The sequence below is a fragment of the Chitinophaga sp. W2I13 genome (assembly GCF_050434005.1).
Classification (GTDB): Bacteria; Bacteroidota; Bacteroidia; order Chitinophagales; family Chitinophagaceae; genus Chitinophaga.
Map to the genome: position 1 here is coordinate 6787448 of NZ_JBNPWD010000001.1, position 57671 is coordinate 6845118.

Here is a 57671-nt window from a genome sequence, read left to right on the forward strand (position 1 = left end):
TTAGGATAAGTGTTGCGCTGTTGGGCAACGGCAATGGTTTTCTCGCTGATATCTATCCCCAGCACTTCATAGCCAAACTGTCCGAGATGCCGGCTGATAACGCCATTACCACATCCTACATCCAATACACGTCCCCCATCCGGAATGTTGCTTTTCAGACTATCCGTTATAAAGTTGAGTCTTTTTATATCGGTGATCCGATCATATTCGTAGGTGATTACGGTGTTTGTCATATTGAAATTGATAAAATGTTATTATTTACAAAGCTGTTGATATACAGCCGCAATTTTTTCTGTCATGCCGGCCACATTGAAATTCGCCGCAATGGCCGCTTTAGCATTACTTTGCAATGTAGCCCTCAGGGTATTATCCTTTGCCACCCTCACAATGGCCTCAGCCAATGCCGCGGGATTAGCTGATGGCACCAGCAGTCCGTTCTCTCCGTCTTTCACCGCTTCTTTGGTACCGTCAACATCGCTGGCAATAACGGCTTTCCCCATTGCCATGGCCTCTAATACGCCGATAGGAAAGCCTTCCCATAAAGAGGGCAGGCAGTAAATATCCGCTGCATGCAGCACTGCGGGTACATCCTGGCGGAAGCCGGCGAAAGTTACCTGCTTTTCCACGCCTGCTTCCGCAGCGGCGCTTACCGCAGCATCCATCAGTTCTCCATCTCCTATCATCAGCAAATGCAGCTGCGGCACTTGTTGCAGCGCTCCCGCAAAACCCCTGATCATACATACCGGGTCTTTTTGATAGGTCATGCGCGCTATAAAACAAACCAGGAGTTTATCTTCCGGTATGCCATATTCCACGCGCAAGTCCGGGTAAGACTGATCGGGATTAAACTTCTGCAGGTTCACCCCATTTCGAACCACAATACCGGTAAAATCTTTAAATGCTTTGACACCGGTTTGCCGGTTGGATTCCGACACACAGATATTCACCTGAGTTTTACCGGTAATAAACCTCTCAGCTGCAATACGCAGACGTTTGGCCAGTGGATGCAGTCCGTCATGAAAAGACCAGCCATGAATGGTATATACCACCGGTAAACCCAGGCGGCGTGCGGCCCACAACACATTTGTGTTTGCGCGGGTACCATGCACATGCACAATATCTATCCGCTGGTCCTGCATGAATTTTTTTACTTTTTTCCAGACGCTGATATCAAATGCTTTCTCACTTTCGATTACAAAGACGGGAATATCCATTTTCTGTAAAGCCGTTATCATAGGGCCTTCTGTGAAAGAAAGCACGATGGGATCAAACGCGGATTTATCCAGCGAGGCTACCAGGTCCAGTACATGACTCTCTCCCCCGCCAATTTTACCCTGGCGGATGGTTTCAAGTACCCGTGTTTTACCATTTGTTTTGCCCATACTATAACTTTTCTATCCAGCGACTATACCACAACTGGAAAACCAGCATATTCCATAACTTCTGGTGACTCACCTTTCCTCCGGACAAATAAGTTTCCAACAGCTGCTCCACATGAGGCACATTGAAAAGCCCTGATTTTGCGAGGCGCTCACCTGACAGATAATACTGCATCTGTTCTTTCAGCTCGTCCTTAAACCATTCCTGCAAAGGAGCAATGAAAGGTCTTTTCGGACGTTCCATCAGGGTTTTGGGAATGTATTTATGTACAATGGTTTTCAATATATATTTATTGATACCATCCTTTACTTTAAGACCAGCAGGCACTTTTGCAAGGAACTCCACCAAACGGTGATCCAGCATAGGTTCCCGTCCCTCAATGCTCACCGACATCGTGGCCCTGTCCACCTTTACCAGGTTGTTATCTACCAGGAAAGTTTTATAGTCCACTGCCAGCAACCTGTTCAGGGGATCATTCATATTATCCAGCTCCCCGTTCATATCGAAGTTGGTTTTATAACCATCTGCTGGTACGGCGGTATAATAATTAACTTCATTTTCTGTCAGGTACTGGCTGATATATTTTAGGGCGTGCTGCGGTTTACCGCTGGCCCATATCAGTTTCATTTTTTCGTACCGGGACGCGAAGTTATATTGCTTGTTAAAGTAAGGGATAATTTCCGGCGATACCACAGACATGGCGGCGCTAAGCGTGCGCTGTAAGGGCTTTGGGAAACTCCCGGTATAGCGGAGCGACTGGTTAAACTTGTTATACCCCGCAAATACTTCGTCGCCTCCATCAGCAGAGAGGACCACTTTTACTTCTTTACTGGCAAACCTGCTGACCAACGTAGTGGGTACGGTGGAATTATCTGCAAATGGTTCATCATATATTTCCGGTAAGTGATGCAACACGTCTTTCGCATCGTTGGCTCCTACTATCCATTCGTAGTGCTCGGTGCCCAGGTGCATCGCTATTTTCTTCGCTTCTTTTGATTCGTCCCACTGCGGCTCCTTATACCCAATGGTGAAGGTTTTGATGCGGCTGGAAGTATTGGACTGCAGCAGTGCCGCAACGCTGGCACTATCGTATCCCCCGCTTAAGAAAACGCCCACCGGCACATCAGATACCATGCGGTAACTGTAAGCGCTATGCATCAGTTCCTCTGTATGCTTGATGACATCATGCTCAGATAATCCTGTAAGCGGCTGACGGTAGGCATCCAGTACATTCCAGTATTGGACTTCCCGGATAGCAGCGTCGCGGAGCGATAATTTAAGGAGATGCCCCGGTTTCAGCTTATGGGTATTCTTGTAAATAGTGTACGGCGCCGGAATGTAGCTGTATTGGAGGAACAGGGACAAGCTCTTCTCATCAATCTCTTTCCGGAAAGCCGGATGTTCACAAATCCCTTTTAACTCGGATGCAAAAAGCAAGGTGCGATCATGCCAGTAGTAGTATAAAGGCTTAACCCCGGCGCGATCGCGGAACAGCGTTACTTCCTCTGCGGTGCGGTCATAAATAACAAAGGCAAACATACCGATGCATTTATCCAGGATCTTTTCACCCCATTGCGCATAGCCTTTCAGCAAGACTTCAGTATCAGCACCGGAATGGAAGTGGTGACCCAGTTTTTCCAGCTCCGTGCGGATTTCTTTAAAGTTATATACCTCTCCATTGAAAATAATGGAATATTGTTCGTAGTGCATTGGCTGGTGGCCGGACTTCGAAAGATCCAGGATGGATAAACGCCGCTGACCGAGGCCAACAGATGCCTGTGGATGTTCGTACACTTCATATCCGGCGTCATTCGGGCCGCGGTGCGCCATCACATCTGTCATGCTACGCAGGATGTCTGCGTCTGATTTTTGGGTAAAATCAATAAACCCTGCTATGCCACACATATGTTATCTGGTTTAGGGTGTTTAAGATTCCAGAAAATTCCCTTCCAGAATGCATTCATATGAACTGATTCCCTTTTTAGTAAAAACTGAAGGGTATTTTTGGGAATGGTAAGAAAAGTAAAATACAGCATGAAAAACATTCTGGCTGGAAGCTTTACATTCCGGCGCATGAATAATATCCGGTTACGTGTAATATAATACGTTTTCAGCGGGCTGTTTTTTCCGGTGGTCATGGACTCCTTGTGATAGATCAGCGATTTGTACTGGTAGTATATTTTATATCCCTGGCGTTTGAATTGTTCGCACCAATCGAATTCTTCATAATACAGGAAATATACTTCCGGCATCAGGCCTACCTTTGCAAGGGCCCGGGCAGATACCATCATGGCGCCTCCGTGGGCGTAATGTGTTTCTGATACTGCATCGTACTGGCCTTTATCCTCTTCACGGCAACCAATCATACTGTTCCTTCCCGTGAGTGTATCCACTGCTTTGTACCCGGCATATTCTATGGTTCCTTTCTGAAAAAAGTAATGGAACTTGGGGCTTACCACACCGGCATCCGGATGTTTGCCAAATACTTCCAGTAAGCCTTCTATCAATCCTTCGGTAAATTCTGTATCATTATTTACCAGGAAAAGATATTCACCGGTAGCAGCTTTGATACCGAGATTATTTCCTCCTGCAAAACCCAGGTTACTTTTACTTTCAATTACGATGGCAGACGGGTACTCATTTTTTATCACCGCAACCGGGTTTTCTGCAGAGGCGTTATCCACTACAATAATCTCCAGGTTGGGGTAGCTGATCCTGTTAAGGGAGGCCATGAGTTCCGCGGTTACCTTGGCATTGTTATAATTAACAGTTATAATGGATACCAGCGGATAATATGTTTTACTTTCTGGCTGCATCTAATAAAGGATTGTCAATACCTGTTTGGGTATGAGTAGTATGTATAAAAGTTTTATCTGCACCTTTCAGGCGGAATAACAATAATATCATGATGCCGATAGCACGTGGTAACGTAACCACCGCAGTGAAAAGATATTTTGTAAAAAATTTCCCCGGGATAGGCAGCAGCAAACTCACTATATTCAATATAAACAATGCGATCCACCAGTAAACTGAAACCGGTACAAAGCGCTCCAGCAGCAATGAAAGCGCGGTACAAACCGTTAAGGCTGCCAGCAGCAGCATCCGCGGCAACAACGCATTCTGGCACACCGCAAGATTGAAATAATTGATGTCACCTTTGAATAAAGCCGACCATCCTTTACTCCAGAATGTGCGCAGGTATACCAGCTGACTGGACATCCAGCGTTTCCGCTGATTTTCAAATACGGCTGCATGCGTAATCTTTTCATCATACACATAGGCGTCTTCCAGGTATAAAATGCTGTGTCCTTTTGAGATCACCAGCAGTTGCAGCACCTTGTCAAACCCGCCGGTGGCCTGTATTTCACTAAGGATCTGTTTGATGAGCGGGTAGTGAAAGGCCATGCCTGAACCAATTACCGAAGAGGACAATCCAAGCGCATTGGCGCCTTTGCGGTAAAGGTGATTGGCGATGATTTCATTGGCTGCATCTAGGATAGCGAAAGGCGTGTTAAGGTTTTTGGCTACTCTTTGTCCCTGGATAGCGTGGTGCCCCTGCTGATAAGCGTGATTGATCTTCAAAAGAAAATCTGCTTCCAGCATATTATCTGCATCGCAGATAAGGGCCAGGTCAAAATTGTCTCCCAACCTTTCAAAAGCGGTATTCAGCGATTTAGCTTTGGTACTTTTATCAAACTTAACGGCCATTACATTTATGCCTGTTGCTGCCAGCTCTGCCATGGTCCGTGACTGCAAAGAGTCTGCGATGACTACCACTTCAAAATGCTTTGACGGGTAACGCAGGCGGTTATAACTGTTTACAGTAGATAAAATAATACTGTCTTCTTTATATGCCGGGATGAGAATGGCAATCCTCGCGTAATCAACAGTTTCCTCGTATGCAATCTTCTTTTTCCGGCTCAAACGGCCGGCTATGGCTAACAACAGATTGTACAATACACAACCGGCCAGGTAAACAAACAGTATTACTTCAATAATCGTTATCATTATACATTATCTTTTTGAACAAGCGCGAACGGCGTACTGGCCATCAGCCACATATCATACCTGAGTGAGCGTTTATGGGCATAATTGATATCCAGGTCAATCCGTTCTTTTACGGACATATCCTTCTTTCCGCGTTTACTAACCTGCCACAAACCCGTGATACCAGCCGGAGCGAGGAATCTTTCCACCCATTCGTCTGTAGTAAGTGTGGTAGCTTCATATAAAGGTAAAGGGCGGTTACCTACCAGCGACATATCTCCCTTCAGTACATTCAGCAGCTGAGGAATCTCATCTAAACTGGTATTGCGCAGGAAGCTGCCGAGTTTGGTTACCCGCGGATCATTGGATACTTTTATAAAAACCGGTCCGTCTGTCTGCCCGTCGTACTGGTTGAGGTGCTTAATTTTATCCAGTTGCTTGTCCGCATCAGGTACCATTGTACGGAATTTGTAGAATTTGAAGACGCGGTAATTTCTTCCAGCGCGCTTGGCGGCGTAGAACACCGGACCTTTGGATTCCATCCTGATCAATACGGCAATCGTCAGCAATACAGGACTCAGCAATATTAAGCCGCTGCCGGCCAGTGTTACGTCGAGCGTACGTTTCAGGAAATTGCTGTAAAATTTGCGGCTGTATAGCCGGGTACGGAGACTGCTACTTTTATATACCGGGAAGGTGCGCATGCGTTTAAACTTGCTCACGATGGCAATTTTGTTACCCAGCATATGCCATGCCTCCATTGTGATGATGTCATCAATAAATGAATGCCTGGTCACCAGCGATTTCATTTCATCAAATCCTTTTTCTGTGTATACGAAAAAAGGAATGGAGCAAAGAAACTGGTGTGTTTTAAAATAGCTGTCCCATTCAGAAAGGGCCGATTCATAGGCACTGTCGAAGCGGTAAATAATTGCCGCAGGCACTTTCTTAAAAACGTGCTGCAACTGACTGATCACTTTTTGCGCATCTTCTACGTTCTCGGTCACTATGCATCTGAACTGATCGTTTTCTGTCAGCATTCCCTTATGCGGGGCGCCAACAAAAAGCAAAATACTTTCAGCGTCCGGCATTTTGGTAAACAGGGAGCTTTTACCGGTATCTACTCCTCTGATGCTTTCTACCTGCAGTAAATTTTGAGTAAAGGTATCCATCGGTTAAAAATTAGTAGTGTATTCGTAGGTGACAATATCATTTATTATACAGCAGCAGCACTTAATTGTTTCTCAAGTATATAATCCACTTTATTTAACAATTGCATCGGGTCGAAAGGCTTTTGCAGCACTTCTCTCACACTATTATATTTTGTTGAAAGATCATTCATTTTATCGGCATAGAATCCCGAAAGTACCACTACCGGCGTATCCTGGTAGAGATAGCTGCCTGACAGATAATCCAGCAGTTCCCAGCCGTCGATATTCGGCATCTGCAGGTCGGTGATGATAAGATCCGCTTTGTTTCCTTTCAGCAGCCAGGTGATTGCCACCAGTCCATCCTGTGCGGAAACTACCGAATATTCTTTTCCTAAAACTGCCTCCAGCAAATAACGCATCGGCATACTATCGTCTATTACTAAAATTTTCTTTTTCATTTATACCTTCTTTACAAACAATTATTAAAACCGTTAATATGGGACGTGCAAATTATTTTGCAAACTCCCGAAGGCCTTTGATGGGATGTGGTCAATTATTAGTCAGGTAAATTACCTTCTGCGGTTTTAACATGGGGATATGAGAGAGGAAAGATGGTTTTTACATTTTTGCTGTTCGTTACCAGATCTGTTATCTGATGAACATGAAGCAAAAGTATTATTTTCAGGATATCATAGATACTTTTTTTGGTAAACGACTTAATTTGGAGGGTAAGTGTTGCAATTTTTACTGTAAACGGTCGGAATGATGTCAATAAAACGATATGAAACAACGATCTAATATAAAAATACAATTGCGTATGATCCAAATTATGATACTTTTGCACTGAAAACATACGTATCCCCATAAATGTATTGTCCTCTATGTCAATTTTGTCTGTGATTTTCTGGTTGAGCATTTTTATAGTATGCTATAGTTACATAGGATATGGTTTGTTGCTTTATCTTGTAATCCGCGTCAAACGGCTATTACAGGGCAAAAAAGCTGATGCGGCCGCACCTTTTGTACCCGATGTTACTTTCCTGGTAGCTGCTTATAACGAAGAAGATTTTATTGCAGAAAAGATAGCAAACAGCCTCGCAATGAATTACCCTGCGGGGAAAATACAGTTCATTTTTGTGACGGATGGATCTTCCGACAACACCAATGAGATCATTTCGCAGCATCCCCGGATCACCTTATTATATGATCCGCAGCGCAAAGGAAAAATGGCCGCGGTAAACCGGGCCATGGCAATGGTTACCACTCCCTTTGTAGTATTGTCTGATGCCAATACCCTGCTGAATCCTGCCGCCGTATCCCTGCTTATGCAGCACTTTGCAGATGACCAGGTGGGCGTGGTGGCCGGCGAAAAGAAAGTAATGGCTACTACCGGCGGTGCAGAAGCCCAGGGCGAGGGCATGTACTGGAAATATGAATCGTTACTGAAAAAATGGGATGCAGAGCTGTATAGTGTAATGGGTGCTGCCGGAGAACTGATAGCGATCCGTACTGCGCTTTATGAGCAGCCCCAGGAAGATACCATACTGGACGACTTCATGATTTCATTTAAAATAAACATGAAAGGTTACCGGGTAATGTATGAACCTGCCGCCTACGCCATGGAAACCTCTTCTGCTTCCCTCCAGGAAGAGTATAAGCGTAAAGTAAGGATCAGCGCAGGCGGATTTCAGTCGATGGGCCGGCTGCTCCCGCTGCTGAATCCTTTCAGGTATCCTAAAATTACTTGGCAGTATATCTCCCACCGGGTGCTGCGCTGGACGCTTGCGCCCTTGTCCCTGCTACTGGCCCTGGTTGCCAATATTCTTCTTATCGTGTTCAATGGTGGCCCTGTATATATAATTGCCGGTGTATTACAGCTGCTTTTCTATATGGCCGCATTTACCGGTTACGTACTTGCCCAAAAGCAGATCAAAGCGAAATACTTCTATATCCCTTTTTACTTTGTGTTTATGAACGTAGCCGTTTACATCGGTTGCATACGCTTCTTCAGGAAGCGGCAATCTGCTGTTTGGGAACGGGCACAACGGAGTATTGCCGTTCAATAATGGAGTGCCGGTTTATTTCACCCGATAAAAATTTGCGTTTACCAGCAAAAAAACGCCGTTTGCAAAAAAATTCCTTATATATAGATACAGTTATTTACTTTAGCGGTGAATATAAAAACCAATTGTAGAATCATTTTTTGTCACAAATGAGCTGAGAATACAAATGCACCATCAGTGAATTGATGATTTACCTACAGCCATTTTTCTAAGACCTCATCCTTCGATAAAGCCACGTCACCTTTGGATAAATATCCGGAGTGTATTTAATTTTTACCATCTCCTTTGAACTGCAAGTATATCCGGCTTTCCGGATCAGTGCTTGTTATACTTTTTTTTTCTGCAGTTAAAGCCGAATGACTGCCAGATAACATAACATATAACATACTTCCATGAATCGAACTTTACACCGCATGCTCCTTTTAATGCTCTTGGGTCTCTGCTATCTATCAGCAGTGAAGGCACAAACAGCATTAAACCCCAGTGATCCCGTTATCACTTACAATCCTGCCAATCCCCCAGCGGATCCACAGTATGATAAGATCACCAAATGGGTGAGAACAGTCAGGATGAGCTATAACACGGATTCTTATAAATGCTACATTTATAAGAACATGGCGTTTCGCCTGAAATTCCCCAAAACATACGCTCCTGGCGTGAATGATGGAAAAAAATATCCCATCTATCTGTTCTTTCATGGTGTAGGTGAAAAAGGCACCATCTACGATAACGAATTCCATTTATTATGGGGAGGCCAGACATGGGCCAACCGCGTTGATAATGGTCAGTTCGACGGCTACTTAATATATCCTCAAAGCCAGGGTGGCTATTGGGGCCCCAACGACTACGATAACCTGAAAGAAGTAATCGATTCCATTGTTACCAGTGCGAAAGGCGATCCCGATCGCCTGATCGTAAATGGATTGTCCGGTGGCGGATGGGGCACATGGGAATTCACCATGCGCTATCCCCAGTTAACGGCAGCTTCGTTGCCAATGAGTGCGATGGCCATAGACTACGGCAATCATATTGATACCTACAAATTTACGCCGATGTGGCTTTTCCAGGGTGGCCTGGATGGCAACCCGGCTCCTTATACTACCAACCAGGTGGTGGCATTGATTAATGCCGCCGGTGCTAATTTTAAACTTACTACTTATCCCAACGATGAACACAATACCTGGAACGATGCATGGAATGAAGCAGATTTTGTTCCCTTCATGCTGAGAGCCAACAGGCTGAATCCTTATCCATTATATGGTTCATCCACTTTTTGTCCTGGTCAGACTATTACCATAGGTATAGCGCCGGGATTTTCGCAGTATGAATGGCAGAAAGATGGCGTCACTATATCTACCGGCACATCCAACTCAATCGTGGTTACCACTCCCGGTACCTATCGCGTAAGAGGACAACTCCCTACCGGCTGGACCGGCTGGTCAGTTACCCCGCTGGTGATCAGCTATAAACCTGCTTCTCCTGCGCAAACCATTACTACCTCCCCTGCCCTTGCCAGCAATGTGCTCCCGGCTACGGATGGCACTACCAGTCTTACCATGCAGGTACCGGCCGGTATGCTCAACTATGAATGGATACGTGCAGGCAGCGCTACCGTTCTCAGCACCACTAACACTTTAACTACTTCTACTCCCGGAGCATATGTAGTGCGGGTTACAGCACCCAACTATTGCATCGGTACTTACTCCGATACTTTCCGGATTATAAACAGCACTGGTGTAAACGGGCCTGATCCTATCAGCAGCCTGGCTATAAACAGTTTCACCAAAACACAGATCGTGCTGTCGTGGGTGGAAAATGCCACACCGGCCTACAACGAAAAGTACTTTGAAATATACCGCGCAACCCAGGCGGGTGGCCCATATATACTTGTTGGTAAAAACAATGCCAACGTAGTTACTTTTACTGATAACAATCTCATTCCAAATACCAGTTATTTCTATAAAGTACGTCCTGTAAACGACAATGCAGCCGGGCCTCTTTCTGCGGAAGTGAAAGGCACCACTGCGTCAGACAGCTCTGCTCCTTCTGCCCCTCCGTCTTTAACCCTCGGTAGCTACACCAATAACCAGGTAATACTAAACTGGTTGGCTGCTACAGATGATGCAGGTATCGCCGGCTATGATATCTATGCAAACAATGTGTTGGTAACCTCCGTAGGCAAAGTACTTACTGCAACCGTAACCGGTCTCGCAGATGGCACCTTGTACAACTTCTACGTGAAAGCAAAAGATGTGTCGGGAAGATCATCTACTCCAAGTAACCAGGTAACGGTGAGAACCAAAAAGGCAAATCTTAATTATAAATATTATACCGGTTCTTACAGCACATTGCCCAACTTCACCAATCTTACGCCTGCGCAAACAGGCAAGGCTTATGTGCCTGACCAGAGTATCGTACCAGCCGGTGTTTCCACCAACTACGCCGTAATGTGGACAGGTTATATCCGTATCCCTGTTACCGGTACCTATAAATTTGAAACGTATTCAGATGATGGCAGTAAGCTGTATTTTAATAAAACATATTCCAATTCTGCTACCGCTACCGTAAACAACGATGGCGCACATGCGGCGGCTTATGCAGCAGGCACTGTAATTATCAGTGCAGGTGTGTATCCTATCACGGTTACCTACTTCCAGGGTAGCGGCGGTTCTGCAATGGGCGTATACTGGACCAGTAGCGCGGCAGGCATTAATACCCGCACGCTGATACCAGCAGAGGCCTTTGTTGATACATCAGTAGTGAATGGTACCGCTCCTACCGCCCCAACCACCCTCGCAGTAGCTGTAAACAATTACAGTAAACTGAACCTGACATGGGCAGACAAGAGCAATAATGAAACAGGCTTTGAAATTTACAGGAGCACCAGCAGCGGCGGCACTTATACCATTGTGGCTACTGCAGCTGCCAACGCGGTAAGCTATACAGATACCGCACTGAATGCTTCCACTCCTTATTATTATAAGATACGGGCTATCGGCCTTTTTGGTGAATCTGCTTACACGTCGGTAGCCAATGCTACCACAGCAGCTAAACCATTACCACCGGCAGTACCCACCAACCTCGTTACACAGGCGCTTTCCACCCAGGTAGTGAAATTAACCTGGACTGATAACAGCACCATTGAAACAGGCTACGAAGTTCAGCGTTCCCTGGCAGACAGCCTGCACTTCAGCGTGCTGAAAAGCCTTGGTCCTGTGGCTTCCGGACAGGGAACGTTCAATGACTCTTCCCTCGTCGCCAATACAATTGTATACTATAAGGTAAGAGCTTTTGGTGAAGGTGGTTACTCCGCATTTACCAAAGCGGTAATCGCAAAATCACTGAACAATCCACCGGTGATAGCCGACATCAGCAGTCAGACGATCCGCTATGGTACTACCCAGAGCATACCGCTGTCAGCTACCGACCCGGATAATGATGTGATTACTTTTAGTCTTTATAACGCACCTGCATTCTTCTCCCTGCAGCAGAACGCTGGTACCACTTCCCTGATCCTGGCGCCAACAGCAGCGCAGCAGGGCACCTATAATGGTGTTGGAGTGATCGCCACAGATGCTAACGGAGGAAAGGACACCGCGTTGTTTAATATCATCGTAAATGATAACTATCCTCCGGTAATAGATTCTGTTGCAGGATGGAGCGTGGATGAAGGAACACAGAAAAACGTAAAGGTATCCCTGCATGATCTGAATCCGGGTAATACCTTTACCTGGACAGCACTCCAGATCCCGTCTTTCGCCACCATCACCAGTAATAATGATACCTGTGTCATCAACCTGCAACCAGGATTTGGTGCATCCGGTACTTATACTGTTAAGTTACAGGCAACCGACAACAAGGGAGGCATTGATGTGCGCAGCTTCCTGTTAACGGTGGTAGATAAGCCAACACCTAATTATAAGCTGCTCCTCAACTTCACATTGAACAGCCTGGCGCCGGCACCGTGGAATAACATTACCGGGGCTACCGCCAATCTGAAAGACGACAACGGAACAACCACCAGCGTTGGCCTGTCGTTCGATGAAACCTGGTGGGCTGCCGGCACAGAAGGTGCTACCACCGGCAACAATAGTGGTGTATATCCTGATGCTGTGATGAGCCAGTACCTCTACTTTGGTTCGCTTCCCGGCTTCTTTACAGGTACGCCGGCTATGCACGGACATCTCACCGGCCTGGAAACAAACAGGACTTATTCCATTAAGTTCTTCTCCAGCAGCAAATGGTGGGCGCCGCAGCCGGATAATGGCAGCACGCAGTACACTATTAATGGTGTAACCAAAGCCCTGAACGTTCAGAATAATACTACGAATACAGCAGTTTTCGAAAACCTGACAGCAGATGCTAATGGTGAAATTAAATTTACCCTCAGCGTTCCTGCAGGCGGACAGGTAGGTTACCTCAATGCGATGGAAATAAACGCGGGCGGAGCCGGCGATACTACCATCGTGGTAAATAAAGCCCCTGTAATTGCGGCTATTCCGAATAAAACGCTGGCAGCCGGAGATACCCTGCATGTACAGCTCCAGGGATCCGATCCTGAAAACGATGCCATTACGTACACCGGTTATAATCTCCCTGCTTTTGTTTCAGTAGTACAGTCACAAGGTAGTAATCCTTACCTCCTGGTGGCTCCTGCTACCAGCAATGCGGGCCAGTTTAATAACATCGGCGTAATTGGTACTGATACACATGGCAACAGCGACACCGTGGTATTTAACCTCACCGTAAATGCACCGGCAGGTGGAGATACCAGCGGATATAAACTGCTCCTCAGTATAAAACAAAACAGCACTGCACCGGCACCGTGGAATAATGTTACCGGAAAGGTGACCACCAACCTGAAAAACGACAAGGGTCAAACAACTGCATCGAGCCTGGTGTTTGATGAAACCTGGTGGGCTACCAACGGCGAAGGCGCTATTACCGGTAATAACAGTGGCGTATACCCGGATGCAGTGATCAACGACTTCCTCTACTTTGGCTCATTGCCGGGCTTCTTCACAGGGGCACCAAGCATGACCGGCCACATTACTGGCCTGGAAGCCGGTAAGAAGTTTACCGTTAGGTTCTTCTCCAGCAGTAAATGGTGGGCGCCGCAGCCGGACAATGGCAGCACGAAGTTCACTGTCAACGGCGTTAGCCAGACACTGTATGTACAAAACAATTCTGCGAGCGTGGTGAGCTTCACAAACCTCAGCCCCGACGCAAATGGTGAAATAGTATTTACGCTGAGTATTCCTGCAGGCGGACAGGTAGGTTACCTGAATGCGATCGAAGTGGTTGCAGGTACTTCCTCAGCACCGGAAGTCAATCACGCACCGGTAATAACAGATATTACCAACCAGAGTCTGGAGGCAGGTTCCAGTCTGAATGTTCCAGTAACGGTAGCGGACGCGGACAACAACCCGATTACGTATAGCACCGTCAACCTGCCTTCTTTTGTTACCCTGGTACAATCAGGTGGTAGTGTATCCCTTTCTGTAGCGCCAACTATCAGCGATGCAGGTACTTACAATAATGTAAAAGTTATTGTGAAGGATACATACGGCGCTGCCGACACCACTACATTCAATATCACGGTAACCCAGGCGCCTAACACCAGTGGCAGCTACAAACTGTTACTGAACTTCAAGCTCAATAATACGGTACCGGCGCCGTGGAATAACATTACAGGCGCTACGTCCAACCTGAAGAATGATCAGGGACAAACCACTTCCGTAGGATTAAGATTTGACGAAACATGGTGGGCTGCCGGCGTTGAAGGAGCTACCACCGGTAATAACAGCGGTGTGTACCCGGATGCGGTACTGGCTGAATACCTGTACTTCGGTTCATTATCCGGCTTCTTTACAGGCGCACCGGTTATGCACGGTCACCTTACCGGGTTAAGCGCCAATACCACTTATACCATCAAGTTCCTGTCCAACAGTAAATGGTGGGCGCCGCAGCCTGATAACGGCAGCACCCAGTTCACCATCAATGGTGTAAGCAAAACATTGAATGCGCAAAACAATACCAGCACCACAGCAGATTTCGCGAACCTTACAGCAGACGCTAACGGTGAAATTGCGTTTACGCTCAGTATCCCTCCGGGCGGTCAGGTAGGCTATCTCAATGCAATGGAAATTGTTGCGACCACCAACATTCAGAACCTGGGCAATAATACGCAGCTGATGGGAACGGGTAATTCAATGATCACCACCACAAATACTGCAAAAAGCAGTATGCTGGTGAACGTTTATCCAAACCCTTATATAGATAACCTGGCCATTGATATGACACTGCAGAAAACAGCACCTGTAATGCTCATTGAAATCAATGACCTGAGTGGTAAGCGCCTTTACAGCGAAACCAGGAAAGAGGTACCACAGGGTAAAAACCTGATAAGGATCAATACACAGCGTACAGTGACACTGCCGGGTGTATATATCCTGAGGATCACTTCTTCTACCGGTGAAACAAAGAGCGTTAAACTTATCAGGCAGAACTGAGTTGTAACTGAATGATTACTATAAAAGTAAAACCGTTCCGGGCAATGTTCCGGAACGGTTTTTTTTATAAAATAATCGCTTTACCCGCCAAACTTCAGCGGTTACCAACTAATTTTTATGTTTCGCTTAAAAATAAAGTGTGTTTTAATATAATCTTTTACCTTTGAGCCATAACCGGATATACCAGGATAGCTTTGCTCCCCGGATATCTCCCCATTAACCTCATCCTCAGCCAAAAACCTGATATATTGTAGGGCTTCTTGCCTGACATTATCATCTTATTTTTTACCATCTCCTCTGACATACCAGTTACCACGCCGGGACAAGGCCGATGTACGTGTATTTACGTATACCTACCCCTGCGTATCAATTAAAGCTTAAAGGAAAAATTCTATATGGACATTGTGTATTTTATAAAGGCATTGCTTAAAAAGAAATGGTGGATCCTGTTCAGCACCATTGCCGCTGTTGCAGCTGCATTTGCCTTTACCATCGGCAAACCCAAACTTTATGCCTCTACCGCCCAGATGGCGACAGGTTTTACAACGAATGAACAAATCAAACTGCGGGACGAAAATCTGAACCTCTTTGAAGCAGATGTTAAATTCGATAACGTTATCGAAACCATGAATTCCCCGCTGGTGATCGGATTACTGGCCTGTGACCTCATGGTGCACGATCTCACCTCCACTAAACCTTTCAGACATCTTTCAGAAAAAGATCTGAAAGATCCTCATTATACCAGTGCCAACAAGGAAGAAATTGTGCGCATCTGCCGTCAGAAAATTGATTCGCTGCAGATACTTTCTTCTTCCCAGCCGGAAGAAAGAAAAATACTGGAGTTCATGAAGATTTACCGGTACGACTTTGAGTCTATCCGTAAAATGCTGTATGCCGCACGTCTTTCCCGTACAGATTATATCAACATCATCTGTTATTCAGATAATCCTGAATTATCGGCGTACACTGTTAATACCCTTTACAAAGAGTTTATACGTTTTTACCGCAGCTCCCGTTCTGAACGCTCTGTTGAAAACGTAGAAACATTTGAAGCACTGGTAAACCAAAAGAAACAGGAACTGGAGCAGAAAGTAGAAGCGCTCAGGGGTTACAAAACACAACAAGGCGTGTTAAACGTAGAAACCGCCAGTGGCAATGAATGGGACCTGATCAAACAGTTTGAGAAATCTGTATCGGATGAAAGGGCGAACTACAATAACCTGCAGGCTTCTCTTAATAACGTGAACGCACAGCTGGCCCAGACAAGCAGTGGCAAACCGGCCTACTCCAATTCAAATGGGGAAATAGTTACGCTGAGAAAACAGATCAACGATCTGAACGACCAATATGTAAATTCCGGCTCCACTGATAATGCACTGGCAGAAAAAATAAAAACGCAGCGCGCCAAATTGCAGAAGGTATTGCTGGATGCTTCTTCTACTACGGGCAAAGTAAGTACCCGTGAAGAGCTGATCCAAAGCAGGGATGCATTGGAAGCACAGGTAAGCGCCGCTAAATTAAATATCAGTACCCTGGAAGCAAAGATCCGTAATCTCCGTTCTTCCGTTGGTTCTTATGCCAATAAGGAAGCTACGGTAACTTCCCTGCAACAGGAAGTGGAACTGGCTCAGGATGAATATAATAAGCTGAAAGAAAAACTTGGCTCCGCCTTGGATAACCGGAATGTGCCACAGGATAATTTCCGCCAGACATTAAAGGGACAACCGGCTTTCACACCAGAATCATCCAAACGGCTCATCATTATGGGTATGTCCGGTATGGCTGTTTTTATGATTTCCTGCATCGGTATCCTTTTCAGGGAGTTTATGGACAACTCACTGAAATCCCCTTCTGTATTCAACCGCAGCTCCAACCTGAAGTTGATTGCTACCATCAATCATACTAATCTTCAGAGATATAAACTGCTGGAAATATTACAACGTAAAACGGATGAGGCACAATGGCTGAAAAGACAAAATGTTTTCCGCGAACTTTTACGTAAACTCAGGTATGAGCTGGAAAGCAGTGGCAAAAAAATATTCCTGTTTACCAGTACAGAACCCCAGCAGGGTAAAACCACACTGCTGCAGGCAGTGGCATACAGCCTCAGCCTGAGCAACAAAAAAGTATTGATCATCGATACCAACTTCTGTAACAATGATGTAAGCGTGCAAATGGAAGCGAAACCAACCCTGGAGTATTTCTCTGTACCACCTGAAGAGTTTTCCATTGAAAAAGTAAAAGAGATTGTTACTACTTACGAAACACCGGGTATTGAAATTATTGGATGTAAAGGTGGCGACTATACGCCATCAGAAATTTTACCGCCCAACCACCTGCTCAATTACCTGCCTGAACTGAAAAAACACTACGATTATATTTTGATGGAAGGCGCCCCACTGAACGATTTCACAGATAGCCGGGAACTGGCTGCCTATGCAGAAGGTGTGGTAGCAATTTTCTCCTCCCGCTTGAAAATGAAACAAATTGACAGAGAATCTTCCGAGTTCCTGGAGTCTCTCGGCGATAAGTTCCTGGGAGTGGTTTTGAATAATGTAAAAGAAGATTTTATTGAGCTTTGATCTTTTAAATATGTATCAACGGATCTTTAAAGACACATTTAGTTTGCGGCCCGAAAAAAATGATTCGCGTTATGCCTGGATCGACTATGCCAAGGGAATAGCCATTGTACTGGTGGTTTACCGTCATCTGGCATATGGTCTGGTGGCGCGCGGCGTATCTCTTCCTAAAGAAGTACTTGCCACAAATGACATGCTTTACAGTTTCAGGATGCCTTTATTTTTCCTGCTTTCCGGATTTTTTTTCAGCAGAAGTATTGCTAAAAGAGGTGCCAGGAACTTTGGGATATCGAAGATCAATACGCTATTATATCCTTATATACTTTGGGCAGTCATACAAATCAGTTTGCAGATCTTATTTCCGAAATACGCAAATGCGGAACGGTCCGCAACGGATTTCCTGAATATACTGCTTCAGCCCAGAACACTGGATCAGTTGTGGTACCTGTTTGCATTATTTAATGTTACCATGTTGTATCTGCTCACATCACGGGTGTTCAAAGAGAAAAAGTACTGGCAGGTGGTAACAGGACTGGTACTGCTTGGCGTGGCACCATATGTGCACAGCAGCAGCGCGCTTTATGACATCGCACTGCACTACATCTACTTTGCCATCGGGGATATTACCGCGGTTTACTTTTTCCGTATACAAATACAGCAACAGTTATCCAACCCGGTGAACCTGCTGATGTTGACGCCGGTGTTTTGTGTGCTGCAATGGTATTACCTGTATCATCAACAAATGAACCTGTACCTGTTAATGCTCATTGCACTCAATGGCTGCTTATTTGTAATCATGCTGGCATCCTGGCTTGCGAGGCTGCACAAGCTGCAGTTCCTGAGCATAACCGGCCACTATTCCCTGTACATCTACCTCCTGCACATTACTGTTTTTGCGGGGTTACGCGCGGTGCTGCTGGGCATAGGGATAACCAACGGGATCGTGTTGCTGCTGATCTGTATACCATCCTCGATATTGCTTTCAATTATTGCGTATCGTTTACTGGTAAAATTAGGATGCAGTTTCCTGTTTACGGGAAAGTTTGGTACCAGCCGTTCAAATGGAAAAATCATGACGTATAGTTTTATATGAAAACGCAACCAAAGAAAAAGCCAATAGACCAACATCTTCACCAGATGCTGATTCTCATCTTTATAGCGCTTACTATTATCGCTATGGGTATTAAAATAGTATTCTTATAAATTGACCTAAGTGGAAATTGCGAAGAAAAATATTTTCAACATATTTATTATTATCGGTTGGGTACTGCTGATCCCGGCAATAGCCTATATCGGCGCCCAGGAGGTAAAATACATTGCGTTGCTGATCGGGTTGGTGATAGGAATCACTGTTGCCGCGATTTCCATTCTGAATTACCGTGCAGGTTATTTTATCTCCTGTACAGTGGCGCTGACCGTGCGTTTGCTCGAAAGGATGTCCGGTACGGAAATACCTGTGGGCGTATTAATAGATGCCATTCTGCTGATCACATTGCTGGGTAGTTTATTAAAGGCCGGAGACGATAGTATCAAGAAGGTCAATTTTCTCCGGGATCCTGTATTGATATCCTTTTACATCTACGGAGGCTACGTGCTGCTGCAGTTTTTTAATCCTGCGTTTGTATACGACCGGCATGGCTGGACCACCTTTGCGAGGGTATTTGTCCGCAATATGATCTTTATGTACCTGGTCATGAAAATGATCCGCAACATGAATGACCTGAAAGTATTCCTGAAATTCTGGATTATCATACTTACGGTTGCCGCCTTTTATGCGTGTATTCAGCAATGGTTTGGATTAATGCCGTTTGAAAAAGCATATATCGCCAAATACCCGGAGAAATTCAAAACCGTGATTATTCTCACCGGCATCCGTATTTTCTCCTTTGTGTCGGATCCTGCGGTGTTTGGTGTTATCATGGCCTGCGGCTGTATCATAAATATCGTACTGCTCACCAGCTCCAATAAAATGATATCAGCATCCAAAAAAGTATTCCTGCTGATATCCCTGGCGCTTCAGTTTATGGCATTGGGCTTTTCCGGTACCCGTACGGCTTATATCATGGTGCCGATGGGGCTTATCATGATGCTGTTTGTAAACCTGCGGAACAGGAATACAGTGATTGGTGCGCTGGTCTTTGTATTTGCTTTCCTGGTATTGATGTTTGGGCCGTTTCACGGCAACTCAACGGTTGTCAGGATGAGAACGGCCTTTTCCGGTTCAGAGGATGCCTCCCTGAATGTGCGGGAAGTAAACAGGCATCGTATACAACCATACATCTACAGTCATCCCATCGGCGGTGGATTCCTGAGTTGCGAACCGGGTTCGGGCAGCGAGCTGGATGGCTTTCCTCCCGACAGCGGCTATTTACGTACCGCGCTGGAGCAGGGATGGATAGGCTTACTGCTGATCATGGTAAATATTTACCTGGTAATGCAATACATGGTTGCCAATTATTTTGCCAGCAGAACGGAGGTGGAAAAACAGTATACACTGGTTATCCTTTGTGTGATGTTCGCCCTGGTAGTAAGTATTTACGCCCAGGAATCGTCCGGCCTTATTGAATCGGCGTTGCTTTATTATGCCCTTAACGGCATCTCTATAAAATTAAAATATTTATTATCATCTCCAAATATTACAACATGAAACGAGTACTATTCTTTTTATTAGTAGCATTAACAGGTACAGTGGCAAAGGCGCAAAGAGCCGATACCAGTATTGTGCTGCGCCTGCCAGCAGATTTGCCGACAGTGACCAGACTAAAAACAAGACTGGTGGAACTTGCAATGGAAAATCCGCAAATCAAAGCTTTGGACATAAAAAAACAGATTACAAAATACGATGAAAACAGGGCCAAAGCCGGATGGCTGGACATGATCGTTGCTTCGGGTAACCTGAACGAATTTACAATTAAGGGAAGCGGCACTACCAACAACAATACCCTGTACCCCAGGTACAACTTTGGTGTCAGTGTGCCACTTGGTCATCTGATCAGCATTCCTAACGAAGTAAAAACTGCGAAGGCTAACGGAAAAGTATTCGAACAACAGAAAGAAGGTGAAAAGCTGGCTTTAAAATCTGCTGTATTGCGCGCCTACGAAGATTATGCAGCGAACAAGCAGCTGTATGAACTGCAAATGCCTTTGCTGGAGGACTCCTACAATCATTACAAACAAGTGGAACAACGTTTCTCCAAAGGTGATCAGAACACCGCAGTGGAAAGTTTGAACGAAGCTTACCGCATTTATAATGCAGAAATGGTGCGTAAGGTAAATCTTGAAAGAGAAGTAAAACAATCTAAACTGGTACTTGAAGCAATTATTGGTACCACACTGGAAGAAGTATTGCTGCAGTTATAATATAGCGGTTTGTGAACATCGTATCCGGCAATGCGGATTACTGAAAATAAAATCAAGGATGAGAGTATTTCTTATTATCACGCTTATGCTGCAGACAGCGTTATTGTCTGCACAGGACTTGAAACCATTTAAACAGATTGAGGTACAGATTACGCCCTGGCACCATATTCCGGCGCTGCTGAAGCTACCGGACAATCTGAAAACCGGGAAAAGATACCCGTTGCTTATTTGTCTTCATGGCAGAAGTATCGCCGGTACTGATATTACCAAGATCTTCAGACAGGGTGTAGCGAGGCAAATGCACGAAGGAAAGAATATTGATGCTGTCAATAAAGTGGACGGCAAGAAATATGAGTTTATTGTGCTGGCGCCCCTGGCCACCAGCTGGTCGCTTGGCCCGGAACACCTGGATGCTGCCATTACGGATGTATTGAAAAGATATCCAATTGACTCTTCCCGTATTTATATCACAGGATACAGTGCAGGCGGATGGTCAGTAGGAATGGCCGTTACCGATAAAAGAACGGCAAAGCGGGTGGCTGCTGCCGTGAACATGTCGCCGGCTACTATCGATGCAGAGAACCTGAAAAACTTTCAGATAACTGCCAAGAACAATATCCATGTGTGGTATTTCGGTGGTAGTGATGAACCGGTGTTTCTTGGCAACTGTAAACTTTATGCGGACAGTACCAACAAATACAAACCAGGACTCACCAAACTGAGCATCGGGGATCATAAACATTGCTGCTGGGAACAATATTACAACCCTTCCTACCGGGAAGATGGTATGAATATTTACGAGTGGCTGTTGCAATTCAAAAGATAACCAGGTATGTCCAGGCGCATGAAATGGCTATTAACACTGGCGGGCGGCATTATATTGCTGCTGACAGCGGCTTTCCTGATCATCAAACAAGGGCAGGAAACCGCGCCTCTTAATGAGCATACGCGTAAATCTGCACCGGGGCAATTTATACGCCTGGCACAGGGAAATGTACACTATAGTTTGTCCGGCCCTGACACCGCCCGGTTGCTGGTACTAATTCACGGAGGTGGCTGCAGTGGCATCGAAGTATGGAAATACAATATTCCTTATCTCCTGTCCAAAGGTTACCGGGTGCTTTCATACGATCTTTACGGCAGGGGCTATTCCGACAGACCGGAAACGGCCTATGATCTCTGCCTGTACCGGGAGCAACTGACCGCTTTATTGGATACACTACAGCTCCGTCAGCCGTTTGATATGATCGCTATGTCCATGGGAGCGCCAATCGGACTTGACTATGCGGCCAGCCACCCGGAACGTGTAAAACAGATTATATTGTTGGGACCAGCTGCCAGTGGCGATCTTCATCCCAGCAAGCTGCTGCGCATCCCGGTTGTGAGAGACGTTTTAATGAGTGGCTACTGGTATCCCCGTGCAGTGGAGAACCAGCGGAAAGAGTTCGTGAATCAGTCACTGTTCAACAGCTACGCGGAGCGGTTAAAACATTTTATGAATTTCAGGGGGTATAAGCGCATCACGCTGTCATCCTGGATGAATATGCTAAATCAGAGCCAGCTTTATTTGCTGAAAAAAATACCCGCCGGAAAAATGTTACTCATCTATGGTAAGCAAGACCCCTTTTTCCCAAAAGAGAAATTAAATTCTTATACTGCTTTATACCCAACTTTAGAAGTACATGAAGTAGACAGCGCCGGGCACATGCCCCATTATGAGCAACCACAGGAGGTGAATGAAATGATGTGGAAGTATCTCGAAGAAAAAAAGTAATGCCCGGTGAAAAAAGAAAACAGCCGCCCGGATAACCAGGGCGGCTGTTTCATTATCGCCTGTTGCGGAATGGTACGTATTAGTTTGTTCTATAGCCGGTGGTCAGCAATGCTGAACCGGATTTAGGCTGATAGAAATTGTTGGTGTCCACGCCGGCAGCCGCCACTGATACAAATTTGGAATTGGCTTCTGTGCCTGTTCCTTCTATAACAGAGGCGCCATTTTCAGTGTAAATGTAAGCGTTAGGCACAATTGTACCGCCACTTACACGTGGTTGAATGAACGCGTTATCTTTCACGATCTGCGCAGCAGTCATACCGAAATAACCGTTAATACGGAGAGACACGCCACCTGTTCTTGCAATGGTGTTATTGGTGATCTGAACCACTGCTTTATCAGTTCCTCTCAGGCTCACCCCGTCTCCCTGGTTATCTCTTAACAGGTTATTACGGATAATGTGCGTTGCGCCATTTTCACCGGATCCGTAAAACTGGATCAGCTCACCCCATCCATCGTGCACATAGTTATCGTGGACGTTGGTATTGGTGGTACGGCCACCAATCAGGATGCCGCCGTTATGACCTGAATTATGCTGGCCGCCCCAGCTGGTAACGGTGTTGCCATATATTTCCAGCTTGTCGATGGCTGCAGTCTGGATACCATCTGCTCCTCCATTTGAAACGGAATTATTATAGATCTTTACATTGCGCCATTTAATGGGCTGTACATACTGTTGTCCGCTGGTAAACCCTGACGGAGCACCATAGTAAGGTGCGTTGGCAGTGAGGTTCCAGTAAAGGGCGGTATGACCAATATAAAATGCTTCGTTGTTGGTACCGCTGATAGCCACGTCGTGGATGAGCAGGTTGTCCATGTAAGAGTTAGGATACTGGGTGCTTAAGTCGCCCTTTACCGGGTCGGTTTTTGCCCATATTCCAGTGCCGCCGTTATGTATAGTAACATTGGCGATTTCAAAATTATCGGTATGCTGGCTGAGCGTAAAGTCAAAATACGCTTCCCTGCCTGCCTGGGTACTTCCTTCTACTACAAATTCAGATTTTGATTTTTCACCGCCTGCTTTCACATAATGGCAGTTCACGAAACTGATGGCTGTAGCCCAGGAACCACCGCTCCAGGATGGATTACCTATTTTAACTACAGTGCCACTGGCATTTTTAACAATGATAGGGCTGCCTGAAGCGCCTTTCAGGTTATTAAAAACGATGGCGGAAAATGTTCCTTTCAGATTCAGAATTTCTCCGGCTTTGTAAATGCTTCCATCTACTACTAACCTGCCATCTTTGTCGGGAACAAGTGTGTATTGTTTCCCGCCAACAGCAGGCTTTACGGCTGTTTCAGCTGGATTGTTTTCTGGTAATACCTGGCTTAGCTGATCCTTATTGCAACTTTCAGTTGTGATCGATAAAGCCAGGGCAAAGGATACGAATGTAAACATAGACAATCGTGCGGTAATGTAGTGCCTCATGGTTTTTCAGATATTATATGGTTTCAATAAAAAGCTCACAATTACCCAATTGGTAAATTGCAAATTGATTCAAGTGATATGGATTCGGTCATTCAATAAATAATGCACTGCATACAATTGTCTCCGGAAACAATTTAACGGTCCATTTTAATTTATGGCTGCGAATATCCAGATTTTTGGATATAAAACAGCATCTTAACGGACGTCTTCCGCGAAATATTATACGCCAGAAACGGGGCTATATGAGTTATAACGGATTTCTGGAAAACCACTGATGCCCTTATGCATTTATTCCGAAATAGACCGAGCCCATAATGCGCTTACCAGTCCTGAAACACAGGCCAATCAATAATATTACTATTAAATATACTATAAATTTAACAGTAATATGTAACTTTTTTTGAACTTTTTTTAATAAAAATGAAAAACTTTTCCCACATCAGGGGGAGGTGAAAAAATGAAGCACGAATGAATAAAAAAGGTACAAGGTGGTAAACAAAAAAGCCGTCTCAAAAGTTGAAACGGCCTGTTTGTTATTATGTAAGCTTCGGAGTGATTACAAGCCGAAAGCTGCTTTTACTTTATCAACATAATCCAGCTTCTCCCAGGTAAACAGCTCAACTTCCACACTTTTCTCGTGTTTCTTGCCTTTGTTGAATACTTTGGTCACCACTTTAGGCTCGCGACCCATGTGGCCATAGGCGGCGGTTTCGCTGTAAATAGGATTGCGCAGTTTCAATCTTTGTTCGATCGCATAAGGGCGCAGGTCAAAGATCTCTTCAATCTTTTTAGCGATTTCGCCATCGTTCAGTTTCACTTTGGAGGTACCGTTGGTATTTACATAAATACCGCAGGGCTTAGCAACGCCGATGGCGTAGGATACCTGTACCAGTATTTCGTCGCATACACCTGCAGCCACCATATTCTTAGCGATATGACGGGTTGCATAAGCAGCGGAACGGTCTACCTTGGAAGGATCTTTACCGGAGAAAGCGCCACCACCATGAGCACCTTTACCACCGTAGGTATCTACAATGATTTTACGGCCGGTTAAGCCGGTATCACCGTGAGGGCCACCGATTACAAATTTACCGGTTGGGTTGATATGGTGATTGATATCGAAACCTTCAAACAGTTTTTGCAATTCCGGTTTCAGCTGTGCTTTTACGCGGGGGATCAGGATTTTGATCATATCTTCCTTGATCTTTGCCAGCATTTTCTCATCTTCATCAAAGTCGTCGTGCTGGGTAGAGATCACGATAGAATCAATTCTTACCGGTTTATTATCATCAGAATATTCGATAGTAACCTGGGATTTGGCATCCGGACGCAGGTACTTGATTTCTTTATTTTCACGACGGAGAACAGCGAGTTCCAGCAACAGTTTATGTGCCAGATCGAGGGCCAGCGGCATGTAGTTATCGGTTTCGCGGGTAGCATAACCGAACATCATACCCTGATCTCCTGCACCTTGTTCTTCGGGAGATTTACGATCTACGCCCTGGTTGATATCCGGAGATTGCTCATGTATAGCAGATAGAATTCCGCAGGAATTCGCTTCAAACATGTACTCACTCTTGGTATAACCAATTTTACGGATTACTTCTCTTGCAATGTCCTGCACATCGAGGTATGCCTCTGATTTCACTTCACCTGCCAAAACAACCTGGCCGGTAGTTACAAGCGTTTCACAAGCTACTTTAGATTTTGCGTCGTATGCCAGAAAGTTGTCGATCAAAGCGTCAGAGATCTGATCAGCTACTTTATCAGGATGTCCTTCTGAAACGGATTCAGATGTAAATAAATAAGGCATAAAAAACTGGGATTAGTAGTTTTATGGTTTAGTGTAAATAATTCTGAGCTTGATATTATACTGTGACAGGTTACTACCACCCACTTTCACACGATTCATATCCATGTATAACGGCGAATATCCTTCGAGCCTGAAACCCTTATTGAGGTCCAGTTTCCTGATAAACCGCTGCATGGTATTGGCGAGATTAAAGGTGTATTGAACAACCTGTACGCCTCCAAAGTTGGTAATTACCTGGCGGGTGCCGCCAAAATAGGCTGCGCCTCCTCCTGTATAATAATCTGCGGGGATCTTGGTGGTATCACCGTTTGTATACTGTCGTAAAGATAAGCTTCCTGGTTCAATAAATATATTATTCATATCACTTGGACCGGAAGTTATTTGTGTAATTACCAGTTCAGCTTTATTGATCAGTACATTCGGGAAGTTCTCCAGTCCGGGTATAGTCAAATTCGTAAACAGTCCCGGTGCGGCGTTCAGGAACAGGATACTATCCCCGTTCGGGTTGTTGGTATTGATAAACCTCGATGCCTGGGAACCATTGTAATTACGGGTAAAGTAATTGGCATGGGCGCTGGCATACTGGTCAAACGCCATAGTGGCCCGAAGCGAATCGTCTGTAGTGTTTTTATAGAACACTGTCAGCTTGGTATTGCTATTGCTCAGGTTCAGATAGATCATGTTCCTGTTAGTACCCAGATTGGTATCCGGTACAATAGCAAAACCTTTCAGGTAGGCGCGGAAAGAGGAATCTGTGGCAAAAGCGCCATCCGACTTCTGGCTCAGCAACTGATTACCGAAGGCGGTGCTCAGTTTAATACGCAGCTGGGCAGTTTCTTTGGTGCCGTAAATGCTTACGGAGTCGCGGAGCGACAGTGGCGTAACGGTAGCCGTACCCAGTAACTCTCCGGGGTTATAAGCCAATGCTTTGTTATAAGCGTAGTTGGAGTCGATCGTAAATCCCGGTTCGGCCATCCGGTACACCCGGAAGGTTTGAGGCGACGAAGAGTCACCGGTATAGCCGGTATAGGCCAGCGACAACACAACAGAATCCAGTGTTTGCCCGGTACCTTCAAAGGTAAAGGCACTTTTGGGCAATGATACCTGCGTGTATACGAAAGCGTGAGTTCTGCCAAAAACAGGATCAGTGGTAACAGATCCCAGGATTTTGTTATAAGCGTTTTGTCCGTTTAAAATGGAGGAGTCATACCGGAGTATGTTATTGGCAATAATACCTGTGAGCGTTGTGTCCTGTGCATTCACAAAATCACCGGGAGGGATTAAGCCACTTCCCAGGATAGTGGATTTGTTACAACCGGTTGCTCCGTACAGCAGAGTAATATAGATAGCTAAGAAGCTAAGGTTCCTGAAATTGATCTTCACGCGTTATGTTGTTAGTGAGTATTGGTTTTACTGCCCGAACATGCTTTTAATACGCTTTAAATACGCTTCAACCACGCTTTAAAGGTGGACTTGATGGCTATTTACCCAGCAATTGGTTATACAATTGAAGGTAATCGCCCAGATCATCGTTGTCTTTTTTGAACGGCAAAATGATCTTTCCTTTTTCCGCTTTCACTTCATCTACTACTTTCTTTTCCAGTTTATCACCGGCCAGTACAACCGCGTCCGCGTATTTTGCTGCTCCCCTGTTCAGTGCAGTGTTGGTACCTTCCTTAAACAGTTCCATATCTTTTTCTTTGATCTGGTTACTGATGGTGGCCTTCTTAACAAAGGTAGTGCCTAACTTTTCCTTGAACGTATTGGGGGTCAGCGAATATATGATCTTTGAATTGGCAAAGACCGGCTCTTTTTTATAAGCCGTTTTCAGATACATAGGTATCAGAGAGGTCATCCAGCCACTGCAATGAATGATGTCAGGAGGCCATCCGAACTTTTTGACCGTTTCCAGGGCTCCTTTGCAGAAGAAGACAGCTCTCGCCGCGTTGTCGTCGAAAAACTCTTCGTTTTCATCGGCAAACACCGTTTTGCGCTTAAAATAATCTTCATTATCCAGGAAGTAAACCTGCAACCGGGCGTTTGGAAGCGAAGCCACCTTGATAATCAACGGGTAATCATCCCCGTCAATCACAATGTTGATCCCCGACAATCTTACGACTTCGTGCAAACGATGTCTTCTCTCATTAATAATTCCAAATCTAGGCATGATCACTCTCACTTCCAGGCCAGCCTCATTGGACTTAATTGCCATTTTATTGACCATTGCCGCGTAATCACTCAATTCCAGGTACGGCGACATCTCTTGGGCAATAAAAAGAATTCTTTTCTTTGTGGACATTTAACGCTGATTATTAATGCAGTAATTTTTAATTTGGCTTGCAAAATTACGGATTTTTTACGGAATATTGGTCAATCTGTCAGTTTTAACATCCTTTTAAGCAATGATTTATGTATCTATTTAAGCGCAGCACGGACCTGAAGAAGCACCTGGACCTGGTAAGAAAAAGTAACAAAAGCATTGGTTTTGTGCCCACTATGGGAGCCCTGCATGCCGGTCACCTGTCACTTATTCAGGCAGCCAGGCAAGAAAATGATGTGGTCGTTTGCAGCATCTTTGTCAATCCAACTCAGTTTAATGATCCAAAAGATTTTGAAAAATATCCCATCACCATAGAGGAGGATATAAAAAAATTAAATAATGCATCGACAGATATACTTTTTTTACCATCCGTGGAAGAAATGTATCCGGAAGGCCTGGAAAGTGATCTGCATTATGACTTCGGCGACCTGGAAACTATCCTTGAAGGCAAATTCCGCCCGGGGCATTTTCAGGGCGTGGGTCGTATTGTTCACAAGTTACTGGATATTGTGCAACCTGACCAGCTTTTTATGGGACAAAAAGATCTGCAGCAATGCCTGATCGTCCGCCGGCTCCTGGTGATTACCCATTCCCCGGTAAAACTGGTGGTATGTCCAACGGAAAGGGAAAAGGACGGTTTGGCAATGAGCAGCCGCAATGCGCGCCTCTCTCCCGCCGCCCGGAAAAAGGCAGTGGGCATCTACCAGGCACTTCTTCACATAAAAAACAATTTCGGGAAAGGCCTCCATTTTATGGAAGGCGCCCATGAAGCTTTTGATGCACTCAAAACACAAGGCTTCGAACCCGAATATGTAGATATCCTCCAGCTGGATAATGACACCCTCGTTCACCTGGATCAACCACCCGGAAATGCCACGGTAGTTGTAGCCGTTGCTGCCTGGCTGGATGGCGTAAGGCTCATCGATAATATGGTGCTGCAGGGCAGCCTCTAGCCCCATTCCGCAAGGGATGCGGCAGGCACTGCGTTACTGCTGCATCCCCTGTTCGATCTTCCATATTTTTTTCCTAGCTTTGCAAACGCTCTATAGCGCTAAGCCAGTATAATTATGCAAATCGAAATTTTAAAGTGTAAGATTCACCGCGCGGTTGTTACGGAAGCCAATCTGCAATATGTTGGAAGTATTACGATTGACGAAGACCTGATGGACGCCGCTGGTTTAATCGAATATGAAAAAGTGCAGGTATTAAACGTAAATAACGGAGAACGCCTGGAAACCTATGTGATCAAAGGAAAACGTGGTTCCGGTGTGATCTGCATGAATGGCCCCGCTGCCCGTCTTGTTGCCCCCGGTGATATTGTAATTATTATCTCCTATGCCACTATGGATTTTGAAGAAGCTAAAAAATATACGCCTATCGCCATTTTCCCCAAGGAAGGAAATAAACTGTAAGCCCGTATCTGTACCTGTTTTTAATTAACGCCCTAAACAACTTTGGATGATGCCCAAAACGCTTAAGAACGTCATTAAGTTTATTTGCTTTTTCGGCATTGGGGTGCTGTTGATATGGCTTTTTACCAAAGATATCACCACGGCACAGTGGGAACAGATCAATACTGCCTTCCGTAAAGCCAATTACTGGCTGCTGATCCCCACCATGACTATCGGTATCGCCAGTCACTGGTTCAGGGCCATAAGATGGAAACTGCTGATGAAACCACTGGGGCATCAACCCACTACCCTGAACACCTTTTTTGCGGTGATGGTAGGCTACCTGGCCAACCTCGCTGTACCCCGCCTGGGAGAAGTGACCCGCTGCGGGATACTGGCGCAATATGAAAAAGTACCTGCCGATAAGCTCGTAGGCACTATGATCGCAGAACGCGCGGTAGACATGGTTTGCCTGCTTCTGCTGATGGCCCTCACTGTATTGACCCAACTGGACGTTCTCGGCTCCTATGTCAATGAATCGATCTTTGTTCCATTATCCAATAAAATAGCGCATGCCAATGGCATACAGCTGCTCATAGGCATTTTAATCCTCGCCGGTATAGTGCTGCTGTTACTCTGGCTGCTGAAAAAGTTTGCCCGATCCAAAGTGGCCATCACTATTAAAACCCTCGCCAGAGGTATCATGGAAGGCATTCTTTCTATCGGCAAAATGGAAAAGAAAGGCTGGTTCCTGTTACATACCGTATTGATCTGGTCGTGCTACCTGTCGCAGGTATACATCGGCTTCTTCTGCCTGAAAGAAACCAGCCACCTGGGTATCAGCGCCGCTCTCGCCGTACTGATGATCGGCAGTGTGGGCATGATCGTTACCCCCGGCGGTATCGGCGCCTACCAGCCCCTGGTACAGAAATCGCTGGAACTGTATGGCATTCCGTTAGCCATCGGCTTCGCCTTTGGCTGGATCATCTGGGTGGCGCAAACGGTGCTCGTGATCCTGCTTGGCTTCATTAGCCTGGTGGCGTTGCCTGTTTACAACAAAAAACGCGGATAGATCGCCTTCGGCGATTTAAAATTGTCTTGGCTCAGGATTACGCTGATTATACTGATTTCACTGATTTGATTATGTTGGATTTTTATTCTTTTAGATTTTATAAAGGATTAAGGGAGATAGAAGCGAATATCCACTTCTATCTCCCTTAATCCTTTATAAAATCTAAAAGAATAAAATCAAATTAATCAGTATAATCAGCGTAATCCCGAGCCAAGACAAAATCCGCATCGCCGAAGGCGATCATCTCCCCGATTTTCTTTAACTTTAATTTAATACTTCAATTAAAGCGAAAGCCGTATCATCGTGGTTTAGACGATGTGATTTTTTTGAATGTAAATAAGTTCGTATGCGTTTGCCGAATGGTGAGAACCTTGATATTATGACAATGCCCGATGTAACAGCACAAAAGAAAACAACCAAGAAGGCCCCTGCAGAGAAGAAAAAAATGATTGCCAGGGATATCAGCTGGCTCTCCTTTAATGCCAGGGTTTTACAGGAAGCAGCCGATAAAACCGTTCCACTCCATGAGCGTATCCGCTTCTTAGGCATCTTTTCCAATAACCTCGATGAATTTTTCAGGGTCCGGGTAGCCACCCTTAAACGCATGATGTTTTTCGGCAAAGCCGGTAAAATGCATCTCGAAGAAAATCCGGATAAAATACTGGACGAAATACAAACCCGTGTAATTGAGCAACAACGCGAGTTTGACCTGGTATGGAAAGATATCGCGGAAGAACTGGAAGCCCAGCACATCTTCCTGCGAACAGAAAAACAACTCAACCGCGAGCAACAGAAATTTGTACTCAACTACTTCAATGAACAGGTACGCACCAACATCATTCCCCTGATGATTGAAAGCATACAACAGTTCCCTATCCTGCGCGATAAATCTATTTACCTGGCCATCGTACTGGCCCGACAGGATAATTCCGTGCGACAGAAATTTGCACTCATAGAAATACCTACCACGGTACTTCCCCGCTTTATTATCCTGCCCTCCAAACCCGGAGAACACGATATCATCCTGCTGGAAGACCTGGTGCGCTTCTGCTTACCCAATATCTTTTCCTATTTCGGTTACGATAAATTCTCCGCACACATCATTAAAGTAACACGCGATGCGGAACTGGATATTGATAACGATATCTCCGACAGTCTTATTCACCAGATTGAAAAAGGCCTGAAAGACCGCCGCAAGGGCAAGCCGGTAAGATTTGTATATGACAAGGACATAGACCCGCTGCTGCTGGAATATCTCATGCGCAGACAAGGACTTTCCGGAAAGGATAACCTGATCCCGGGCGCACGTATCCATAATTTCAAAGACTTTATGGATTTCCCGGAATCTATCTTCCCCCCTCATTTACACCGTAAAACCTTTACCCATCCGCTGTTCCTCAATGCGCCCAGTGTAATGCATGTAATACAACAGCAGGATGTAATGCTCCACTTTCCTTATCACTCGTTTGATACCATCATCGACCTGTTAAGGGAAGCGGCAATAGATCCGAACGTATCTTCTATAAAAATAACTGCGTACAGGCTTGCCCGTAATTCCAAAATAGTGAATGCGCTGGTGAATGCCGTACGTAATGGTAAACAGGTAACCGTGGTGCTGGAGCTGCGCGCCCGCTTTGACGAAGCCGCCAACCTCGACTGGAAATCACGGTTGGAAGAGGAAGGCGTGAAAGTATTACTGGGTATACCGAATATGAAGATCCACGCCAAACTGTGTGTAATCAAAAAACGGATCGGCACGAAAACGCTGCAGTGCGGCTTTGTAAGCACCGGTAACCTCAATGAAAAAACGGCAAGGGTTTACGGTGATCACTGCCTGCTCACCACCAACCGCGCTATCATTGCCGATATGAACCGTATCTTTTCCTACCTGGAAAACACCCGTCATGATATCAAAATACTGGAGGGCTGCAAAACCCTGCCGGTTAGTCCTTTTAACATGCGCGATACCTTCCTTCGCCTGATGGACCGTGAAATCAAGAATGCAAAACACAAAAAGAAAGCGGCTATTACTGTTAAAATGAACTCGCTTTCTGATGCAGCGCTTATTGCCAAGCTGTATGAAGCCGCCAAAGCCGGTGTGGACGTGAAGATGGTGATAAGAGGTATCTGCTGCGCCTATACGGAAAATAAAAAATGGAAAAAGAATATCACCGCGGTAAGCATCGTGGATGAATACCTGGAACATGCCCGCGTATTTATTTTTCACCACGGCGGCCAGGAAAAGGTATACATTGCTTCCTGCGACTGGATGATACGTAATCTCGATCACCGCGTGGAAGCGGCTGCGCCTATAACGGACCCGGCTATACGCAAAGAACTGATCGATATTATGAATATTCAGCTGAGCGGCAATGTGAAGGCCCGTATACTGGATAACGAGCAGAAAAATGAATATAAGAAAGCCGGTGATAAAAAGATCCGTACACAAATGGAGATCTATAAATACCTGCACGAAAAACAATACCATTAACTCTAAAAAGTTATACTTTTGCCCTTTGATCTAACGACTGACAGATGAAATTAGCTGCGATTGATATAGGCTCCAATGCTGCCAGACTGCTCATCTCTGAGGCATCGCCCAATAGTGCCGGCGTAATGGACTTTACCAAACTAAACCTGGTAAGAGTACCGCTACGGCTGGGCTTTGATGTATTTAACCATCATGTTATTTCAGACAAAAAGGCCGCACACCTTATTGATACCATCCGGGCCTATAAGCTGCTGCTGGATGTGTATGAGGTGAAATACCTCAAAGCATGCGCTACCTCTGCCATGCGCGACGCCAGCAACGGCATCGACATCCTCCAGCAGGTAAAAGCACAAACCGGCATCGATATCCGGATCATTACCGGTCAGGAAGAAGCTTCTTTTATCTACGAAAACCATGTGGCGGAGAATATGGATAAAACAAAGTCGTACCTCTACATCGATGTAGGCGGCGGCAGCACGGAAATCACGCTTTTCAGCGCAGGCAAACAGATCTTCAAGGAGTCCTTTAATATTGGTACTATCCGCCTGCTGCAACAACAGGTTACCGAAGCGCACTGGCAGCAACTGAAAGATTTCCTGAAACATCAGCTCAAAGGCATCGGCGCCGTGATTGCGATTGGTTCCGGCGGCAACATCAATAAAATATTCTCTCTCTCCAAACGAAAAGAAGGCAAACCCCTTTCACTGGATACGCTGAAAGACTATTACAAGGAGTTCAGCGCCTTCACCGTGGAAGAACGTATTCACCTGTACGGACTGCGGGAAGACCGCGCCGACGTGATTGTTCCGGCCCTGCAGATCTATGTAAACATCATGCGCTGGGCAGATACCCCTGAGATATATGTACCCAAGATAGGGCTGGCAGATGGCCTTATTCATGCCCTCTATGAGGAAATCGCAGTGAGTTCCTGATCCCCGGCCGTACATAAAAAACATTTCCTTTTATCTTTTTATATTACCACCTTTGCGGTTATTGCTAACAGCTAAATGCTAAAAGCTCACTGCTTATGTCTGTGAATAAAGAAATAAAGCGTGTCACTACGCATATACTGCAGAAGATGAAAGTAGACGGGGAAAAGATCTCCATGCTTACTGCGTATGATTATTCCATGGCCCGCATTTTTGATGATGCCGGCATTGATATCCTGCTGGTGGGAGATTCCGCATCCAATGTTATGGCCGGTCATGAAACCACCCTCCCTATTACGCTGGACCAGATGATCTATCATGCCGCTTCGGTGGTCAGGGCAATTAAACGCTGCTTTGTGATCGTGGATCTGCCCTTCGGTACTTACCAGGGGAACTCCAAAGAAGCACTGGGATCTGCCATCCGTATTATGAAAGAAACAGGCGCCCATGGTATTAAAATTGAAGGGGGCGAAGAAATCATTGAATCTGTAAAACGTATTATCTCCGCCGGCGTGCCGGTAATGGGTCACCTCGGACTTACACCGCAGTCGATTTATAAGTTTGGCACCTACGCCGTACGCGCCACAGAAGAAGCAGAAGCCAATAAGCTGATCAAGGACGCGAAACTGTTGCAGGAAGCCGGCTGCTTTGCCATTGTACTGGAAAAAATTCCGGCATCACTTGCGAAGATCGTAGCCGAAAGCGTGGAAATTCCCATCATCGGCATCGGCGCAGGCAGGTATGTAGACGGACAGGTACTGGTAATGCACGATATGCTTGGCATTAATAAGGAGTTCAAACCACGTTTCCTCCGTCGTTACCTCGACCTTTACAACCAGATCTTTGGCGCCACCCAGGCATACATCAATGATGTAAAATCCAAAGATTTCCCGAATGAAAATGAACAGTACTGATTAAATGATTAGCATGACGGATTTGTAGAGAGATCATCATCTCCCTACAAGTTCGTCATTTGCATTTAATATAAATTCCCTATATTCGCTTCGCACTTTATAAGTTGAATGAACTACCTGTTAAACATACAGCTTTCTCTACTCTCCTATCTGCGGAGCACCTGCTCCCATGTGCCATAGGTAGCACTTCCCTTCTTTTTCTTTCCTGTAGGCCGTTTAGCGGCTTGTAATGCTATTGTATCTGCCATACTGACTTTCATCACCACAGATGATTTTGCATTGGTTTGTTTTGAACCAATCCGCAAATGTAGGATCGTGTATAACAGTAACGTATATACGTAGCTAGGGGAAGCGTCATTTATTATTATTTACCCGGAGGCAACATACGCTTCCTTCTTCACTATAATTCCAAACAGATTATGAAACGTGTAATGATTATTGGCGCCGGTAAGATCGGCGAAACCGCTGCCTTCCTACTGCAACAGTCCGGCGACTATGAAGTAACGTTGGCCGACAGCAACGACGCCCTGTTACAAAAATGCACCGACCCTGCCATCCGCAAAACAGTGCTGGACGTAAACAACGCCGCCTCGCTCCAGGATGCATTGCAGAACCAGGACATGGTGCTGAGCGCCTGCCCCTTTTTCCTGAACGTAAAAATTGCTACGGCAGCAGCTAAAGCCAACACCCACTATTTTGATTTAACAGAAGATGTGGCTACTACCAACGCGATCCGCGAAATAGCGGCGCAAGCCAATGTTAGCTTCATGCCACAATGCGGACTGGCGCCCGGTTTCATCAGCATTGCCGCACATGATATTGCCAAACAATTTGATTCGCTGGATGCTGTCCGGCTACGTGTAGGCGCCCTGCCACAGTTTCCTACTAACAGCCTCATGTATAACCTTACCTGGAGCACCGACGGGCTGATCAACGAATACTGCAATCCGTGCGATGCTATTTACGAAGGTGAACGCAAAGAAGTAATGCCGATGGAAGGCTACGAGCGCTTCGCCCTTGATGGTGTGGAATATGAGGCGTTTAATACCTCCGGCGGACTCGGAGCGCTCGCTGAAATCCTGGACCATAAAGTATATAACCTGGACTATAAAACAGTACGCTATCCCGGGCACTGCCACCTGATGAAGATCCTTTTAAATGAGCTGAAACTCAATAAAAAAAGAGAAATGCTGAAGGAGATTATGGAAGATAGCATACCTTTCACCCAGCAGGATGTAGTATTGGTTTTTGTATCTGTATCCGGAATGGTGAACGGCCGCTCGGTGCAACGCTCCTATTCCCGTAAGATCTACAACCAGGCCGTGGCCGGCAGGGACTTTACTGCCATACAACTCACCACTGCAGGCGCTGCCTGTGCAGTAATAGACCTGCACGCAAAAGGACTGCTGCCGGCGAATGGTTTTCTGCGCCAGGAAGATGTAGCATTTAATGACCTGATCAACAACCGCTTTGCGGTATATTATAACTAGCCCTAAAAGCTGTATGTCATGTTAAAAGATGTTTTAAATGGGCTGATGGAGCGCTATCAGCAAAGGGTTCCGGACGTTGGAGCCGTTATTGCCGCCATGATAAAGGAAGGCATTATTGCGCAGGCAGATGATATAGAAAATGACCACATCGCCTTCCGGACGATGGGCGTTCCACAGCTTGGCGTGCAGTCGCTCGAGAAAATTTTTCTCCATTACGGCTATACGAAAATGGATCACTACCACTTTCCTGCCAAGAAGCTGGATGCCTGGTGGTATGCTCCTCCGGAGCCGCGATATCCGCGTATCTTCATCAGTGAGTTACGGGTGGCCGAATTAAGCCCTGCCGCACAAGCCATCATTCATCATTATACAGATGAAGTGAAGTCGGACCCGGTGAATGCCTTGGACCTCGACGACAGCAAGGCCGTGGATGCTTTCCTTCACAGCACACTGTGGCAAACCCCTACCCTGGCCGATTACAAAGTGCTGGCCGCAGAAAGCGAGTACGCCGCCTGGGTGATCTATAACCGTTATTACCTCAATCATTTTACCGTGAGCGTACATAATCTGCCCCCGGGATATAATACGGTAGCTGATTTCAACCAGTTCCTGGAAAAACATGGTTTTCATCTCAATGATTCAGGAGGTAAAATTAAAACCAGTCCGGATGGCAGACTGCTGCAAAGCGCCACGGTAGCCGGAATGATCACCGCTACCTTTTCCGGTGGGGAGGAATTCCCCATTGCCGGCTCCTATGTGGAGTTTGCCGAAAGAAAGGTACTTCCTGTCTTTGCGCATTTACCTGCCAGTGAAATACGGCGGGAACACCGGCGTGAGGGTTTTGAAGCAGGCAATGCCGATAAGATCTTTGAAAGTACCTACGCCGCCCAAACAAAAAAAAGTTCCTAATTTAGTTTATTAATACACCAACAATGGAAGACATCTTAAAAGCATTTGGCATCACTGCGGCACAAAGTGGTATCAGCACGGGCACGCACTGGTTGCCGGCTCACGGGGAGGAAATTACCTCAGTTTCGCCGGTAAATAATAAGAAGATTATTACTGTCAGAAGCGCCAGCCGGGAAGATTATGACCAGGTGGTAGCTGTGGCCCAGGAAGCTTTCAAAGAATGGCGTACATGGCCTGCGCCCAAAAGAGGCGAAATCGTACGGCAAATCGGGGTAGCGCTCCGTGAACATAAAGAACATCTCGGCAAACTTGTTTCCTATGAGATGGGAAAGAGTTTGCAGGAAGGATATGGAGAGGTGCAGGAGATGATCGACATCTGCGACTTTGCAGTTGGCCTGTCGAGGCAGCTGCACGGCTTAACGATGCACTCCGAACGGCCGGGGCACCGGATGTATGAGCAATGGCATCCGCTGGGTATTACAGGTATTATTTCCGCCTTTAACTTCCCGGTAGCAGTATGGAGCTGGAACGCCATGCTGGCATGGGTTTGCGGCAACGTGTGTATCTGGAAGCCATCTGAAAAAACGCCGGTGACGGCGTTGGCCTGTCAACATATTGCGGCCAGTGTATTTGCCGCCAACAAAGTACCGGAAGGCGTTTGCTGCCTGGTAACCGGTCAGCGTGATGCAGGTGAATGGATGGCACACGACAAGCGGATTCCGCTCATTTCGGCCACCGGGTCCACCCGGATGGGTAAAGCCGTAGGTGCTGCCGTAGGCGAGCGTTTGGGGCGTTCCCTGCTCGAACTTGGCGGCAATAATGCCATCATTATTACGCAGGATGCCGACCTGGATATGTCGCTTATTGGCGCTGTGTTTGGCGCCGTGGGTACCGCCGGGCAGCGCTGTACTTCTACCCGCCGGCTCATCATCCACGAAAGCGTGTATGATGCGTTTACCGCAAGGCTGGTAAAAGCTTACTCGCAATTGCGTATCGGCAACCCGCTGGATCAGCACAACCACGTGGGCCCGTTGATCGACAAAGCCGCTGTGGATGCATATCTCAACTCAATAGAACAGGTAAAGCAGCAAGGCGGTTCCTTCCTGGTGGAAGGCGGCGTATTATCCGGTCCGGGTTATGAATCCGGATGCTATGTAAAACCCTGCATTGCAGCGGTGGAAAACACCTACGATATTGTACAGCACGAAACCTTTGCGCCCATTTTGTATGTAATGAAATACGCCACACTGGCCGAAGCCATTGCCATGCAGAATGATGTGCCCCAGGGACTTTCCTCCGCCATCATGACGCTGAACCTCCGCGAAGCAGAACAGTTCCTTTCCAATGCCGGATCTGACTGTGGTATTGCCAATGTAAATATCGGCACATCAGGCGCTGAAATAGGTGGCGCTTTCGGTGGTGAAAAAGAAACGGGCGGCGGCCGTGAAAGCGGTTCCGACGCGTGGAGAGCTTACATGCGCCGGCAAACCAATACCATCAACTACTCCAACAGTCTCCCACTGGCACAGGGCATCAAATTTGATCTCTGATAATAATAAATCAGCTATCTGTTTTGCAGGTACAAATACCTGAAAACGGATAGCTGACAACAATATATTTACTGTAAATTTTTCCGGATCATCCAGCTCCGAGGCGCTTGCCCCGGAGCTTTTAATTTTCGTGACAGGAGATGCTACCCGATCAGATTTTTAAAAGCGGTTGATAAAATAACTACGTGTCAAAAATGTTTTGCAACCTGCGTTGCTTTTCTCTACATACACCGACGGCGGCAAGGTTTTAAAAATAGTAGCGAGGTTAGAGAACCCCGCTTTTCGTTAAACGGAAACCATGCTTATGAGAAAAGTTAGAAATGGCGGGAAGCCATTAAAAACTCTTCCGGATATAAATATTAGACTTTTTTTTGAATATTCATATTCAACTTTTGTGCTACTGCCGCATTATTACCACTGTGTTTCACTACTAAAACCTGCCCGGATCCTTTATCATACAGTGTTTTCATGATTTTGCCCTTTACACCCGCATGCTGCAACATAGCAGTAATATTTTCAGGAACGCTGCAAATAACAATTGTTTTGCCCTTATTTTTCTTTATCATGTCTTTAAGGGTGGCGGTTGTTTGCTCCGGATCGCCGTTTAACCGGAAGTAGTCCAGCTGCTGCTGGTGGGCTTTAGAGAGCGGTGTCACCGTTTGCACAGCACGGTTCAGATAGGTAGTGTAGATAGCGGAAATTTCCATTCCTTCCAGGGAAGATGCCAGCTGGCTGGCCTGTTCCTGTCCGGTGGTGCTCAAGCCGGGATCTGCTGATGGTGATGATTCCATTTCCGCAGCATTCACAAAAATGAGTGTGGTTACTTCAGGTTCAGCGGCAGACACAGGTGTGCCGGTAGCCAGCAAAGTGGCCATGAGAACAGCTTTTAACATGATTGGTAAATTTAAGTAAATGAAATACGATACCTGTAAAAATCCCGAACGTAGATCTGGCGGATGAGGGGTATGAGGAATAAGAACAGGTTAAAGCTAAGACGGCTGACAACAATTACAAAAGGGATTGTGACAGGTGGTTACCGGCTATGGCTGGCAAGCAAATCAGGATAAGTAACCGGTAACAATGGCCTGCGGAAAAAGGCGGCCGGGAATGGGCAGAAACCCATTCAATCTCCCAATCAACCAATATATAGCGCGTTTATCATTAATATTTAATGTTATACCGCTTTTTCTATACCTTTAATCTTATCATCATGATATTTTTAGTTGTTTTTTATAGGGAAAATTATTGAACATGAAATTGTTAAGCCGAGAGGTTGCAGTCCTGGCAGGGTGTGTTGCATTGATGACTGCATTTACAACAAATACTACAGCGCAGAGTAAACCCCAGATACCTAAAAACTGGCAGTTACTGAGTTACGATACCGACAGTATACTGGGTACGTCAACGGAAAAAGCCTACAAGGAATTGTTAAAAGGGAAGAAAAGTACGCCTGTTATTGTGGCGGTGATCGACTCTGGTATTGACACTACCCATGAGGATCTGAAAAGTATCCTGTGGACCAATACCCGTGAAATCCCCGGTAATGGCAAGGATGACGATCACAACGGCTATGTGGACGATATTCATGGCTGGAACTTCCTGGGTGGCAAAGACGGCAGCAGCCTGAAAGAAGACTCTGAAGAAGCCGCCCGCGAATACTACCGCTATAAAAACCTTTATGGCAACCCGGATTCCGCACTCGCAAAGGATTCCAAAGAATATGCCATCTGGCAGCAGTTGCAATCGAAAGTGGAGAAGCCTAATTCCCAGTTCAAGATGCAATACAAAAGCATGTCGAAGCTCCAGGAAAACGTGAATAAATGTGAATCTATCCTGAAAACCTACCTGGGTAAGGATGATTTCAATGTAGCGCAGCTGGACAGCATTCAAACGACTAACCAGGATGTACTGCTGGCACGTAATTTCATGAGCCGTTTGCTGAAAAGCGCCGGTGGTGAACCAGCCACTTTCGGCGAGTTCAAAATGGAGTTTGATGAGTACATGAATGAACTGAAGCGTAAGGCAGAAAGCACAGAAGTAGCGCCAAATGCCAACAGGGAAAGGATTGTAGGCGACAACCTCGACGACATCAATGACAACAAATACGGCAACAACGATGTGATGGGCACCTTTGGTTTCCATGGCACGCACGTTTCCGGTATCATCGCAGCGGCCAGGAACAACGGTGTAGGCATGGATGGCATCGCCGATAATGTGCGCATCATGGCGGTAAAAGCCGTTCCTGATGGCGATGAAAGAGATAAAGATGTAGCCCTCGCCATCCGTTATGCGGTTGATAATGGCGCACAGATCATCAATATGAGCTTTGGTAAACCGTTTTCACCTCATAAAGACTGGGTGGATGCGGCTTTTAAATATGCAGAAGAAAAGGGCGTTTTATTGGTACATGCAGCAGGTAATGACGGCAGCAACAACGACTCTGTTGCCAACTACCCCAACCCGAATTACCTGGATGGCACGGTTGCTTCCAACGTCATCACTGTAGGCGCCAGCAATACCGGCCTGGGCAATGATAAGGTGGCACCTTTCTCCAACTATGGTAAGAAAAGCGTGGATCTTTTTGCTCCTGGTGTACAAATTTACTCCACCATTCCCGGTGGCAACAAATACGGCAGCGCCAGTGGTACCAGCATGGCCAGCCCTGTAGTAGCAGGTGTAGCAGCATTGGTACTCTCCTATTATCCTGAGCTCAGTGCAAAGCAACTGAAATATGTGCTGGAAAAAAGCGCAACACCATTACCTGGTATTACGGAAGTAAATAAACCAGGTGCTGCGGATGAAAAAGTAAATTTTTCGGATCTGTCCATCACCGGTGGAATGATCAATGCCTATGAAGCATTAAAGCTGGCGGCTACTGTTAAAGGCGAAAATGTGAAAGGTAAAAAACAGCACAAAGCAAAAGTAAAAGCCATCAAAAAGAACTGATTCAGTATATAAAAAAGGGAGGGAATTTTATCTTTATAAGATAAAATTCCCTCCCTTTTTTTATACAATTACTTTACGAGACGAACGCTCAGCGGATACTTGTAAGACTGGCCATTGCTGGCTTTTGTGGCAGCAATAATGCTAAAGATAACATTCAGCAGCCATAATACACCGAGCAGGTTTGTCCAGCCCCAGGCGTTATAAAAATCTCCTCTTGCATGGCGCCAGAAGCTGGTGAGCGACCAGAAACCGGTAACAATATTATTGACCAGGTTTACAATGACCGCAGCAATGCTCAATGTGATCTGGAAATTGATGGCTTCTTTGCCCTGGCTGTCTACAAAAGCAGATTCGTTCTTTTTGATAAGCCAAAAGATCAGTACTCCAAGGATGTTGCCGACGGTAGGTAATATCAGCATCCCGATAATTCCTCCCAGGTGAACAAGCGCTCCCCAGGTTCGTTCATCTTTCTGATTCATAAAATATAGATTAAATATAATGCGGGAAGTTAACAGCTTATTTTAGGATATCAAAAAAGAGAAGAAAAAAAACTACAAACCTGTAAGCCGGATTCTGTTTCTGCCCCGGCAAGCCGGGACAGACTGCTATCATTTATCTGCGACAACGTTCGCACGTTGTCTGTATCTGCCTACCCTCGGTCATCGGGCGAGCAGCCCTCAATCGACCGTATACATGGCATTTCAGCACGCAAGGTTTACCCGCACAAACAGTTACCTGCCTGCACCGTGGGCTCTTACCCCACATTTTCACCCTTATCTGCCGAAGCGGACGGTTATTTTCTGTGGCACTTGCTGTTCCCGGTTTGCACCGGGCCCCACCCGTTAGGTGGTGCGTTGCTCTGCGCTGTCCGGACTTTCCTTCCCGCCAACAAGTTAGCGGAACGATAGCACGGTTTGTAGTTGAAACGCGAAGGTAAATAAAAATATTACCTAAACGTTATTTCTGTAGCCCCATAGCCGTATTTGGCGTGATATTGATTCACAAAGCTGGCTACTTCCGGCGTTTGTTTCAGGATCTGGTGTATTTCGTCTTTAAGCTTTCCCTTTCCGATACCATGAATCACGATCAGGTTGTGCTGATGATGACTGATAGCCAGTTCCAGGTAACGCTGGAAAGCATTGAGCTGGATAGCAAGGATGGCAATATTGCTCAGCCCTTTCCAGTTTTTCTCAAGTGCTTCGATGTGCAGATCTACTTCGTGCTTAGGCTCCAGCGATGTTTCGGGCTGCAGCTGTATTTTACTTAACAGGCTGGCGAAGTTTCCGCCGCCAATAGTAGTAACAGGCGCCTTCTTTTTTGGTTGTTCTGCCGGCGCCGGCGGCTCGGGTTCTTTCTCCGGAAATTTATCAAACAGCGGGTAAGTGATGGTAGCTTCTGCTTTGGTACGCAGCTGCTCCAGCTGCACAAACATCTGTTTTGGCTTGATCTTCCAGGTTTTCTTTACGGAAGTGGCCAGCTTGGGCTGTGGCTCCTTCAGGAAAAAAGTAAACTCAAACCGCGGATTATCATTCAATGATTCAAAGATGAGATCAGCGAGATAAAAGTGATTATAAGGATGTATTTCATTCTTGATTTCCAGGTCCAGCTGGTTATTCAGCCATATCTGGAAATAAAAACGCATCGCATGCGGCGTATCATTAAACAGGTGAAACTTCATCAGCTTCACGGTTTCATCGTATCCATCCATCTGGTATACCGGCAAAACAGACAGGAACATTCCCTTATCTGTTTTAAACACTTCATACTTGCTTCTGTCTACCTTGATTTCGTCGCCGGGAATTAGTTTGGGCTTTTCCTTGACCAGTTTCTGCTGGGTAAAACGATGGAAATAGGGAAAGTCGATCTGATCCAGGTACACCGGAAAAGACGTTCCTTTCACCTCTATCATGACCATATTATCATTCACAATGTCAACAACCGTTCCTTCTTCTTTTGAACTCAACAACAAGATGTTGTCGCCTTTTTGGTATTTCATAATTGCATTCTTCAACTGCAAAAATAGAATATTGAAGGGATATGCGTGGAAGAGATTTGAAGATTTGCCGGATCCGGCGGAGACATGGCTCCTTATTGCCATTAAAAATGGTAGCACTCACCTGCACGGCTATATGAAGAAAAGTTATTCCGCGTACTTCCTGGACCTTGCTTTTTCAGGATGCCGCCGCATGTAGTCATCTACCGAAATGCGGCCACTGCCTTCAATCAGGAAAACGATCAGCAGGAACAGCACCAGTAAGGAGATGCCCATTACGGGGTATACTGTAAACAGCCCGGTGGGAGAATGAACAAAAAATACAGCACCCAGCAATACGGGAATATTCAGGAATGCGGCGATCCTGGTGAACAGTCCCATCGCAATGAATAGCCCACCTACTGTGTGCGCAAATACAACATAATGTCCCAGGAATATGGACAGTGTGGCCAAAGCCGGGTTTTGATTAATCATGGAAATCAGCGCGTCCCTGTCCTGTACAAACCGGATGCCTACATACATGATAAATATCCCCAGCAGAATGCGAACCACACTCAGCCAATTTGGGTGATGTGTGTCACCCCAGTGTTCAACCCGTTGTAGCATGTTCATAAAATATAAATTTTAAGATCAAAGAGCTACCCTGAAGTTACGAAGATTTACGCTCTTGTGGCCAGCTTGCTGTTGGTATAGCTGTAGAGGAAGTAAATGGTTAAGCCTACCGCCAGCCATACCGAGAATACGATCCAGTTTTTAAGTGCGATTTCTGTCATCAGGTAAAAACAGCTGAGCATCCCCAAAACCGGTATCAGGGAGAGCTTGCGGGTGAGCGAAAAGTAGGAAAGGGCGATGGTAACCACCACAAATATGTAGAAGGGGATATTATGTTTCCATACCTCCCAGCCGCCTGCGGGGGAGAGCTTTGCCATGATTTCTTTGCTGAACAGGAAAACGAGCAGCACTACGATGCCGGGCACAATGAACTGCCCGTTGATATATGGCAGCTGAAACCGTTTTACCACTGATTTTTCCTCTCTTGGCAGAATGAGTACGCCCCCGCATACCAGGATAAAGGCAAACAGGGTACCAATGCTGGTCAGGTCCGTAACGATGGTGAGGTTCAGGAAAAGCGCCGGGATACCTACCAGGAAACCGGTGATGATGGTAGCGAAAGAAGGTGTTTTAAACCGGGGATGTATTTTGCTGAAGCGTTTTGGCAGCAGGCCGTCTCGGCTCATGCTCATCCAGATGCGCGGCTGGCCGATCTGGAATACCAGCAGTACGCTGGTAGTAGCCACCACGGCGCTTACAGAAATAAGATAACTGATCCAGGGCAGGTTTACCTGTGTGAAGACATATGCCAGGGGATCATTTACCTTTAAATTATAATATGGCACCATACCGGTGAGCACCAGTGAAATCAGGATATATAATACCGTACAGATGATCAGGGAATAGATCATGCCTTTGGGCAGATCCCGCTGTGGATTAGCACACTCTTCGGCGGTGGTGCTCACAGCGTCAAAGCCGATATAAGCAAAAAACACGGCCGATACGCCCTTTAGCACACCAGAGAAGCCGTTAGGCATAAAAGGGTGCCAATTGGCCTTATTTACGTAAAAAAAGCCTACCACAATCACAAACAGGATCACCAGGATCTTCAGGGCTACCATAAAGTTGGCGCTTTTCTTACTTTCCTGGATACCTACATACGCCAGGTAAGTGACCAGCAGTACGATGAGGAAGGCAGGGAGGTTCACGATGAAGGGTATGCCGGCAATATGCGGTGCTGCCGCAATAGTTTCCGGCGTGGCACTGTCGTAATTGCTGGCCAGCCAATCGGGTAAACTGAGGCCGATACCACTTAACAGGTTGTTGAAGTAGCCGCTCCATGAAATGGCTACGGCGATATTGCCAATGGCGTATTCCAGGATCAGCGCCCAGCCGATCACCCAGGCAGCCAGTTCTCCGAAAGTAACGTAGGAGTATGTATAGGCGCTGCCGGACACCGGTACACGGGACGCAAATTCTGCATAGCACAGGGCTGAGAATCCGCAGGTAACTGCGGTAATAACGAAGAGCAGGGAAACGCCTGGCCCGCCATGGAAGGAAGCTTCCCCGATAGTGGAAAAGATCCCGGCTCCGATAACCGCCGCAATTCCCATAGCAGTAAGGTCTTTCACCTTCAACACCTTATTCATTCCCCCTGTTTCATGACCATCCGACAAACCGTCTTTGGCATCTTTAATAATGGCAGTAAGTGATTTTTTCCGAAACAGCGAGTTTGACGACATTGGCTAAGGAATTACGTTTAGACGAGCGCGAATATAATGCGAATTTAAATACGAACCTTATTGCTGACGGTTTAAGAGGTAGTTAGCCACTTCCATCAGCGCTGCCTTGCGGTTAGACAGCACCGCCACGTTATCCAGGCTCTGGAACGCCAGTTGCTGGAAGCGTTCTTTTTCCTTCTCTGCCCATTCATCCACTTTACAGCTGCGGAATAATGCCAGCACCCGTTCTACTTTATCGGCGGGTGATGTTTCCATGAGCATTTTCAATTCTGCACGTTGTTCCGGGTTGCACAGTTCCAGCGCTTTCAGGAGCAGGAATGTTTTTTTATTGACGAGGATATCCCCTCCCTGCTGCTTACCGAATTTTTCAGGATCACCAAATGCATCGAGGTAGTCGTCCTGGATCTGGAAAGCAATACCCACATTTTTACCAAAGGAATAAATGTGCTGCTGGTTGCCTTCGCCGGCGCCGCCAATGATGGCGCCCAGCTGCAGGCTGGCAGCAAGTAAAACGGAGGTCTTCAATCCGATCATATGCACATAATCATCGTACTGCACCTTTTCGGGGTCCATGCCTTCAAAGTCCATGTCGAGCTGCTGCCCTTCACATACTTCAATAGCGGCTTTATTAAATACGGAGATGATCTTTTGTTTATAATGCGGTTCTATTTTGTTCAGGCGTTCATATACATAAATGAGCATTACGTCGCCGGCAAGGATCGCCGCCGGCTCGCCATATACCGTATGAACGGTAGGTTTACCCCGGCGGATCGGCGCTTTATCCATGATATCATCATGCAATAAAGTGAAATTATGAAAAAGTTCTATCGCACTGCCCACCTCAAATGCATCCGGGCGCAGGTTATCAAATAGCTCGTTCCCCATCAGGCATAGTACAGGGCGGATTCTTTTTCCGCTTATTCCCAGGATGTGGGACGCTGCATTATATAACTTACTGGGTTGTTCCGGAAACTGTTGTTTTTCAAAATGCTGACTAAACTGCGCTGTTAAATCTTTGAATGAATGCATTGCTGGTGGCTCGTGTTTTATTTTTTACTCTTTTTGTTCTTTGCTGGTGCGGCCTTTTTAGCAGTGGCTTTTTTAGCGGCCGGTTTAGCGGCTGCCTTCTTAGCGGGTACCGCTTTCTTAGCTACCGGTTTTGCAGCAGCTTTCTTCGCAGGAACCGCTTTCTTAGCTACTGGCTTAGCAGCGGCCTTCTTCGCAGGTACTGCTTTCTTCGCTACCGGTTTGGCGGCGGCTTTCTTTGCGGGTATTGCTTTCTTAGCTACCGGTTTTGCAGCGGCTTTCTTCGCTGGTACTGTTTTCTTCGCTACCGGTTTAGCGGCGGCTTTCTTCGCTGGTACTGCTTTCTTAGCTACTGGTTTAGCGGCGGCTTTCTTTGCGGGTACTGCTTTCTTAGCTACCGGCTTAGCAGCTGCTTTTTTTGCGGGTACTGTTTTCTTAGCGGCCGGTTTTGCAGCGGCTTTCTTTGCGGGTACTGTTTTCTTAGCTACCGGTTTTGCAGCGGCTTTCTTCGCAGGTACCGCTTTCTTTGCGGCCGGTTTTGCAGCGGCTTTCTTCGCAGGCGCTTTAACTGCTGGTTCCGGTGCAACTGGTTTCTTCACCACTTCTTTTTCAACTACAGGTGCCGGAGCTGGTTTTTCTTCCGCCACTTTTTCCGTTACCTCTTTCTTCGGCTTCTTTTTATCCACTGGCGCTGGTGCTGGCGTTGCAGGCGTTTCAGGTACATCCGGTGTTACCGGTACCACATGCGTTTCCACTATCACCTGGTCAACAACCGGTAATGGTTTAGGCTCGCCGAGCGATACTTCCGGCGCTCTGTGGGGCGCTTTCCCTTCCTGTTCCCAGGGTTTATACGGACGTTGTTTGTCTTTCTTCTTTTTCCGGTCGTCACGACGATCACCATGACGCTGATCACCTTTACGATCATCGCGGCGGTCTTCCCGGCGTTTATGCTGGAATGGCGCAGCAGCAGGTGTGCCCGTGCCGGTCAGTTCATCTTCCAGGTCGTAGTCCAGCTGGCGTTTGGCCAGGCTGGCAGCCACTACGCGGATGCTCACTTTTTCGCCTATACGAAACTTGCGGCCGGTGCTTTGGCCCACCAGGGAATACTCCCCTTCATTATATTGGAATTCTTCTCTTTTATTCAGATTGTGAATGCTGATCAGTCCTTCGCACTTGGTATCCACTGTTTCCACCCAGAAGCCGAAATGCGCCACACCGCTGATCACACCATCGAAGGTATGACCAATGAACTGCTGCATGTATTCTACCTGTTTGTATTTGTTACCGGCGCGTTCAGCTTCCATTGCCTTGCGTTCCATTTCAGAGCTGTGTTTGCATTTCTGCTCCATTTGCTTGTCGGGACGCACGCTGTTGGCAAGACATTCAGCCAGTACACGGTGTACCAGTACATCGGGGTAACGGCGGATAGGGGAAGTAAAATGGCAGTAGTCTTCAAAACCAAGACCATAGTGCCCCACATTATTCACCGTGTAAATGGCTTTGGCCATTGTACGGATGCCCAGCGTTTCCAGCACCGGTTGCTCCGGTTTGCCTTTTACCTGTGCCAGCATTTTATTGAAGGAGCTGGCAATGCTTTCCGGTGTGGTGAGATCGAACTTATACCCAAATTTTCCGGCGAACAGGGCGAACACTTTCAGCTTTTCCGGGTCGGGCGTATCATGCACACGATAAGGGAACGGGATGGGCTGTTTATTAATCCGCAGCTTGCCCACGTATGCCGCAATGGTTTTGTTGGCCAGCAGCATAAATTCCTCGATCAGCTGGTGCGCTTCTTTACTTTCTTTAATGACAATGCCAATCGGCTTACCGGTTTCATCGAGTTTAAAGCGTACTTCCTGCGAGGAGAAGTTAATGGCGCCATGTACAAAACGTTGCTTGCGCAAAGTTTGAGCAATGCGGTTTAACAGCATCACTTCGTTCTTATACGGACCCTCAGATTTGCCTTCTATAATCTCCTGTACTTCTTCGTAGGTAAACCTGTGATCCGAATGGATCACGGTGCGGCCGATCCAGTGTTGCTTCACCTCTCCTTTTTCGTTCATCTGGAACATAGCGGAGAAGGTGAGCTTGTCTTCATGCGGCCGCAGGGAACAAAGCTCATTGGAGATCTTTTCCGGCAGCATGGGCAACACGCGGTCTGGCAGGTATACGGAGGTAGCGCGTTTATCCGCTTCTTTATCGAGTTCGGTGCCGGGCAGTACATAATGACTTACATCGGCAATATGCACCCCCAGTTCATACAAACCGTTTTTCAGCAGGCGGATAGAGATGGCATCATCAAAATCTTTGGCATCCACCGGGTCGATGGTCATGGTAAGGATTTTGCGGATATCTTTCCGTTTACCTACTTCTTCTTCAGAAATATTTTCCTGGATGGTATCCAGTTCTGCTATTACTTCTTTAGGGAAACTGAGCGGGAATCCTGCTTCTATGAGGATTTCCTTCATGGCCAGGTCGTTGGTATCGCTGGCATCCAGGATTTCCACGATTTCACCTACAGGCTTGCGGGATTTTTCTCCCCATGCTACTATTTTCACCACGGCTTTATCGCCGCTTTTCGCCTCTCCGAGGGAGTTGGCGGGAATATAAATATCCGGCATAAACAATCCCTTTTCAGGGATCAGGAAAGCAAAGCTTTTGCTGACCTGCAGGGTACCGGTGAATTCGGTTTTATTTCGTTTAAGGATGTCCGTTATGATGCCTTCCATGCGGCCTTCGTTATGGGCTGCTTTCAATACATCCACCAGCACTTCATCTTTATCGAGGGCGGTATGCAGGTTTTTCTGCTTCACCATGATGTCTTTTGTAAGGCCATCCACGATCACAAAGGCCATTCCGGACCTTGTTACTTCCAATACGCCTTTAAAGGTCTTCTTCTGGCTATGGCTTTGTTGGGGGTTGTTAGGGTTATGATTACCGCCTTTTTTATTTTTCTTTTTTCTACTCATGTTAGTCGTAAGTTATTGTTGACCGGGCGCTGGCAGGTGCCGGCCTATGTAGTCAAAAATAAAGTTATTAAATAATTCTGCTTCCCCGAAGAGGAATGCAATCTCTACTGGAATAACAGCCATCTGCAGGTTTTGTTCTGCCAGCATTCCTTTGAGCAGATGTAATCTTACCGCATCCTTTTCTGTGGTAATGACAATCTTTTCTGTGCCGGGCAGGTCGCTGCATTCCTTTTTTATTTTTAGTATATCCTTTTCCGTATAATAATAATGATCGGGAAAAGACAAGAGGTATACCTGTTCGTAACGTCGTTTCAATTCTTCGAGCAATGGTTCGGGCCTTGCTATACCACATGCCAGCAATACGGTTGCTGATTTAGGGACGGCCACCGGGTGATGGGTGATCATATCGGACAAGGCGCCGTATTGCAAGGTAGTGAAAAAGAGCCGCTGATGTGGCAATGGTTTAATTTCTTTTTCCAGGGCCAGCTTCTCTTCCGTGCTCATGGCGGGCGGACACTTTGATACAATAATACAATCGGCCCGGTGATATCCCTGTCTGCCTTCCCTTAAACGGCCAAAAGGTACTACATGATTCCCGGGTAAACAATCGGCTGTAATCGGTGATCATGATATTAAGACCGGGCTTTATGGAGCGGTGCTGGAAGGCATCATCGAGCAGTACCACCTGGGTATCGGGCTCATCTCCGAGCAGCTGCGGAATGGCCAGCATCCGTTCTTCTCCTACGCAGACCTTGATATCCGGGAATTTATCGTGAAACTGCATGGGTTCGTCCCCGATATCGGCAGCAGTGCTTCTTTCATCTGCCAGGATGTAGCCGCTGGTACGGCGGTTGTACCCCCGGCTGAGCGTGGCAACTTTCAGATGATCCTTCAGCAGGCGGATCATATATTCAACATGCGGGGTTTTCCCGGTGCCGCCTACCGACAGGTTGCCCGCGGCGATCACAGGAAGATCAAATTCCACTGCAGTGAGCAGCCCTTTGTCGTAAAACCGGTTCCGCAACCACATCACCAGGCCATACAGCAGGGAAAAAGGATATAAAAGAACATTCAGGTATTTAAGCACTGTTGTTTATTTAAATTGATAAATGTGATCCGGGGTCACCACCGTATGCAACGGCACATCCCACGAATCCACGTCTTCTATCTGCAGAACGGGTTCAAACAGCGACAGGCCGATGGTACGCACATCCGGCCGGCATTGTTTCAGAAAACGGTCGTACATACCTTTACCATATCCTACCCGCTGCCCCTGCCGGTCGAAAGCCAGTAAAGGTACAAATACAAGGTCTATATTTTCCGGTGATATCACTTCCCCATGATCCGGTTCCGGGATGCCGAACCTGTTTTTCACCAGTATGGTATTGGTTTTCCAGAGATAATGATTCATCTCGCCGGTTTTCATATCCGAGCGGGAAAGCAACCATTCCATTTCCGGCCATTGGGTTCTCCCCCATTTTACCAGGGGCCAGGTATCCACTTCTTTTTTTTCAGAGATAGGAAGAAAGATATGCGCATTCCTGACGTTGCTGTAATCAAGCTGACGGGCATTCGCCAGTAACCGCTCATTCAGGGCGAGGGCGGTGGGTTCGTCCAGGTTAAGCCGCAGCTCCAGGAAATGTTTTCGTATATCCTTTTTAGTGGTCATGCCAATAAACTATGCAGCGAGGCTGACAACAACTGTGCCTGTTGTTGAATGAATGCCTTATCTACCGTATCTGTCAGCGGGATACGGCCAATTTTCGGGCACCCGCTCCACTTTACCACATCGTCTTCATTGCTGTGATAATCTCCGCCAAACACCCATCCGATAACGGGCACGCCTGTATGTTGCAGCATCCTTGCAGTGAGCATCGAGTGGTTGATGCTGCCCAGGTAATTCTGCGCTACAATCACCACCCTGGCTTTCAGCGCCATTATCAGGTCCAGCGTAAACAGCTCTTCATTTACCGGCACCATCAATCCCCCGGCGCCTTCCATTACCAATGGCCTGTCAACCGGCTGGTACTGGTCCGCCAGCTCCAGGATACGCCCCGCATCAATAGTACAGTCCTCTAACCGTGCCGCCAGGTGCGGAGAGGCAGGCGCCTGCAACCGCCACGCTTCCGGGTGACAAACTGACACCTTATTTGACAACAGGGATAATACCGTATCTGTATCTGTGCCTTCCATCAACCCCGTTTGCACCGGCTTCCAGTAGTCGGCCGTTAGTGCCTCCGTGATACAGGCAGCGGTAATGGTTTTACCCACGCCTGTACCTATTCCTGTAATAAAAATCCTTTCGCTCATTGGCGCAAATATACGCGAATGTTGTCTTTCGCGGATTTTGTCTTTCCCGCTGATTACGCTGATTATACTGATTTAGGGATTTGATCACTTTGGATTTAAAATGATTTGGGTAGATGTAAGCGGATATACCCGCTTATATTTCCCATAATCATTTTAAATCCTTATAAAATCTAAAAAGTAAAATCAAGGTAATCAGTATAATCAGCGTAATCAGTGAGAAAGACAAAATCCGCTCCGATCCCTCAACGCAATTCCGTATTTTCGTAATCATACAACCTCATTTTTTATGAAATACTGCGATAATATACTTGAAACGATAGGCAATACCCCGATGGTAAAGTTGCACCGCGTAACGGCTTCCCTGCCTTGCACGGTGCTGGCGAAGGTGGAGTTTTTTAACCCCGGCAATTCTATTAAGGACCGCATGGCGGTGAAAATGGTGGATGTAGCGGAAGAGAAAGGATTACTGAAACCCGGCGGCACCCTTATCGAAGGCACCTCTGGCAATACAGGTATGGGACTGGCGCTGGCGGCCATTATCAGGGGATACAAATGTATTTTCACCACTACCGATAAACAATCCAAAGAAAAAGTGGATATCCTGAAGGCGGTAGGCGCCGAAGTAATTGTTTGTCCTACCAATGTGGAACCCGAAGATCCCCGCTCCTATTATTCTGTGTCTAAAAGACTGGCCACGGAAGTGCCCAATTCATTTTATGTGAATCAATATGACAACCTGGCTAACCGGGATGCGCATTACGAACAAACCGGTCCTGAAATATGGGAACAAACCGACGGTAAAATCACCCACCTGGTAGTGGCCACCGGCACCGGTGGTACGGTTACCGGCACCGGGAAATACCTGAAAGAAAAAAATCCGGATATTAAAGTATGGGCGATCGACAGTTATGGCTCCTTACTGAAGAAGTATTTTGAAACCGGGGAGCTGGATATGAGCGAAGTGTATCCTTATATTACAGAAGGTATCGGGGAAGATTTTGTGCCGGAGAATTATGATATGAAGGTGATCGACAAATTTGAAAAGGTAACGGATAAAGATGCTGCCGTGATGGCGCGACGCATCACCAAAGAAGAAGGTATTTTTGTTGGATACTCCGCCGGATCAGCCATAGCCGGTCTGTTGCAGCTGAAAGAAGGACTGAAGCCAACAGATGTGGTGGTCGTTATTTTTCATGATCATGGCAGCCGCTATGTAGGTAAAATCTATAACGACCAGTGGATGCTGGAACGTGGTTTCCTCGATGTAAAAACAGTGAAAGATGTAGTGAATGGCCGTCGTAACCAGCCACTGGTAACCATCAGCGCTGATGAAAAAGTAAGTGAAGCCATTGCCCGGATGAAAAAATATGACATCGAACATATACCTGTAGACCAGGGCGGGGAACTGATCGGATCCATTTCCGAAAACGGGTTGTTCAACCGCCTGATCGATGATGCCAACCTGAAAGATGCGCAGATAAGCCAGGTAATGCAGCCATTGTTCCCGCTGGTAAGCCAGGACACGCCTATCGAAAAGCTTTCGGTATATATCAACCGGGAAAACGGCGCTGTACTTACAAAAGATGACAGCGGCAATCACCACATTGTTACGAAATACGATATTATACAGGCGTTGGGCAGATAAAAGTACCGCATGTTATTTACCGATCAGCTCAACAGGCAGATAACAATTGAACATCCGCCACAGCGGATTGTTTCACTGGTGCCATCCCAAACAGAGTTGTTATATTCCCTCGGACTTGAAAAGGAAGTGGTGGGTATTACCAAATTCTGCGTACATCCGTTAACGTGGTTCAGGGAAAAAACACGGGTGGGTGGCACCAAAAATATTCACGCTGGTATTATACGGCAGCTTTCACCGGATCTGATCATTGCCAATAAGGAAGAAAACCTCGCCGCTGATGTGGAGCTGCTGATGAAAGATTACCGGGTGTGGGTGAGTAATATCCAAACATTGGAAGATGCTTATGCCATGATTGCCAGTATCGGCGCTATCACCCACCGGGTGCAAGCGGCCGCTGATCTGGTTTCACAGATCAAAGCCGGCTTTGCATCGCTGCACCCGCTTCCGGAGGCTGTTCCCACCGCTTATTTCATCTGGCGCGATCCCTGGATGGTTGCCGGTGGCGACACCTTCATACACCAGATGTTGCAGTTATGCGGGTTCCATAATGTATTTGGCCACCTGCCCCGCTATCCGGCTGTTACTGCCGCTGAGCTGGCCGCCAGCGGATGCCGCAGGGTATTGCTCTCGTCTGAGCCCTATCCATTCAAAGAAAAACATATAGCCGAGTTGCAGGCTGTTTTGCCGGACGCCCGAATCCAGCTGGTAGACGGTGAAATGTTTTCCTGGTATGGCAGCCGTTTAATTGAGGCGCCCGCCTATTTTCAATCAGTGATAGAAAATTAAAGGTCCCGAGGCAACTTTCTTCTTTTCACTTGCGTAAACAGGATAACGATCAACTAAAACGCATTTTATGGAAAGAAGAGATTTTGTTTCCAACATTGGATTAACGCTGGCATTGGTATGTACAGCCGGTTTGGCTGCCTGCAGCAAGGGAGGCAGTAATGATCCCGACCCCACACCTCCCGGCGGCGGCAATGCAAAGCTAACATTGAACCTCGGCAGTGACCTCACCAATGTGGGCGATTTCAGGATCTCCAACGGGGTAATCATTATCCGTACAGGCTCCGGCAATACTGCAGCGGCTTTCACGGCCCTTTCCAGTACCTGCACCCACCAGGGCTGTACCGTAGCCACCTTTAACAATTCGTCCAAATTAATTGAATGTAATGCGCCTTGCGGTCATGGCAGCCGGTACACCACTACCGGCGCGGTGAATACAGGTCCCGCTACCGCTGCGTTGACGGCTTACACCATCAAGGTAGATGGCAATGTGCTCTCCGTTAGTTAATGTTTTTGCAGAAAATCGAGCACCCGTTCTGCAAAGGGTACCGTGCGCACTACTGAATTATGATCTCCGGCTACTGTGCCGTGCATTCCTGCCGGCATCATGGCCGCGAGAGAGCCTCCGGTATCATTATCTTCGTCTTTATCCCCACCGATAACCAATACCGGCTGATGCACGCCGGCCAGCTCCTGTGGTGTAGTAGAGGGCTGGCCCAGCTGCATCATGGCGAGGGCCCGCTGATCCAGTCCGGACTGTTGTACATATTTAACCATCGCAGCCAGTTCCGGCACGTCTTTCCCCGAAAGCGCCTCGTAAAACTGCTGGCGGCGCGGCCATGCGGGATCTGTAAAAGCTATACCCATACCGCCCATCACGGCGCTGCGCACCCTGGCGTCCAGCACCAGCAGGCGGGAAACAATAATAGCGCCCCTTGAATAGCCCACTACCTGGTAATTATTAATATTAAGATGGGTCATGAGTCCCATAATATCTTTTGTTTCCGCATCATTAAGATAAGCGAGGCTGTCGTGCGGATGATCCGACGCGCCATTTCCCCTCAGATCGAGGGTGATCACCTGATACCCATGCGCCAGCAGGGAGTCGTACAAAGCTGTTTTCTTCCAGGAATCCCCGTTCACAATAAAACCGTGCACCAATAATACCGGGGCGCCGGTACCTGCAATGGTATAATGAATACGGGTGCTGTCGAAGGAGGTATAATATAGCAGGGAGTCCGCAACATTGGCTGTAAATGCACCAGCAGCAGACACTTTCAGGAATATACCTGCGATGAAAAACAGAAATAGTTTCATACAAAACCGGATTGAGATCGGTTAAAATACATTTTTCTGTTGGTAGAATTAATACGTAAGCGCTTACTTTTCACTATAAATCTTCTATTTAACTCCTTATATTTGCTTTCCTAAAAAATAAAACACATATCAGAGTATGGGAAAATACAGAGCTGGCGTATTATTCGGCGAAGAGCTGGATGCGCTGTATAACGATGCCAAAGACAACGGATTTGCTATGCCTGCCGTAAATGTTGTGGGAACTAACTCCGTGAATGCGGTACTGGAAACAGCTGCTAAAGTAAATTCACCGGTTATTATTCAGTTTTCTAACGGTGGTGCACAATTTTTTGCCGGTAAAGGCATGCCGAACGACAAGCTGCAGGCGAACATTGCAGGTGGCGTTTCCGGTGCTAAACACGTACATGAAGTAGCTAAATATTACGGTGTTCCGGTGGTACTGCATACCGACCATGCTGCTAAAAAATGGTTGCCGTGGATCGACGGTTTGCTGGATGCAGGTGAGCAGTTCTTTAAACAAACCGGTCAACCGCTGTACAGCTCTCACATGCTGGATCTTTCCGAAGAACCAATTGCAGAGAACATTGAAATTTCTCATAAATATTTTGAGAGAATGAACAAACTGGGTATGTCCATCGAAATCGAACTGGGCGTAACCGGTGGTGAGGAAGACGGCGTGGACAACTCCGGTGTAGACAACTCCAAGCTGTATACCCAGCCTGAAGAAGTAGCTTATGCGTATGAAATTTTATCAAAAGTAGGCCCCCGTTTCACGGTAGCTGCTGCTTTCGGTAACGTTCATGGCGTATACTCACCAGGTAATGTGGAACTCCGTCCGGTGATCCTGCATAACAGCCAGGAATTCATCCAGGAGAAATATAAAACTGCGGCTAAACCTGTTTACTATGTATTCCACGGTGGTAGCGGTTCTCCAAAGCACCAGATCACAGAAGCACTGGGTTACGGCGTTATCAAAATGAACATCGATACCGATATGCAGTGGGCATTCTGGGAAGGTATTCACGATTTCTACGAAGCCAAGAAAGATTACCTGCAGGGACAGCTGGGTAACCCCGAAGGTGCTGACAAGCCAAATAAAAAATACTACGATCCGCGCGTATGGCTGCGCAAAGGCGAAGAAACCTTTGTTAAGCGCCTGGAAGAAGCATTCAGGGATCTGAACTGTATTAACAGGAACGCATAATTAAGCATTCAGC

45 protein-coding genes and 1 other RNA gene (1 of these 46 cut by a window edge) are annotated in these 57671 nt (G+C 46.5%); 22 read left to right on the top strand and 24 right to left on the bottom strand.

All coding sequences use genetic code 11. The features are described from left to right. The 7 genes in view from QFZ48_RS27825 to QFZ48_RS27855 are tightly spaced (at most 44 nt apart) and all read right to left on the bottom strand, a layout consistent with a single transcriptional unit that may run on beyond the window. Positions 1-233 carry the beginning of a class I SAM-dependent methyltransferase gene (locus QFZ48_RS27825; RefSeq protein WP_429064754.1) on the bottom strand. 538 nt of this gene lie to the left of the window's left edge, so the window shows 233 of its 771 coding nt (coding positions 1-233); it begins with the start codon at positions 231-233; its stop codon lies beyond the left edge, outside the window. 21 nt (positions 234-254) lie between these two features. Then, on the bottom strand, positions 255-1382 hold the full coding sequence (locus tag QFZ48_RS27830) for a glycosyltransferase family 4 protein (RefSeq protein ID WP_429047736.1): 1128 nt from the start codon (positions 1380-1382) through the stop codon (positions 255-257). A gap of 1 nt (position 1383) precedes the next feature. After that, positions 1384-3285 carry an asparagine synthase (glutamine-hydrolyzing) gene (gene asnB / locus QFZ48_RS27835; RefSeq protein ID WP_370910360.1) on the bottom strand — a complete coding sequence of 634 codons (1902 nt, stop codon included), beginning with the start codon at positions 3283-3285 and terminating at the stop codon, positions 1384-1386. Then, entirely contained in the window at positions 3273-4196 is a 924-nt protein-coding gene (locus QFZ48_RS27840) for a glycosyltransferase family 2 protein (protein ID WP_429064756.1), read from the bottom strand. The genes asnB and QFZ48_RS27840 overlap by 13 nt, the downstream gene beginning before the upstream one ends. After that, complete coding sequence (locus tag QFZ48_RS27845) at positions 4180-5388, bottom strand: glycosyltransferase (RefSeq protein ID WP_429047732.1); 1209 nt, start codon at positions 5386-5388, stop codon at positions 4180-4182. Before QFZ48_RS27845 ends, QFZ48_RS27840 begins: the two co-directional genes overlap by 17 nt. Then, the gene (locus QFZ48_RS27850; protein ID WP_370910357.1) at positions 5388-6539 is read right to left on the bottom strand and encodes a sugar transferase; all 1152 of its coding nucleotides are present in this window, start codon (positions 6537-6539) and stop codon (positions 5388-5390) included. The genes QFZ48_RS27845 and QFZ48_RS27850 overlap by 1 nt, the downstream gene beginning before the upstream one ends. A 44-nt stretch (positions 6540-6583) precedes the next feature. Further along, entirely contained in the window at positions 6584-6976 is a 393-nt protein-coding gene (locus tag QFZ48_RS27855) for a response regulator (RefSeq protein ID WP_370910356.1), read from the bottom strand. 423 nt (positions 6977-7399) lie between these two features. Here QFZ48_RS27855 and QFZ48_RS27860 point away from each other — a divergent pair, with 423 nt between their 5' ends. The 8 genes from QFZ48_RS27860 to QFZ48_RS27895 all read left to right on the top strand — a co-directional run bounded on the left by QFZ48_RS27860 (position 7400) and on the right by QFZ48_RS27895 (position 22806). Continuing rightward, positions 7400-8584 carry a glycosyltransferase family 2 protein gene (locus tag QFZ48_RS27860; protein ID WP_429064757.1) on the top strand — a complete coding sequence of 395 codons (1185 nt, stop codon included), beginning with the start codon at positions 7400-7402 and terminating at the stop codon, positions 8582-8584. Between the two features lie 389 nt (positions 8585-8973). Continuing rightward, positions 8974-15093, top strand: a complete 6120-nt coding sequence (locus QFZ48_RS27865; protein ID WP_429064759.1) for a fibronectin type III domain-containing protein — start codon at positions 8974-8976, stop codon at positions 15091-15093. 395 nt (positions 15094-15488) lie between these two features. Next, on the top strand, positions 15489-17675 hold the full coding sequence (locus QFZ48_RS27870; protein ID WP_429047729.1) for a GumC family protein: 2187 nt from the start codon (positions 15489-15491) through the stop codon (positions 17673-17675). 10 nt (positions 17676-17685) lie between these two features. Further along, the gene (locus QFZ48_RS27875; RefSeq protein ID WP_429047727.1) at positions 17686-18765 is read left to right on the top strand and encodes an acyltransferase family protein; all 1080 of its coding nucleotides are present in this window, start codon (positions 17686-17688) and stop codon (positions 18763-18765) included. A gap of 120 nt (positions 18766-18885) precedes the next feature. Beyond that, the gene (locus QFZ48_RS27880; protein WP_429047725.1) at positions 18886-20319 is read left to right on the top strand and encodes an O-antigen ligase family protein; all 1434 of its coding nucleotides are present in this window, start codon (positions 18886-18888) and stop codon (positions 20317-20319) included. Further along, positions 20316-21032 (top strand): TolC family protein, encoded by a 717-nt coding sequence (locus QFZ48_RS27885; RefSeq protein ID WP_429047723.1) that lies wholly within the window; start codon positions 20316-20318, stop codon positions 21030-21032. Before QFZ48_RS27880 ends, QFZ48_RS27885 begins: the two co-directional genes overlap by 4 nt. A 58-nt stretch (positions 21033-21090) precedes the next feature. After that, positions 21091-21858: a prolyl oligopeptidase family serine peptidase gene (locus tag QFZ48_RS27890; protein ID WP_429047721.1), complete on the top strand. Its 768-nt coding sequence runs from the start codon at positions 21091-21093 to the stop codon at positions 21856-21858. Between the two features lie 6 nt (positions 21859-21864). Continuing rightward, entirely contained in the window at positions 21865-22806 is a 942-nt protein-coding gene (locus QFZ48_RS27895) for an alpha/beta fold hydrolase (protein WP_429064761.1), read from the top strand. 79 nt (positions 22807-22885) lie between these two features. Here QFZ48_RS27895 and QFZ48_RS27900 read toward each other — a convergent pair whose 3' ends face one another. The 4 genes from QFZ48_RS27900 to QFZ48_RS27915 form a co-directional block, all read right to left on the bottom strand. After that, positions 22886-24292 (bottom strand): right-handed parallel beta-helix repeat-containing protein, encoded by a 1407-nt coding sequence (locus tag QFZ48_RS27900; RefSeq protein WP_429064763.1) that lies wholly within the window; start codon positions 24290-24292, stop codon positions 22886-22888. A 556-nt stretch (positions 24293-24848) separates the two neighbouring features. Further along, positions 24849-26105 (bottom strand): methionine adenosyltransferase, encoded by a 1257-nt coding sequence (gene metK / locus QFZ48_RS27905; RefSeq protein WP_370910346.1) that lies wholly within the window; start codon positions 26103-26105, stop codon positions 24849-24851. Between the two features lie 21 nt (positions 26106-26126). After that, the gene (locus QFZ48_RS27910; protein ID WP_429047715.1) at positions 26127-27488 is read right to left on the bottom strand and encodes a DUF4270 family protein; all 1362 of its coding nucleotides are present in this window, start codon (positions 27486-27488) and stop codon (positions 26127-26129) included. Positions 27489-27585: 97 nt separating this feature from the next. Beyond that, positions 27586-28404, bottom strand: coding sequence for a glycogen/starch synthase (locus QFZ48_RS27915; protein ID WP_079467430.1), 819 nt, complete (start codon positions 28402-28404; stop codon positions 27586-27588). Positions 28405-28514: 110 nt separating this feature from the next. Here QFZ48_RS27915 and panC point away from each other — a divergent pair, with 110 nt between their 5' ends. The 9 genes from panC to amaB all read left to right on the top strand — a co-directional run bounded on the left by panC (position 28515) and on the right by amaB (position 39171). Then, a complete protein-coding gene (gene panC, locus QFZ48_RS27920) occupies positions 28515-29378 on the top strand; it encodes a pantoate--beta-alanine ligase (protein WP_429064764.1) in 864 nt (287 codons plus the stop codon). Between the two features lie 114 nt (positions 29379-29492). Continuing rightward, entirely contained in the window at positions 29493-29837 is a 345-nt protein-coding gene (panD, locus tag QFZ48_RS27925; RefSeq protein ID WP_133811105.1) for an aspartate 1-decarboxylase, read from the top strand. Positions 29838-29883: 46 nt separating this feature from the next. Beyond that, complete coding sequence (locus QFZ48_RS27930) at positions 29884-30888, top strand: lysylphosphatidylglycerol synthase transmembrane domain-containing protein (RefSeq protein WP_429064765.1); 1005 nt, start codon at positions 29884-29886, stop codon at positions 30886-30888. 346 nt (positions 30889-31234) lie between these two features. Then, positions 31235-33379 carry a polyphosphate kinase 1 gene (ppk1, locus tag QFZ48_RS27935; RefSeq protein ID WP_429047709.1) on the top strand — a complete coding sequence of 715 codons (2145 nt, stop codon included), beginning with the start codon at positions 31235-31237 and terminating at the stop codon, positions 33377-33379. A 44-nt stretch (positions 33380-33423) separates the two neighbouring features. After that, on the top strand, positions 33424-34311 hold the full coding sequence (locus QFZ48_RS27940) for an exopolyphosphatase (protein WP_429047706.1): 888 nt from the start codon (positions 33424-33426) through the stop codon (positions 34309-34311). Between the two features lie 95 nt (positions 34312-34406). Then, positions 34407-35222 (top strand): 3-methyl-2-oxobutanoate hydroxymethyltransferase, encoded by an 816-nt coding sequence (panB, locus tag QFZ48_RS27945; protein WP_370910340.1) that lies wholly within the window; start codon positions 34407-34409, stop codon positions 35220-35222. A 419-nt stretch (positions 35223-35641) separates the two neighbouring features. After that, the gene (locus tag QFZ48_RS27950; protein ID WP_429047705.1) at positions 35642-36712 is read left to right on the top strand and encodes a saccharopine dehydrogenase C-terminal domain-containing protein; all 1071 of its coding nucleotides are present in this window, start codon (positions 35642-35644) and stop codon (positions 36710-36712) included. Between the two features lie 18 nt (positions 36713-36730). Continuing rightward, positions 36731-37621 (top strand): DUF1338 domain-containing protein, encoded by an 891-nt coding sequence (locus tag QFZ48_RS27955; protein ID WP_429064767.1) that lies wholly within the window; start codon positions 36731-36733, stop codon positions 37619-37621. A gap of 23 nt (positions 37622-37644) precedes the next feature. Continuing rightward, a complete protein-coding gene (gene amaB / locus QFZ48_RS27960) occupies positions 37645-39171 on the top strand; it encodes an L-piperidine-6-carboxylate dehydrogenase (RefSeq protein WP_429064768.1) in 1527 nt (508 codons plus the stop codon). A gap of 359 nt (positions 39172-39530) precedes the next feature. Here the strand turns inward: amaB and QFZ48_RS27965 are convergent, their stop codons facing one another. Then, on the bottom strand, positions 39531-40064 hold the full coding sequence (locus tag QFZ48_RS27965) for a phosphoglycerate mutase family protein (protein ID WP_370910336.1): 534 nt from the start codon (positions 40062-40064) through the stop codon (positions 39531-39533). Positions 40065-40422: 358 nt separating this feature from the next. Here QFZ48_RS27965 and QFZ48_RS27970 point away from each other — a divergent pair, with 358 nt between their 5' ends. After that, on the top strand, positions 40423-42117 hold the full coding sequence (locus QFZ48_RS27970) for a S8 family peptidase (protein ID WP_429064770.1): 1695 nt from the start codon (positions 40423-40425) through the stop codon (positions 42115-42117). Positions 42118-42185: 68 nt separating this feature from the next. On the opposite strand, the gene QFZ48_RS27975 is transcribed toward QFZ48_RS27970, so the two are convergent. From QFZ48_RS27975 to bioD, 11 genes are all read right to left on the bottom strand, one after another. Further along, positions 42186-42596, bottom strand: a complete 411-nt coding sequence (locus tag QFZ48_RS27975) for a DUF4870 domain-containing protein (RefSeq protein ID WP_370910334.1) — start codon at positions 42594-42596, stop codon at positions 42186-42188. A gap of 67 nt (positions 42597-42663) precedes the next feature. After that, positions 42664-43038: RNase P RNA component class A (gene rnpB / locus QFZ48_RS27980), an RNA gene on the bottom strand. Between the two features lie 25 nt (positions 43039-43063). Continuing rightward, entirely contained in the window at positions 43064-44113 is a 1050-nt protein-coding gene (locus QFZ48_RS27985) for a Smr/MutS family protein (RefSeq protein WP_429047697.1), read from the bottom strand. A gap of 144 nt (positions 44114-44257) precedes the next feature. Continuing rightward, positions 44258-44722 carry a DoxX family protein gene (locus QFZ48_RS27990; protein WP_370910332.1) on the bottom strand — a complete coding sequence of 155 codons (465 nt, stop codon included), beginning with the start codon at positions 44720-44722 and terminating at the stop codon, positions 44258-44260. A gap of 47 nt (positions 44723-44769) precedes the next feature. Next, the gene (locus QFZ48_RS27995; protein ID WP_429064771.1) at positions 44770-46404 is read right to left on the bottom strand and encodes an amino acid permease; all 1635 of its coding nucleotides are present in this window, start codon (positions 46402-46404) and stop codon (positions 44770-44772) included. Between the two features lie 57 nt (positions 46405-46461). Continuing rightward, a complete protein-coding gene (locus QFZ48_RS28000; RefSeq protein WP_370910330.1) occupies positions 46462-47433 on the bottom strand; it encodes a polyprenyl synthetase family protein in 972 nt (323 codons plus the stop codon). Between the two features lie 17 nt (positions 47434-47450). Then, on the bottom strand, positions 47451-50399 hold the full coding sequence (gene rnr / locus QFZ48_RS28005) for a ribonuclease R (RefSeq protein ID WP_429064773.1): 2949 nt from the start codon (positions 50397-50399) through the stop codon (positions 47451-47453). A 12-nt stretch (positions 50400-50411) separates the two neighbouring features. Continuing rightward, entirely contained in the window at positions 50412-50930 is a 519-nt protein-coding gene (locus QFZ48_RS28010) for a tetraacyldisaccharide 4'-kinase (RefSeq protein WP_429065571.1), read from the bottom strand. Then, positions 50863-51486, bottom strand: coding sequence for a tetraacyldisaccharide 4'-kinase (gene lpxK, locus QFZ48_RS28015; RefSeq protein ID WP_429064774.1), 624 nt, complete (start codon positions 51484-51486; stop codon positions 50863-50865). The genes QFZ48_RS28010 and lpxK overlap by 68 nt, the downstream gene beginning before the upstream one ends. A 6-nt stretch (positions 51487-51492) precedes the next feature. After that, complete coding sequence (locus QFZ48_RS28020; protein ID WP_429047690.1) at positions 51493-52068, bottom strand: 5-formyltetrahydrofolate cyclo-ligase; 576 nt, start codon at positions 52066-52068, stop codon at positions 51493-51495. Next, positions 52065-52709: a dethiobiotin synthase gene (gene bioD, locus QFZ48_RS28025; protein WP_429064776.1), complete on the bottom strand. Its 645-nt coding sequence runs from the start codon at positions 52707-52709 to the stop codon at positions 52065-52067. The genes QFZ48_RS28020 and bioD overlap by 4 nt, the downstream gene beginning before the upstream one ends. Positions 52710-52995: 286 nt before the next feature. Between bioD and QFZ48_RS28030 the strand changes: the two genes are divergently transcribed. From QFZ48_RS28030 to QFZ48_RS28040, 3 genes are all read left to right on the top strand, one after another. Continuing rightward, positions 52996-54354: a pyridoxal-phosphate dependent enzyme gene (locus QFZ48_RS28030; protein ID WP_429047686.1), complete on the top strand. Its 1359-nt coding sequence runs from the start codon at positions 52996-52998 to the stop codon at positions 54352-54354. 9 nt (positions 54355-54363) lie between these two features. Next, a complete protein-coding gene (locus QFZ48_RS28035) occupies positions 54364-55140 on the top strand; it encodes a helical backbone metal receptor (protein WP_429064777.1) in 777 nt (258 codons plus the stop codon). A gap of 67 nt (positions 55141-55207) precedes the next feature. Further along, positions 55208-55645 carry a ubiquinol-cytochrome c reductase iron-sulfur subunit gene (locus QFZ48_RS28040; RefSeq protein ID WP_370910323.1) on the top strand — a complete coding sequence of 146 codons (438 nt, stop codon included), beginning with the start codon at positions 55208-55210 and terminating at the stop codon, positions 55643-55645. On the opposite strand, the gene QFZ48_RS28045 is transcribed toward QFZ48_RS28040, so the two are convergent. Continuing rightward, the gene (locus tag QFZ48_RS28045; protein ID WP_429064779.1) at positions 55642-56454 is read right to left on the bottom strand and encodes an alpha/beta fold hydrolase; all 813 of its coding nucleotides are present in this window, start codon (positions 56452-56454) and stop codon (positions 55642-55644) included. The genes QFZ48_RS28040 and QFZ48_RS28045 overlap by 4 nt on opposite strands. 136 nt (positions 56455-56590) lie before the next feature. Between QFZ48_RS28045 and fbaA the strand changes: the two genes are divergently transcribed. Then, a complete protein-coding gene (gene fbaA, locus QFZ48_RS28050; protein WP_079467453.1) occupies positions 56591-57658 on the top strand; it encodes a class II fructose-bisphosphate aldolase in 1068 nt (355 codons plus the stop codon). The last annotated feature ends 13 nt before the right edge of the window (positions 57659-57671 follow it).

What these genes read in the sequence shown, in the direction of transcription:
- QFZ48_RS27830 (WP_429047736.1), bottom strand. Translation starts at nt 1,382, where the DNA reads ATGGGCAAAACAAATGGTAAAACACGGGTACTTGAAACCATCCGCCAG.
- asnB (WP_370910360.1), bottom strand. Translation starts at nt 3,285, where the DNA reads ATGTGTGGCATAGCAGGGTTTATTGATTTTACCCAAAAATCAGACGCA.
- QFZ48_RS27840 (WP_429064756.1), bottom strand. Translation starts at nt 4,196, where the DNA reads ATGCAGCCAGAAAGTAAAACATATTATCCGCTGGTATCCATTATAACT.
- QFZ48_RS27845 (WP_429047732.1), bottom strand. Translation starts at nt 5,388, where the DNA reads ATGATAACGATTATTGAAGTAATACTGTTTGTTTACCTGGCCGGTTGT.
- QFZ48_RS27850 (WP_370910357.1), bottom strand. Translation starts at nt 6,539, where the DNA reads ATGGATACCTTTACTCAAAATTTACTGCAGGTAGAAAGCATCAGAGGA.
- QFZ48_RS27855 (WP_370910356.1), bottom strand. Translation starts at nt 6,976, where the DNA reads ATGAAAAAGAAAATTTTAGTAATAGACGATAGTATGCCGATGCGTTAT.
- QFZ48_RS27860 (WP_429064757.1), top strand. Translation starts at nt 7,400, where the DNA reads ATGTCAATTTTGTCTGTGATTTTCTGGTTGAGCATTTTTATAGTATGC.
- QFZ48_RS27865 (WP_429064759.1), top strand. Translation starts at nt 8,974, where the DNA reads ATGAATCGAACTTTACACCGCATGCTCCTTTTAATGCTCTTGGGTCTC.
- QFZ48_RS27870 (WP_429047729.1), top strand. Translation starts at nt 15,489, where the DNA reads ATGGACATTGTGTATTTTATAAAGGCATTGCTTAAAAAGAAATGGTGG.
- QFZ48_RS27875 (WP_429047727.1), top strand. Translation starts at nt 17,686, where the DNA reads ATGTATCAACGGATCTTTAAAGACACATTTAGTTTGCGGCCCGAAAAA.
- QFZ48_RS27885 (WP_429047723.1), top strand. Translation starts at nt 20,316, where the DNA reads ATGAAACGAGTACTATTCTTTTTATTAGTAGCATTAACAGGTACAGTG.
- QFZ48_RS27890 (WP_429047721.1), top strand. Translation starts at nt 21,091, where the DNA reads ATGAGAGTATTTCTTATTATCACGCTTATGCTGCAGACAGCGTTATTG.
- QFZ48_RS27895 (WP_429064761.1), top strand. Translation starts at nt 21,865, where the DNA reads ATGTCCAGGCGCATGAAATGGCTATTAACACTGGCGGGCGGCATTATA.
- QFZ48_RS27900 (WP_429064763.1), bottom strand. Translation starts at nt 24,292, where the DNA reads ATGAGGCACTACATTACCGCACGATTGTCTATGTTTACATTCGTATCC.
- metK (WP_370910346.1), bottom strand. Translation starts at nt 26,105, where the DNA reads ATGCCTTATTTATTTACATCTGAATCCGTTTCAGAAGGACATCCTGAT.
- QFZ48_RS27915 (WP_079467430.1), bottom strand. Translation starts at nt 28,404, where the DNA reads ATGTCCACAAAGAAAAGAATTCTTTTTATTGCCCAAGAGATGTCGCCG.
- panC (WP_429064764.1), top strand. Translation starts at nt 28,515, where the DNA reads ATGTATCTATTTAAGCGCAGCACGGACCTGAAGAAGCACCTGGACCTG.
- panD (WP_133811105.1), top strand. Translation starts at nt 29,493, where the DNA reads ATGCAAATCGAAATTTTAAAGTGTAAGATTCACCGCGCGGTTGTTACG.
- QFZ48_RS27930 (WP_429064765.1), top strand. Translation starts at nt 29,884, where the DNA reads ATGATGCCCAAAACGCTTAAGAACGTCATTAAGTTTATTTGCTTTTTC.
- ppk1 (WP_429047709.1), top strand. Translation starts at nt 31,235, where the DNA reads ATGCGTTTGCCGAATGGTGAGAACCTTGATATTATGACAATGCCCGAT.
- QFZ48_RS27940 (WP_429047706.1), top strand. Translation starts at nt 33,424, where the DNA reads ATGAAATTAGCTGCGATTGATATAGGCTCCAATGCTGCCAGACTGCTC.
- panB (WP_370910340.1), top strand. Translation starts at nt 34,407, where the DNA reads ATGTCTGTGAATAAAGAAATAAAGCGTGTCACTACGCATATACTGCAG.
- QFZ48_RS27950 (WP_429047705.1), top strand. Translation starts at nt 35,642, where the DNA reads ATGAAACGTGTAATGATTATTGGCGCCGGTAAGATCGGCGAAACCGCT.
- QFZ48_RS27955 (WP_429064767.1), top strand. Translation starts at nt 36,731, where the DNA reads ATGTTAAAAGATGTTTTAAATGGGCTGATGGAGCGCTATCAGCAAAGG.
- amaB (WP_429064768.1), top strand. Translation starts at nt 37,645, where the DNA reads ATGGAAGACATCTTAAAAGCATTTGGCATCACTGCGGCACAAAGTGGT.
- QFZ48_RS27965 (WP_370910336.1), bottom strand. Translation starts at nt 40,064, where the DNA reads ATGTTAAAAGCTGTTCTCATGGCCACTTTGCTGGCTACCGGCACACCT.
- QFZ48_RS27970 (WP_429064770.1), top strand. Translation starts at nt 40,423, where the DNA reads ATGAAATTGTTAAGCCGAGAGGTTGCAGTCCTGGCAGGGTGTGTTGCA.
- QFZ48_RS27975 (WP_370910334.1), bottom strand. Translation starts at nt 42,596, where the DNA reads ATGAATCAGAAAGATGAACGAACCTGGGGAGCGCTTGTTCACCTGGGA.
- QFZ48_RS27985 (WP_429047697.1), bottom strand. Translation starts at nt 44,113, where the DNA reads ATGAAATACCAAAAAGGCGACAACATCTTGTTGTTGAGTTCAAAAGAA.
- QFZ48_RS27990 (WP_370910332.1), bottom strand. Translation starts at nt 44,722, where the DNA reads ATGAACATGCTACAACGGGTTGAACACTGGGGTGACACACATCACCCA.
- QFZ48_RS27995 (WP_429064771.1), bottom strand. Translation starts at nt 46,404, where the DNA reads ATGTCGTCAAACTCGCTGTTTCGGAAAAAATCACTTACTGCCATTATT.
- QFZ48_RS28000 (WP_370910330.1), bottom strand. Translation starts at nt 47,433, where the DNA reads ATGCATTCATTCAAAGATTTAACAGCGCAGTTTAGTCAGCATTTTGAA.
- rnr (WP_429064773.1), bottom strand. Translation starts at nt 50,399, where the DNA reads ATGAGTAGAAAAAAGAAAAATAAAAAAGGCGGTAATCATAACCCTAAC.
- QFZ48_RS28020 (WP_429047690.1), bottom strand. Translation starts at nt 52,068, where the DNA reads ATGACCACTAAAAAGGATATACGAAAACATTTCCTGGAGCTGCGGCTT.
- bioD (WP_429064776.1), bottom strand. Translation starts at nt 52,709, where the DNA reads ATGAGCGAAAGGATTTTTATTACAGGAATAGGTACAGGCGTGGGTAAA.
- QFZ48_RS28030 (WP_429047686.1), top strand. Translation starts at nt 52,996, where the DNA reads ATGAAATACTGCGATAATATACTTGAAACGATAGGCAATACCCCGATG.
- QFZ48_RS28035 (WP_429064777.1), top strand. Translation starts at nt 54,364, where the DNA reads ATGTTATTTACCGATCAGCTCAACAGGCAGATAACAATTGAACATCCG.
- QFZ48_RS28040 (WP_370910323.1), top strand. Translation starts at nt 55,208, where the DNA reads ATGGAAAGAAGAGATTTTGTTTCCAACATTGGATTAACGCTGGCATTG.
- QFZ48_RS28045 (WP_429064779.1), bottom strand. Translation starts at nt 56,454, where the DNA reads ATGAAACTATTTCTGTTTTTCATCGCAGGTATATTCCTGAAAGTGTCT.
- fbaA (WP_079467453.1), top strand. Translation starts at nt 56,591, where the DNA reads ATGGGAAAATACAGAGCTGGCGTATTATTCGGCGAAGAGCTGGATGCG.